Below are 47,840 nucleotides of genomic sequence, written 5' to 3' on the forward strand. Positions count from 1 at the left end.
AGAAATAGAGAAATAGAGATTATAGAGATTATAGAGGTTAGGGAAAAAGCCCTACCGGGTTTAGTACCGATAGAGCTTATTCGCCATTGCCAATATTATGCAGCATTGAGATCAAACGTCAGTGTTTGTTCTGCGGCACATACTTCAACAGGCCAGCCGTAGGATTGATATTCCAGCGCAAGTTTGTCCGCTACTGCGCGAGATACCGTTGCAGTGATCCACATGCCTTTGCCCATTACTTGATATTTAAGCGTTCTCATTTCCATCATCATCACCACCGTTCTCCTTCGATATTGGCAGCGCGAAGTCTATAGCACCTCTAAGGGCTGAAATTTCGAATTAAGCTCAAATTCTTTATAAAATGGCTCACGGTTTAGCCATGGTTCAAAACTCAACCAATAATAGGTAAACGATTGCATTTTTGAAGCGTAACCACGATTTAAGCCGCTGTATTATAATCGAATTAAAATTGAACAAAAAAACATGTAAGAGATCACTTACATCATTATCAGAGATCAGACTAGGTAAAAACCTGTCATTTGAAACCTTACTTGTGTGGTGATTGTGTGCGTTTTTGGTTGCGCTGTTGAAGCGAATTTTGTTTAGTTTTGTATGTGAAATATTCTAATTATTTTAGCGTATGCCTCTGCTTTTAAATCTAAATCACAGTTTTATATGTTGCTGTGGTTCTTGTGTTCAAACCGATACGCTATTTGATTTTGGTCATTAACCTATTGCTCATTAGTTTGCACTATCTATACGTGTTCTGTTCCACATAAACGAGATGTATAGAGGTCCTTATGACTAATCCAACTAAAACCGATCGTAAAGTCACGATCGGCAGCTATATCGCACTCGCATTCGCGATTGTGTTCTTTTCAGGCTTAATGCAGTCCAATGAATGGTATGGAGTGCTCGATTTTACAACGCTCAACGGTTCATTTGGTAAGGTCGCTTACGATGTCAGTGAGACGGCTGATGGTATCCAAGCGGCAACGACGTCATTGCGCGGTAAAGGCGGTAGTGGTGCTCGCGACGGTTTCATTTTTGCTTTGACACTTATTCCGACCGTGATGTTTGCACTGGGTATGATCAACGTACTTGAGCACTACGGTGCACTGGACGCGGCTCGTAAACTACTGACACCTCTGCTTCGCCCTCTAATGGGTATTCCGGGTAACTCAGGCTTGGCACTGATTGCTTCTTTGCAAAGTACCGATGCGGGTGCAGCGATGACGAGGCAGCTGAAAGATGAAGGGCATTTGACTAAGCGTGAAACCGATGTCTTCACCATGTTCCAGTTTACGGCGGGCGCGGCGATCGTTAACTTTTTCTCTTCAGGAGCGGTTCTGTTCACTCTAACGGCGATGGATGGTTCTTTGGCGGTAACATCGTCAATTGGTTTGGCTGTGGCTGTGATGTTCATCTTCAAGTTTGTCGGTGCGAACCTGTTCCGTATTTACCTCAACATTACTGAAGGCAAAGAAGACAAACCAAAATCAGACAAAGAACAAAAACTGGCAGAGGAAGTAGCATAATGAGCGAAGTTAAAGCAAAGAAACCAATGGTTACTGATATTTTCGTTGAAGGTGCTAAGAAAGGCTGGGTTATTGCGACTACCTCTACGGTACCGAATGTTTTGATGGCGTTTGTGATCATCAAGGCATTGCAGATCACCGGTGCGCTGGATTTGATGGGCAGTGTTTTTGCTCCAATCATGGCGGTATTTGGTTTACCTGGCGAAGCGGCAGCAGTATTGATTGGTGCGTGGATGTCGATGGGTGGTGCTGTGGGTGTGGTTATCACGTTGTTTGATCAAGGCATTCTGAACGGCAACCATATCGCTATCTTGGCGCCAGCTATCTACTTGATGGGCTCTCAGGTTCAATACATGGGTCGTATTATGGGACCAATTGGTACTGAAGGTCGTTATATCCCGGTGATGATCGCGATTTCGGTATTGAATGCCTTTGGTGCAATGTTCTTGATGAACATTATTTTGTAACGTGACTTTTAACGGTTAGCTGCTAACAGCTTTTAGACGTTACAAAAAAGGAAACCCCGTTTGGCTTTCACCAAACGGGGTCTATTCTTTTCGTAGCCATCCTGCTACTGCGCGTTACTTATCTTTCAATAGGTAACTGGTGCTCCCTGCATCGTTCCTTGACGTGGCTAAATCCTTTAACCTATCCAATTCATCGCCTTCCTAGCGGTGTCCTTGCTAACTCATCATCCTGACAAGCGACTCTATCCTAGAGCAAAACTTCCTTGCTGATAACTCATCCTAAGTCATCAAATCTTCATCCTGAAGATACCTAATCCGTTAGGCTTTTTCCTGTTCCTGCCAACTCCCTGTCGACATGTGTATTAAACACTGCAGAGGCTTTACTCACAATCCACCTCAAGAAATAAATGTACTCACTAACCGAAAGAAATATGCGTGGATTCATACAAAACAAGGGGTTGGGTTTGTATTTTAGGAATTTTCTGCGAAGCTTGATTGTGATCTCTTACGTTCGGTGTGAGAGATCTCTTACAAGTGCTCGGGCGTGATTATCATTTTATCTTGGCGGTTAATGTCGAAAAGATAGAAAAGAACACTGAGTTAAGACAAAAAAATAGGGAAATATGATGGTTACAGCACTTTACGCAGCTCTGCTGACGGTAGTAATGATTTGGTTGGCGATTGAAGTTATTAAGCAAAGACGAATCAATCTTGTTGCTCATGCCGATGGCGGTGTTGAGTCGTTACAGATAGCACGTTCGGCACAAAGTAACGCGATGGATTACATCCCAATCACGGTGATTTTGATGGGGTTGCTAGAGATGAATGGGGCTGGTGTGTGGCTTATTCATGTCATTGGTGTGGCGTTTATTGTGGGGCGAGTGATTCACGCTAAAGGGATCTTAGCGAAGAATTTCAAAGGCAGAAAAGTGGGTATGGTGTTAACGCTTATCTGCATGATCTCCTTGATTGTCCTAAACTTAGCTTACCTACCTTTTGATAAAATGTTCTAGGGAGCATTATGGCATTGCGCCTTCCTCCTGCTTGGGCGATTGTCCTTGCAGGGCTAATACTCAACATCATGGCGATTGTCATGTCGAGCTTGGTGCTCGATAAAATTGAAGCGGAGAAATCGGAATACAACGATCGTAAATACGGTAATGTGTACTCTATACAACTGTCCTGGAATACGATCGAAACCTTAGAGCGTAAGCGTGAAGCGATCCTGATTCACCTTGATAAGCTATCCCCAGAAATCGCTCAACCTGCCACTGTTCTTGATGAAGCGCTTCGCGGACAACTTCGGAGTTGGGTGAGTGACGAGGTGCCGGCCATCTCGTTGGCTAATTTACCTAAGCTTATGATGCTGATAAACAATGCCCAAGAATCGCAACGATCACGAATTGATGACTACTATTTGGATAACCTGACCTTGGTTGAGTTGATCCAAAGGCTTGATGAGAAAATGGCTTTCTATAAGAACATCGCCCTGTTTCTTCAGGTGTTTGGTTTAGCGCTTATCTTAGCTCGCGACCTAGCAAGAAGACCTTAGTCTTTAACCTTATTTACCTATTTACTTGTACCGCTAACGAGACTCACTTGGCAGGTTGGGGTGCTGCTGGCCTTGGTATTTTGGTAGCTGTTCTTTCAGCCCCTTAAACGTGCTCAGCGCACTGCCTATCGATAACTTATTCATCAACCAATTGGGCAAGATGCCACCTGCGTTCGCATATGCGGTGTAGGTGATGTAAGTATTGCCATTAGTGAGCGGTTGCAGCGTCCAAAGTGCGTCCACATCGTAAATTCGAATATACCCAGATTCTTTCGCCAAATAGTTAGACGCATCCTTTATCGACAAGACAAACTGCCCATCCTCGATGCTGTACTTTGAGTAGGTCACCATATCGCGATCTCTAGCAGGCCAAGGCGCTTTGAATTGGGTATAGACGATGTTTTCTGCCTCAGATATCTGCATCAAGACACGGCTTTGCGACACATTGTCTATCCAGTTTGGCACGTTCTCGCTGTCTTCCAGCAACAGTAAAAAACCGGAGTAAGTGGTGGGCGTTTGCATTTGTGCTCGTATCTCTACTAAGCCTTCACTGTGAGGTCTCTTATCAATGATGATGCCGTCTTCACTTTTGACGAACTGCCATGGAGCTGCATAACTCAGTGTTGATAAGGCGCAGAGCCCAAGTGCAAAAATCCTAGGTAATATCATTATTCTTCCATAAAAAGAAAAGCTTATCTGCTAGGAGTATAGAATAGAAATGGACTTAGTAGGTGTTGCCAATCGCTTTGGGTTGGCCTCTTTGGGGAAAATCCCAATGAAAACGGAAGCGTTCGGTCGCTTCCGTTTTATTCTTGGGCAATGGATAAGCGCTGTAGGCTAGAGCTTATAGGCTTCTACGGTTTTGATGGTTGTCCAGTTGCTGTTGGCGTCTTGGATGAACTCTTGTGTATTCTCCAGCCAGCGTTTCTGAACCGATTTGTCTAAGTTCAGATACAACTTTCCATCTTCCACCTTCCAAGCGAGAGGGTCGGTTTCAAACTTCTTACCCATGGCTACTCCAAACGCGCAGTAACCGCCATATTGAGGGGCATAGGCTTCTGGATTGGCTCGAAATTCATCTCTGTTTTCACTGCTCGCAAAGTTATAGATCGCATTCTTATAGGTCGCTGTGAACTCAGATGTGCCTTTTACTGGACCTTCATTGGCAAAGTAAGCGACAGGATCATAGCCTTTAATTGCGAGGTTATTGCTGTCGACACTCATATCAAGGTCTGCTGCCATTAACGAAAAGCTGGTGCCTAGTAACGCGGCCATTAGAGTGATTTTTTGACTGGTCGATTTCATGTGTGACATATCAAGTTCCTTGTCAGTGTTGGTTATCTTGTTTGAAATAATTTAGCCCACTCGTCCGGTCTATAGAGGGACAAAAGAACTAAAAACTAAGCGAATCGTTCGGAGGATGCATGGATCTGCTTTCACAACTAATGGAACACTTCTCGATACGCACTGGCGTTTTCTATTCTGGAAACCTGTGTGGAGTATCGTCATTTAACGCGCAACAAGGTAAAGAGGGCCACCTTCATGTATTGAGCGCGGGGGAGTTGAGCTTGTCTAGCGCTCACACGGAACACAGGCATTTGTCGCAGCCTTGCATTGTTTATTTGCCGAAATGGCGTCACTGGCCGCGATGTCTCGTACTCAGTTTATTGAAGCGTTCAAACGGGAAGTGGGTGAAACGCCGGGAGATTATGTGCAAAAGTGGCGAGTCTCTGTTGCTCAATCTCTGTTATTGCAAAATAAGCCGATCAATTGGGTCGCTGATGAAGTGGGTTACAATAGCTATTCAGGATTCTCACGTGCTTTTCAACATGTTGCCGGAGTGTCGCCGCGCCTTTGGCTAAAGCAAAATGCGTCGTGAAGCGCTGGCCATCCCTACCTGCAATATGGCTATTGGCATCAGGCTGGCCTATGTTTTAGCGGAAATTGAGCGTAGTTTGTTCATTTCTCGAATGACGGTGTAAAAAGGTGGACTTTATTAGCTCGTTGTAACATCCTGCCCGTCCTATTTTATCAGACATCAATGAGACGAAGTGCCTGCTGAGCATTATTCAGCCTCCCGTATCTCATTAAAGTATTAAGGAGTTCAACTTGAACCTATTTGTAAGAGACCTTACCGTTATCGATTCTTCATACATCTGTGAACACAGAGGGGTCGTAGGAGATAGTTGGATTTTAGATGTCACCATGTCTGGTGAACTTAATGAAATGAGCATGGTGCTGGATTTTAGCAAGGTCAAAAAGCAGATCAAACAGCTTGTCGATGAGCATGTTGATCACCGTTTGCTGCTGCCAATGCAGAGCGCTGCAATTGTTCTTCAAGCGAGCAAAGCGGGCTACTCTAAGGTTGATGTGTTGCGTGGTGACAAGAGTCTTCATCTACATTGCCCTGATGAAGCATATTGCCTCATTGATGCAGAAGCGATCACCATCGAGAGTGTGACCGCACACGTTTACAATATTCTTCGCGATAACCTACCAAGTAACGTCACAGGGTTAGAGATCACCCTACGTCATGAGAACATTAATGGCGCGTTCTACCACTACACCCATGGTTTAAAAAAGCATGATGGCAACTGCCAACGCATCGCGCATGGTCACCGTTCTCCAGTAGAAATCGTGGTCGATGGTCAGCGTGACGGGCAACGTGAACAAGCATTTGCTCAGCGTTGGGAAGACATTTATTTAGGTTCTAAAGAAGACCAAGTTTCAGTTTCATCACTTAACCTGAGTGAAAACGCGAACAGTGTTAATGATGAAAGTCACTATGGCTTCCGCTACACCGCGCCACAAGGCGAATTTGAGCTAGCGATTGCTAAGAGTGAGACGGAAATTTTACCGACAGATACCACGGTGGAATTACTTGCTGGCTATATCGCGGATCAAGTTGAACCTAGCCTAGCAGAGAACCAATCACTACAAATCGTCGCTTATGAAGGTGTTGGCAAGGGCGCAATGGCGTTCCGATAACACTCCAGCGAGTGACACAGTCTCATTACTGACATGATGAAATAAAGGCAAGATAATCCGTTATCTTGCCTTTACTTTTTGTGACTCTTTAAAACTGATTTAGCTGATGATGTTAGGCACAAACACTAACGAAGCAGCACGCGTCGCAGTGGTGTTTTTTCGATTCCAACAACCAACCCGAAGCTCAACAATACGGTGCCAAAAAATACCGTAACGTCTTTTGTCAATTCCGTAATGCCTAAGACTCCACAGACATTGAACAGCACGATAATGATCAGCAAATGGCAAACGTAGATGCCTAACATACGATTCGAGATCGCGCGAACCCACGCATAGTCGCCGATGTTTGGATTAGCCAAAAGCCACATAAATACGCCCATTCCCCATAGTGCCGTACCAAACAAGAAATCATTCATGTTGAATCCGACGTCGAACGTGGTGAGCCACGCCGCCTCAGCAAAGTGAATCAACATGCCTAACGCTAATAACGCCAGCGCTTTAGCGGATGACACCTTCCATTGATTCTGACGAATGAGGAAACCTAAGGTCACCATTAACGTGCTAAAGAACGGGCCATTACGCGTGAAGAAAGGTGCTTCTAACCCGGTTAGCGTTGCGTAGCTGCCCGCTAAAACACCATAAACGTAAAGTACAATGGCCGCTGGTAATAGCAGTTTGTCGAGTTTTATTTCGACTATCAAAGCAATGATCAAAACTGCACAAACCAGAGCGGGAATAAACCATAAATGAACCAATCCACCCTCTAAGAAAGAGTTAAGTGGCGTGTTCATTAAGAAACCCCAATAGCCTTGGCGCTCACCTAGGTAACCAAACTCTTCTACCTTCGCGAGGTTGAATGGCATCACTAAGCAAATGATGCTCCATGCTAACCAAACCTTAAGCAGTGGTTTAGAGTAATTAATGACGGTTTGCCACGGGGAGGCAGTCAGCTTGGGCTGAATAAGATAACCGGAAATTAGGAAAAACAGAGGTACCGCAAAACGAGCGGTTTGGTTGAGTACATAACCGATCCAAGGCACTTCATCTATTTGCCAATAAGTGAGTGCCATTTGACCGTGTAAACCAATGATCGCCAAGATAGCAATCACTCGGCCTAACTCGATACTGGCGATGTGTTGTGAAGGCGTATGTTGAACGGAAGACATATCAGATCTCTTAGTAAAATTTTTACGAAATCTAGCAGTCTTTATGCCCAACCAGTTAGTCCTAAATCAAGGCTTATGACCTTTGTTTCAAGGCTAGTGTCGGTTTTTTGAAGCCTGTCGCAGCTATATTAAATCCATTGCAGTAAGTACAAAAATACCGAGAGTACAAGTGATAAGAGAAACAACAGTAGTAAGCGCGATGATGTTAGCCGCCAGTGTTGAGTTTCCTCCCATCGCACGAGCCATAACGTAGCTTGCCGCTGCTGTTGGTGCTGCGCTCATCAAGAAGATAAGCCCGAGATCGAGCCCTTCAAATCCTAAGTACCCAGCCGCCAGTGTAATCAGTAACGGTGAGGCAATTAACTTGTAGCTAGAGGCGAACCACGTCGATAACTTTTCTTGTTTGAGCGAGCTGATGTCCAGCGACCCACCGGTACACAGCAGTGCCAAAGGTAACGTCATGTTGGCAAAGTACTGACCAGCATCAGTGACCATTTTTGGGATAGGAATCGAAAGCGCATAGAAGACGACCGCTAAGAAAATAGCGATGATCAATGGGTTCTTGGTAATCGACTTAGCGATCACTTTAATCGCTTTCGCACCAGTGTCTTCGCCTTTGGGTGTCAGTGCAATCACGGCTTGAATGTTATACAACACGGTTAGAGATGCGACATAGATAGCCGCCAATGCCACGCCTTGGTTGCCATAGATATTAGCCACATAGGCGAGGCCGATGATCGCGGTATTGGCGCGGAATCCACCTTGGACAATCACACCTTGATCTTTCGAACCTTTAAATACTAATTTGGTTGAGAAAATCGTGAACAAGAAAAAGACAAAGTTAGCGATGACGCCAAACGCAACTAACGCGCTACTGGCTGAAAAGTTGTGATTCGATTGAACAATACTCAGAAATAGCATCGCGGGCAGGGTGACTTGAAATACCACCTTAGATGCGACATCAATGAAATTGTCATTGATTAAGCCGATTCGCTTGAGCATCACACCAAGAAACAGCATTAAACAGATAGGGCCTGTTACCGACGCCGAAAACGCAAACTGTTCCCAAAGTGTGTTCATTCTCTTTCCCTAGTTATTAAACTCAATAATCGGTTAACTCAAATTCCTTTGAATACTGTCGCATTTTTCCACAGTTCTTTGATAAGACAAAATGAATACCTAGGGTTAAGTAAAAAATCTTGAAAAAAAGAACGAACGTGCTAAAAATAATGTATCAGATTTATTATTGGTGAATAATGAGTAAGGGAAAGATAACCAAAGAGTATATTTTGAGCCATGCATTCGCGCTTGCAAGTGAGAATGGGCTTGAGAGTTTGACGATTGGCGAGTTAGCCAAGCAGTGTGGCATGTCTAAGAGTGGCTTGTTTGCACACTTCAACTCTAAAGAAAACCTGCAACTCTCTGTACTCGAGTATTCCAACGCCATATTCACCGAAAGAGTCATCATTCCCGCAAGAGAGCTGGGAGATGGTGATATTGAAGCGAAATTGAAACAGCTGCTCGACAATTGGTTGGGCTGGAACCATTCATTCCAAGGCAGTTGCATGTTTATTGATGCATGGAAAGATGCGGGCAGTGAAAGGTCTGTGATTCAGAAAGCACTGCAGAAAACCATTTCAGTGTGGATTGACTACTTGACGATTCAGGTAGCAAAAGCGGTTGAGAGCAAACAGTTCAGAGCCGATTTAGACCCGAAACAGGCAACCTTCGAGTTATACGGTCTTTATTTGAGTGCGAACTTGTTCTACTCGTTACGAGGCCAACAAGCGAGCCACACCCATTTTTGGAGTGGTGTCGAGCGCTTGGTAGCCAGTTGGAGAGCGGTTTAATACATACAGCAGGTTAACTCGCAAATCATGTGACTTTGCTTAACTAAGGTTTGCAAAAGATTTTAACAGAAGTGGCGGCAAGCAATCATAAACAGCGCTATCGTCATTTTTTATACTAACAAATAGCACGGTCGTTCGATTTTCAGGGCCGAGCTCGATCCGCCAATGATGATGGCGATACAAGGAACGGTCATGAGTGACAAAATCTACTTTAATACATCGAACAAATTCAGCTTCAAGCGCAGCTTAATTGGCGCAACAACCAACCTGCATTACATTCTAGCGCCGAGTCATGCGAAGAAAACCGCACGTAAGCTGCTGCTCACGCCAATGCGTACCGAGCAAAAAAATGCCGATCCCCAAGGGCTTATCAAGAGTGAAATCAAAGGTCGTGATGGCGTTATAAAAACCTATTCTTTAGGTACCGGACCTGTTTGGGTGCTGACTCATGGTTGGTCTGGCACTGCGAGTCAGTTTTTCCCTCTGATGGAACATATTGCTGCTAAAGGTTTTACGGCTCTGGCTTACGATCATCCTGCTCATGGTGGCAGCGATGGTGTACATGGTCATATTCCTGCGTTTGTGAACGGTCTTGAAGCGATTCTAGATTCGGTAGGTGAGGTAGCTGGTTTGGTCGGCCACAGCATGGGTACGGCTTCTGCGTTGGAATGTAAGCACGTTAAATTGGAAAACAAGCCATTATTGCTGATTGCACCTGTACTGGATTATCTAGAAAACCTATTTGGCAGCGTTGCGCGTTCTGGCTACTCAATGAAACTGTTCGAGGCGGTAGTTGGAGAAGTCGAAGAGCAGTTTAACTACCCGATTCAGTCTGTTGATCCCTATGGAAAGCTAGCGCTTCGTGAGTCTCAGACGATCATCGTTCATGATGAGCAAGACAAGTTTACTAAGTTTGATGTGTCTCAGCGTGCTGCTAATGAAATGGGTCGCGTTACTTTAATTGCGACTCAAGGACAGGGCCACGGGCGAGTAATGAAGTGCCCACAAGTATTTGAGAGCTTTGATAACTTGATTGGTTAACTTTAACTAATCAAGCCAGTAGAACGCAGGTTAAGAAAACAAACACTAAAAAGGCCAACCAGACATTATCTGGTTGGCCTTTGTTTTAGGGATTTAGTTGATGCTTAGTTGGTGTTTAGCTCAACCCTATTTTTAGTTAACAGCTTGCAGGACCAATCTCTTTCCACACGCCCCATTGGCCTGTCGTTGTTGGATCTTCACCGGTTGTCCACCATTTCGCTTCCCAAATCTTACCGCCTTGAGTCACTTGGTCGCCACCAGTGTAAACCGCGCCTGAATCCCAAGCGTTAGTACACGTACCGCCGCCTGTGGTTTTCTTTAGAACTTTCACTGAAGTAGCCGCAACCGATGTATCAGTGCCATCGCTGACCGTTACAGAGAAGTTCAGCGTTGTATCTTGCGTGTATTCCGCCGCGACAAAGCTCACTGAAGCACCTTGAACCGTTGCATCGATACCAGCAGGCACATCCCACGTGAAGGTCAATGTATCTTGGTCAGCATCGCTCGAAGCCGAAGCATCAACCACGACTACGTCACCCGCATTAACTTCAGCTGGAGCTGAAACAATCGCAACTGGTGCTGTATTGACTGGACCTGTGTCCTTAGGGGTTACTGTTACAACCACTGTGTCAGTTGCAGTAGCACCTTCGTTATCAGTTACCGTTAGGCTGAAGGTTAGTACTTCTTGTTGAGCGACTTCAACCACATCGAAGCTTGCAACAGCCGCATTAGCGTTCGCCAGCGTTACTGCCGTGCCGCTTACTTGTGACCAAGCGTAGCTCGCAATTGAGCCGTCGCTGTCTTTTGAAGCACTACCGTCTAGAGAAACAGAAGCTGGGCCTTCAACCGATTGGTCTGCGCCTGCGGCAGCTGTTGGCTCGCGGTTGACAGGATCTGTTGTTCCGCCCGCTAGGCCTTCATGCATTGCGTTGAGGATGTCGCCGTTATCTGCATCAATCTCCCAAGAGAATAGACCCGCAAGGCCAAGGCTACGAACGTACGCGCCTTTTGCTTTTACTGAGCGGTCATCATCAAATGTGATCAGCTTGCCCGAAGTACGGTTCCAAACGTAAGGCGCTTCTGCCATTTCGTCGTAACCATACTCAAAGCCGTTGATGCCTTGGTTGTTTGCACCAAGCATGTTCGCTTTAATGCCTTTGTAGTCAATAACGCCATCTTCCCATACGCCTTGCGCAGAGCTGCCTTTCAGTTTGCCGTTACCCACCCCTGTCATAGGGTCGCTAGGATCGGTGAGTGATGATGGTAATACGCCTTCCCAGCCACGACCGTACATCGCTGTACCAACCACAAGTTTGTTCGCTGGAACGCCTTGCTCAAGTAGCAACTGGATGCCGTTGTCTGTGGTGTAAGCTGGGCCGGTGTACTGCTCGCCATTTTCATCAAGCCCTGTGCCATCACATTGACCAGGGCGCATGAAGTTACCGCAGTTGAGTGCTGTTTGGTGACCTAACACGTTGTTCCAACCGCCGTAGAAGTCGTAAGTCATTGCGAAGATGTAATCCATGTATTGGATAGCATCGCCGTAGTTCACGTCTTCAATCTTATCGTGACCAACACCGATCGCAGATGTTAGCTCGTAAGTACGACCGTTTTCCGCTTCTAGCTCATCCAACATAACGCGCAGCTCTGCCATCAATGCAATGTAAGCAGGGCCGTCATTTACAGGGTCACCAAGATCGGGAGCAGCACCGCCTCCACCTGGGAATTCCCAGTCAATATCGACACCATCGTAGAATTTCCATGTATTTAGGAACTTCTTAACCGATGCAACGAACGTGTCGCGGTTCGCTTTTGTAGTGAAATCGAAGAACGGGTCAGACAGTGTCCAACCACCAATTGATGGGATGATTTTCAAGTCTGGATTGCGCTGTTTTAGCGCCATCATCATTGCGTAGTTACCCTTGATAGGTGAGCTGTATTCGTGACCAGCTTGCGGGAAACTCTTTTGGAAAGCCGCCCATGGGTCATGAATCACCACTTCGTAATCGTTTACACCCTGACAGGCTGTCATTAGTGCATTGTAGCTGTTGCCGCCTACCGATTTTACTGATTCATTAGGACCACAAATTGGGATGAAGCCATAAAGGATATGGGTCAAGTTGTCAGCGGGTAGGTTATCAACCGTGTAATCACGACCATAAATACCCCACTCAACAAAGTAAGTGCCTACTACCGTGTTTGGGTCGGTATTGTATGACTTGTTGTTTGGATCCACATTCATCGCAAGTGGCGCTAAGTGTGCGCCATCTGTATCGGCAATCGTGATTTTAGCGGGTGCGCTTTTGCTACAACCTGTTTCGTCACACGCTTCTATTTCCATTTCGAATAAGCCGCCTTGGCCATATTCGAATGAAGCCGTGGTTTGGCTGCCAGTGATTGGGCCAGTGGCTACTTTAACGCCATCAAAGTAGATGTTGTACGTGTTTCCTGACGTTCCGCTCCATTGGTTGAACTTAACGTCGACTTTTGCTTTGTCGTGATATTTAACCATCTGGTTGTAGCCAGAGGTGGTTTCCATCGCGAGTTCAATTTTAGAAAATTGCAGGTTGTTGGAACCGTACATGTCGATGCTAGGTGCTGTTGGAGCAGCTAATGCTGTACCAGATAGCGCTAGAGCAATGCTCGCAGCACAGGTATTTATACGAATCATACTTTTTCTCTCATTCCTTGAAGGTTACGAGAACCAAATGGCCCCATAAAACGGCTCCAGTCAGTTTTGAAGGAGCTTCCCAGTCAGTATTCGAGAGAGTTTTAATTTTATAACTGAAAATAAATCCGTTTTCGATGGACAACTAAAAAATTGTATCTTGTTACAATTCTGTTGCTTAATGAGTGAGATGCTGAGTCCATGTTTTATAAAATAAAACATCCTTCAGTAGGAAAATCTCACAAGTGAAAATTCACAACATGAAGTTATGAAAAGGTGCGACAAACTATAAGAAAATACTGTGGATTGAAGCTGAATCACAAAGTGAAGTATGTTGAGCGAGCGGGGTCGATCGACGGGTAAACTTGAAGACGAATGCTTATGGCAGTATGGATAAGAGGGTTATCTTTTGAATTGCTCAGCTAAGGAAGCGCGTCGTTGTTGCATGACACTATGGGTATCACCAGTCGCAGTATCTTCGTAGCCTTCTTTAATAAATTGCTGAGATGGTACGCTTGGCTCTAATCGCTTTAAGCGAGGCGAATCGTAAGTACCACTGATGGTGTAAACGGTGGTTCCAGAGCCAGTGTTGATCGTGACGATCTTCCCGTCAAAATCGAATGAGGTAGTGATAAGACGATGATTCATCATCACACCGTTTTCTGAAAGTGTCAGGGTATCAGTATTGTAAGGTGGTGCTGCAATCTCTATCCATGTGCCATAGACATTGCTTGGGCTGACAGATTGTTGGTGGGCTTGGTAAGCAAAATAGCCCGCGGTGAGGGCAATCATAAAACCAGCTAATAGGAAGCTGTAGAGTAACGAGTTGGCAAATAAATCTCTGCTTTTGACCGACTTTTTTGCCATTATTTCTTCATTTTCCCACTGATATTATTTTAGATTCTATTAACTAAAACCTTAGTTTGCAAAAATTGTTATAAGAGTTAGAAGCAGGATCGAATGTTCCAATAAATTTGGTTGCGTTGGCGATTTTTTGCCTGATTCCTTGGTATTTACGTTATCAATGAAAGCGAATTCAAGAAATGCCTAAGCTATGCGTATTTATTTCTTGTAGGAAAGTCTCGAATTGGTTAAAACAATTATCACCTAAATTTACGCATAGGCTTACTCGGTGAGCTCAATAATTGCAATTTGAAGATAACAAGGAAGTACAATGATTAAAGAAAACACATACTTTGAAGGTGGCGTTAAGTCGTTAGCGTTTAACCAGTCTGGTGCTGATGTGAGTGTTGGTGTAATGGCGGCTGGTGAGTACACTTTTGGTACTGCGGCTCCAGAAAAGATGACCGTTGTTAAAGGTGCTTTGATTGTAAAGCGTGTTGGCGATGATGATTGGACGACATACCAATCTGGTGAGTCTTTTGACGTTGCGGGTGACTCTTCATTCGACCTACAGGTAAAAGAAGCGACAGCTTACCTATGTGAGTATTTGTAATCAGATCTAAATTTGTTCAATCAGGGCATCGTTTGTCTCTGATTGAATAGAAAAAAACCACGCTCTAGGAGCGTGGTTAAATAAGTGATAGTAACCGGCAGTGGATAGTGTCACTTGTTTTTGTAGTCATCAAATGGATGACCAAATCGTTGTTCGTTGCAAAATCTCTTCAACCTTCAAAGCTCAAAGCCAAGACATCAGTAAGTCTCAAACACACCGTTGTTGTAGTCTTGAATTGTCTGTTCAATCTCTTCCATCGAGTTCATGACAAACGGACCATAGTGCACGACAGGTTCATTAATCGGCTGACCAGAAAAAATCAGTACACCTGAATCTTCTAGGCTTTCTAAAGACAACAATTCAGCTTTGGTGAGCAGGGCAAGTTGACTTTGGTTGATGACTTTGTCGCCGATCTTAATACTGCCTCGGTACACATAAGTCATGGCATTGTGATTAACATTAGTCCCTAACGTGACTTTTTGCCCAGAATGAGAGCGCCAATCCGCAACGCTTAATGGCACACCTGTTTTCTGTAATGGACCCTGCGCTCGTAAAGCCTCTGAATCCTTGTCAGTTTGGTTGTGCAGTTCAAACCCTCCGGCAATCACTCTTAACAAACCACTTTGCTCACTTTGATGCTCCGCGATGCTTTCACTTTGGAAATCGTGATACTGAGCTGGCTGCATTTTGTGTGTCGCAGGTTGGTTTATCCAAATCTGAAAACCATGCAGCGCACCTTCTTCCATCATTGGCATTTCGCTGTGAATGACACCACGTCCTGCGGCCATCCATTGAGCGCCACCGCTGCGTAGCTCTCCAACATTCCCCATATGGTCTTTGTGTTGGAAGTGACCTTGGAGCATGTAAGTGAGCGTTTCTATCCCACGGTGAGGATGTGGAGGAAAGCCGCCAACATAGTCTTTGCTTTCATCCGACTTCAGTTCATCAATCATTAAAAATGGAGAGAAACGTGCGTTATTAAAACCTGCGAGTCGTTGGATTTTGACGCCATCACCATCTGAGGTGGCATGTGCTGTAATCACATGATCTACTGCTCTTACATTCGTCATTTTGAAACCCTCATAAACTTGAATAGCTGTAGTTTATGTAATTTGATTTAAAAAGAAGATGGCACAGCGTTGAGTGACTTATTCGAAAATCTTGAACAGGTAACAATATGAAATTATGTCTATACTCAATAGAGAGTATATCGCCAAGGAGGCCGCTATGGCAGTTCAGCAAAAACATGGCGAAAGGCATGGTCGGATAGGTTTTGATAACGACTTTACAACGGAGCAAAGCCAGCGCTTTACAGAGGTTGCAAACAGCGCAGTTAAACGCTGCGTGAAAAAACGTGAGATAGAAGCGCCGTTTATTCAGTCAGCTAAGCAAGCCGCTTTTAAAACCGTGGTGAGGCGACCTAAAGGGAATAACCCAAACCGAACACGTCAAGTCATATGGATTATTATGATCGGGTTAGTGAGTCTTTGGCTTATGTACCTTGCAGGTTAGCAGCGCCGCTCCGTTATAGGAATGGCTAGCGTTGGCGCGTTTTTAATAGCGTAACATTGTTCCCTTCGACCTTTGCTTCAAGACAATCTTCAAGTTCAGAAGAATCTGACCCTGAGCAGGTTAGATTCGTCGGTAGTTCTTCTATCAAGGTTGATACTGGGTTGTCGTGATAATAAGCATATCGGTTTTTTCCTGAATGCTTGGCAACATACATCGCTTTATCAGCACATCTCGTCAGCTCATGTAATTCTTGGGCATCTTGCGGATACAAAGCAACCCCAACACTTAACGTCAATTCCTTGATTCTCTCGTTTGTTTGGCAGCCGCTTTCGAACAGCCCGCAGATCCTATCTAGAATGCCGTCTAGATCTTTACGAGTTGGCACATCGTAGAGCATCAGAACAAACTCGTCTCCAGCAAAGCGCGCGATGGAATAATCGTATTCATGGCTTTTTCTGTCTCTGGTTCGAATGTTGTTGCTCAAGCGATTGGCAAAATGCTGTAAGACACTGTCTCCCACATCGTGCCCGTAGCTGTCGTTAATGCCTTTAAAGCCATCTATATCCAAAAAGACCAATGCCGTAAGTGATCGCTCACTATCCACTGTCGCAAGCTTTTCTACAGCCCAGCGCTCAAAGCTCCAACGGTTGGCCAATCCGGTAAGTTGGTCTCTGTAGGCCAGATCTTCAATGCCTTCTTTATAAAGGCGTTGGATATAACTGACGGCTTTTGTGTAGTAATAAGCGGATGTGTGACACACCAAGCTCATAGTAAACAGGCTAAGAATAAACCGATGTGTGCTGTTAAATGGCAGAGAAAAGTTATTGGGCATTGCCGTAATCAAGGTGCTGATAAACAAACAAAATGAGGTGCTGAAGATGATTCCAATTCTGAAGTCATTGATAAAAATCACCGCCGCCAGAATAGGGTAGAGCCAAAGAATTCGGTCAGGAATGGCGTGACTGTACAAAAATAGGATGACCCCTTGAACCAGTAAAACACCGCTCAGGATCAATTCGGAATATTCAGGGTTAATGACTTTTCTTACGTAAAATGCATTGGAGATAGCGATCAGTGCAAAACACAATTCGAAAACCGACAGTGTGTAATGTTGGCCTTGGAAGTAAGCCCAAGTGTAGAAAATGAATAACGCAGCGGCAGTCAGTGAAAAGGAGTGGACAATTTTTTGCTTGCGGGTGGATCGTATGTCCGCCATTTCTTCTAGGTGCCTGCCGACGAGCCTTTTCATGTGATCTGTGCCAAAGTTTTTGATAATGGTGTTAATAGTAGATTAAATAACAAGCTATGCAGAGGCTTAGATGTCTATTTAGTGTGACTACTATCAAGGTTTCATATGAAAGGCTGTTCAATCAATTCCAAATAGTGATGTATATCACCGATGGTGCTGGTCATCTCTAGAAGATTAGATTTAAGCATCAAACTTGTAACCGTTGTTTGATGTTTATCTACTTGCTTTCCAGAGAGTTACTCCACATAGTTTGTAAACGACCAAAATTAAGAAAGGCTCATTATGTTAATTACCTTTAGTTGTAAAGCTCATGCTAGTGTCACGATGTTTGGTGAAGTCGGCCTCCAGTTCATCAAGATGCTTGGGCATAGCGGCTCCATCCCAGGTGCTATGGATGCTTCAGAGGTTCCTCAAGCTCTGGATAATCTACGTGCTGCTATTGCAGCAGAGCAGAGCAAGTCCGTAGAGCATGAAAATACTGATGACGACAATGAAGAAGAGGTGGTTGAAGCGCCTGTTAATATCGGTAGTCGAGCGTTCCCACTGGTTGAATTATTAAAAGCTGCCATCAAAGATGAATGTGAAGTAATGTGGGAAGACGGTAGCGGCAAGCGACTGTAGTACGATTCACGCGAAACGTAACAAGCCTATTGAATCTATTTTAATCAGAATGAATGCTGAACCAGTATCGGACACACCATGACCATGGAGTTTTATGGTGATGAACCGATACTGGTGTTTTTTTAGTGAAGTAATCCACTCGTTTCTGTTTATTTACAAGGTTCGTCAGCCCTGAAATGAGTGACTTTTGTTATCGTAATATCAATCCATAACAGACCGTAAACAAAGTGATGCTGTTCACGCTTTCTTGACTCCCAATTCTGAACTAAGAATTTTTCCTAGTTATTCTAAGACCCTCTCTCATGCGGTCGATTTTTAGACTCCTTATTATTTCACGGTCAACTAACAAACAATGTATGGCCGCAATTATGCCGTGCAGACCTCACAAAAAATAAGAGAGTTCACAATGTTAAAGTTCCTAGATCAGGTTCGAAAACCGACGCTGGATCTTCCGGTCGAAACTAGAAGAAAAATGTGGTTTAAACCATTCCTACAATCTTACCTCGTCGTGTTCATTGGTTATCTAACCATGTATTTGATCCGTAAGAACTTCAATGTCGCGCAAAACGACATGATTTCTACTTATGGATTATCGATGACGGATCTAGGTCTTATCGGTCTGGGTTTCTCTATCACTTACGGTATCGGTAAAACCGTCGTTTCCTATTATGCCGATGGTAAAAACACCAAGCAGTTCCTGCCATTCATGCTTGTCCTTTCTGGTATCGCTATGTTGGGCTTCAGCTTCAGTATGGGCGGTGGCAGTGCTAGCTTATTCTTGATGGTTGCCTTCTATGCGTTGAGTGGTTTCTTCCAAAGTACCGGCGGTCCTTCAAGCTACTCGACCATCACTAAATGGACGCCTCGTAACAAGCGTGGTTCTTATTTAGGCCTTTGGAATATGTCGCACAACGTGGGTGGCGCAGGTGCCGCTGGTGTTGCTCTGTTCGGTGCTAACTACCTTTTTGATGGCAACGTGATCGGTATGTTCGTGTTCCCATCAATCATTGCGATTGTGGTTGGCTTTATTGGTATGCGCTTTGGTAATGACTCTCCAGAAGCCTATGGTCTAGGTACGGTTGAAGAGTTGTTTGATGAAGAAGTCAGCGAAGAAGATACGGCTGCTGAAGAAAATCAAATGACTAAGAAAGAGATCTTTGTTGAATACATCCTGAAAAACAAAGTGATCTGGTTGCTCTGCTTCGCGAATATCTTCTTATACATTGTTCGTATCGGTATCGATCAATGGTCTACCGTTTATGCGTATCAAGAGCTAGGTCTATCAAAAGAAACCGCGATTTCAGGCTTCACTCTGTTTGAGGTTGGTGCACTGGTCGGTACGTTAATGTGGGGTTATCTGTCAGACCTTGCGAACGGACGCCGTGCTTTGGTTGCTTGTGTATCGCTTGGCCTGATTATCGTTTCGCTAGAGTTCTACCAGCATGCAACCAGTGAGTTCATGTACCTAGCATCACTGTTTGTGCTTGGTTTCCTAGTATTTGGTCCTCAGTTGCTGATTGGTGTTGCTGCAGTAGGTTTCGTGCCTAAGAAAGCAATCAGCGTTGCGGATGGCGTGAAAGGTACATTTGCTTACTTAATTGGTGACAGCTTTGCCAAACTTGGCCTAGGTATGATTGCAGACGGCACACCTATTTTTGGCTTAACGGGTTGGAAAGGCACGTTCGCAGCGCTTGATACGTCAGCTGCCATTTGTATCGTGTTACTGCTATTCGTTGCGGTTGCGGAAGAGAAGAAGATTCGCCACGCTAAGAAAATACACTTAGCGTCTCAAAACGCGTAGCGAGTCTCACGTGCTTTATTGGTTTAAAGCACGTGAGATCATACCAATCGTTAGTTCGATTCAGTATCATCTCTATTAATAAACTTAATTTTAGATAGCTCCTGTTGGGGCTATTTTTCTTTCTTACTCTTAATTTTGGTTAATATCATGATTAATGTTGCGCTTGTTGATGACCACGTCATTGTTCGATCTGGCTTTGCTCAATTACTCAGTCTTGAAGCTGATATTACGGTCGTGGGAGAATTCAACTCTGCGGCAGAAGCGCGCCTAGGATTGCCAAGTTGTCACCCTGATGTCGTGATCTTAGATATCTCAATGCAAGACGAAAGTGGCCTGAGCTTATTGGAAGAGATTCCATCAGGCATTGCCAGTATCATGCTGAGCGTACATGACTCTCCGGCGATGGTTGAGAAGTCATTAGAGTTAGGAGCCAAAGGTTATCTCAGCAAGCGCTGTAGCCCTGATGAGTTAATCCAAGCCGTACACACGAGCGCAAATGGTGGCTGTTATCTCACGCCCGATATCGCCATAAAGCTTGCGACGCCCATGAAGAATAAAGCCTCTTTAAATCAGCTCACCCGCAGAGAAAGCGAAGTGTGTCAGTTATTGGCGACAGGGCTCGATGTAAAATCTATTGCCGTAGAGCTAGGGGTTAGCCATAAAACGGTGCATGTACACCGTGCCAATGCTATGGACAAACTCAATGTTAAGAACAACGTCGAGTTAGCTAAATTGTTTACACAAGACCAGTATTAATGCGTTCTTACCTAGCCACCTCCCTGTGTGGGGTTTTTATGGCTGGTTGTGCATGGTTCTGTTTGTGGGTTATTGCCTTCTATTTTATTAATGACCCTGAGTTAGCCATTCTGCTTTTCCCGTTTTCACTTCGATTGGGAATGACGCTGCACACTCGCACTCACTATTGGCCTGCTATCTATATTGCCGAGTGGGGGCTTGCGATCGCTTTAGCTCTGCTACTTGATGAACCTCAATGGCTGACGATACTCATCGCCAGTGGATTGAGTATTCCTGTCACGCTAATTGCCAAGCGTTATTATTCTGGTGACCAGAATCGTCACTTGTTAGTGATGGCGAGCTTAATCATGGTCACAGCATTCATTAATGTTGCCGTTGTGGGTTCTCATGTTCCGGCTGTTTACATGGTGTGGTTGGTGAGTATTACTGGCGGACTGATGCTGGTGCCGATGTGTTATCTAGTCTGGAACTATCTATTCCAAAACAAGTGGTCACCACTGGGCTCTTACTTAATCCATAATGTTGTAGAGTTCAAAATCCGTCACATCGCTTTATACAGTGTGTTGCTGGTGGCCAGTATTTTGATACAAACCAGTTTGCCTGATGAACTAAGGCGCTTCGCCCCATTTTGTATGGCGATCCCTATTATCTTGCTCGCTGTTCGTTACGGATGGCAAGGCGCTTTACTCGCGACCCTGTTAAACAGTGTTGCGCTGATTGCTGCTCATAGCGGTACGTCTAAACTCGAAATTACCGACTTACTCTTGTCTCTATCGGCTCAAACTATTACCGGTATATTGCTGGGCCTTGCGGTTCAAAAGCAGAAAGATCTCAACTCCAAATTGCGCAGTGAGCTTTCCAGAAACCAAAACCTTTCACGCCAGCTAATAACAGCTGAAGAGTCGGTTCGTCGTGATATTGCGCGTGAGCTGCATGATGAAATTGGCCAAAACATCACGGCAATTCGTACGCAGGCAAGCATTATTAAACGTGTCGATGCGGCAGAGATGAGCGTTCGCTGTGCGGGGACGATTGAGTCATTGTCTTTGAATGTTTATGACACCACCAAACGTCTACTTACAAAACTAAGACCTAAGATGTTGGACGATCTTGACCTAAAAGATTCCGTGGAACAGCTTATTCGAGAGATGGAGTTTTCGGATCACGGCGTTGATATCCAGTTAAATTGGCAGGGTGATTACTCGTGTTTGAGTGACACGCTCAAGGTCACTATCTTCAGGCTGTGCCAAGAATCTCTAAACAATGCCTCTAAATACGCCAACGCGAGCGAAATCAGAATTGAACTGATTCTAGATGATCTGGCTTATCTTCGGATCTCAGACAATGGCGTTGGTTTTACAGCGCAAGACCTTCTCAAAGGAATGGGGGTTCGTGGTATGCAAGAGCGTGTTCAGGCGCTCGGCGGCAAGATGACAATCAACGCTAATGGATCATCTTCGGGTACCAATATCAGCGTTACATTACCTAAAGTGTGAGAACGAATATGTTTGGATTTCTGCGCTCAACAACGTCAAAGAGTGATGCTCTAACTGATGATGAGATCAATCAGAGTTATCGCTACTGGCGCCTTCACATCATGATAGGAATGTATGTCGGCTATGCGGGTTTTTACTTTACTCGTAAAACCTTTAATTATGCCGCGCCAGCCATGATCACCGACCTAGGTTTGGACAAAGGTGATATCGGCTTAATTGGCACGCTCTTTTATCTTTCTTATGGCTTATCGAAATTTATATCAGGCACGATATCGGATCGGTCGAACCCGCGTTACTTCATGGGGCTCGGCCTAATCGCGACTGGTCTGATAAACATCGCGTTTGGCTTTTCGAGTTCGTTAGCGGCTTTTATCTCGCTATGGGTACTGAATGCATGGTTCCAAGGTTGGGGCTGGCCATCGTGTTCCAAGTTATTGACGACTTGGTATTCTCGCTCCGAAAGAGGCTTTCGCTGGGCAATCTGGAATACAGCGCACAACGTTGGTGGAGCGCTTATCCCTATTCTTGTGGGTTATCTAACGCTGCAGTTCAGTTGGCGAGCTGGGTTTATCTGGCCGGGTGTGATTGGTGTTTTTATCGGTCTTATTGTCTGCTGGCGCTTACGTGACAAGCCCACCACCATGGGACTTCCGACGGTAGGGAAGTGGCGCAGTGATCACCTGGAATTAGCGCAAGAGAGCCATGGGCAAGGGTTAAGCTATCGAGAGATCCTGAAAACCTATGTGTTCAGCAATAAGTACATTTGGTTGCTCGCCTTTAGTTATGTGTTGGTTTACATCGTAAGAACGGCAGTTAACGACTGGGGCAATTTATACCTCACCGAAGAACACGATTACAGTTTGATCAACGCCAACGCTGCCTTGTCTCTGTTCGAGATAGGAGGTTTTGTTGGTTCACTTGTTGCTGGGTGGGGATCGGATAGGTTGTTTGGTGGCAACCGCGGTCCAATGAACATCTTGTTTGCGATTGGCATCTTCCTTTCGGTTTCGGCTTTATGGCTTATGCCTTTAACCAACTTTGTGTTTCAAGCGGCTGGGCTATTCTGCGTTGGCTTTTTTGTTTTTGGCCCTCAAATGCTTGTTGGCATGGCGGCGGCGGAATGTTCACATAAAGACTCTGCCGGGGCGGCGACAGGTTTTGTTGGCTTGTTTGCTTATATGGGAGCAGCACTTTCTGGTTACCCATTAGCGCTCGTTCTAGAAGCTTACGGCTGGAGTGGGTTCTTCATTACCATCTCTACTTGTGCGGCCGTTATTGGCTTGCTGTTACTGCCTTTCCTACAAGCTCAATCACCTCAGAAAAGTGCAGAAGCTCGCTCTGGTTTTTAAGGAACGATAACAAGATAGTCACTAGTGTTTGTATTCAGATGCTTGTATCGCTGCTGTAAACAGTGCGATACAAGCCGCTATCTTATTCTCAGCGCTTTCTACTCGTGATATTCAAATGTGACTATTTTCACGCTTTTCATCGGTCTCACCTGTTTCTAAGAATTTTTCCTATTGCGTCTAAGACCTCATCTCATGTGGGTTCTAGCCGAGCTCTGTAGTCTTTCTAATTATTTACGTTATTAGAAATCAGCTCTCTGAATTGTGTTCAAAGGGCTCACTACGGAAAACGCCATGTCACTCAGCCACCTCTCAGAACACTCATTTTTCCCAATGGAAAACACCATCCAAAATTATGCATGGGGGAGCATTTCTTCGATACGTGAACTGTTTGGCTTTCAGAATGAGTCACAAGAGCCGCAAGCGGAAGTTTGGATGGGAGCGCATCCAAAAGGTTGCTCAATGGTTAAGCTTGACCAGCACTTGGTGCCTCTCTCTGAGCTGATTAACAAGAATAAACCGGCCTATCTATCAAGCGATATTGCGCAGGAGTTTGGTGAGCTGCCGTTCTTGTTTAAGATCTTGGCAGCAGAAAAAGCGTTGTCTGTTCAGGTTCACCCAAACAAGCGCCAAGCAGAGGTTGGCTTTGCAAGAGAGGAGCAAGCAGGAATCCCTCTGACTGCAGGACATCGTAATTACAAAGACTCTAACCACAAACCTGAATTGGTTTACGCGATCACTGAATATCAAGCAATGAATGGCTTTCGAGAATTCGATGAAATATTAGGGTTGTTCAGAAAGTTGAATGCGAGCGAGCTGGCTGGTTTAGTTGAAGAGTTTGGCAACCACCTTGATTCTCTAGGTTTAGAGGCGTTTTTCCGTGATTTATTAACTCTGGACGACCAACGTAAACACCGAGCATTAGAGCAACTTCTGGCTTACGCAGCCGCTCACCAAGGTCAATCTGAGTTTGCTTTGGTTACTGAGCTTAGCCACCAGTACCCGAATGATATCGGTTTGTTTTGCGTTCTGCTGCTTAACTTGATCACACTACGGCCGGGTGAAGCGATGTATTTGAATGCAAACACTCCGCACGCATACATCAAGGGGACTGGGCTCGAGATTATGGCCAATTCAGACAATGTGCTGCGAGCTGGCTTAACGCCAAAACACATTGATGTCGCTGAGTTGGTTGCCTGCACAGAGTTTACACCAATCCCGTTCGAACGCTTGTTGTTAGCACCTTCAAAGTTAGGTCAATGTGATCGCTATGATATCCCAGTTAGTGACTTTGATTTCAATATTTTTCATCGCCCTCAGCGAGAAGAAGTCATCACAAGCGGTGCTGAAATTTTAATGGCGATAGACGATGATTTAACGTTAATGAGTCAGAAAGGTGAGCATTTAACCCTTACTAAAGGGCAATCGGTATTTATCCCAGCCTATATTGGCCATTATGAATTGAGCAGCAACGGCCGAGTGGCGAGAGCGTTTAGCTAGGGGAAGCGATGAGCTTGAAATGCTACCAAGTTTTGTGAATGGAGATGTTGGCTTAAAGAGCTAATACGAAAAAAACAAGCCAATAAGATATTGGCTTGTTCATATTATCTAACGATTATCGAACAGAAGGTAAGCTAGCTGCTTCCATGTTAATCAACATGCCCCAAGAAGGTTCTTCACGGGTGGACTTAATTGAACCTCGGTTGGTCAACCAGGTGATTTGAGTATCAATAGGTCCGTAGTCTGCGAACTGTGTCTCACTTGTTACTTTACATGCTGCAAAAGTACCTGCAGGCACCGTGATTTCCTCTTTACCTAGGTAGGTTTCTTGGTAGTCGAAGGTAGATAGATAGTAAGGTCGTCCGTTGATGATTTCATCCAATGATGTTTCTACGGAAAGGGTTCTTAATCCAGGGTACTCTATTTCGATTGCGTCACCGCTGTCTTCGTCCCACCAGTAATCGTACTGAGAGGTGAGTGGTGCGTTAGTTGATGTTCCAAAGGCTACTGTTTGATTGATGATTTTTTGGTTATCAGTAATCGTCAGTGGTAATACTGCTTTAGCCGCCCCCCAACCTAGTGAGTCATCAGAGTTAAAGCCCTCTTGACCTAGGTAGTGATCTTCAGAGCTATATGAATACTCGTACCCCATTAAAACACCTTCAGAATCTTTGATGTCGACACGTGTTTTTTCTAGGCTGCCTGCTAAGTCAGAAATCCAACTTGGAAGTCCGGTCACTAACGTAACGTCATTCAGCCAAGAGAAAGTGTCACCCAAGTAGGTAAACTCATAAGTGAGGTTCTCTGTAACAGGAGCTTCTTCCCACATAGGCGTGCGTTGTACATCGTAAACCGTGATGTCATTAGCCGTCGCAATGAACTCAGCATCCGGCAGCGAGTCAAGACAAGCCTGTAGGTTGAGAGGGTGTAAAGGTTGTGGTGTTAATGCGTTATCCAAAATGAACTGCTTAGTCGCTTCATCAAAAACATAAGCCTCACTACCTGCATCTTCAACTTCCTTGTAGGTAATACGTACAAAGCCTTCGACTACAGACAAGTAAGCGGAATTATCTTCTTTTTGGTAGTTAGACCATGTAGCTTGCGAGTGGATAGATTCAGGGATTGTAACCTGACGTAATACCTCGCCGTTCAAAGATACATCTTTCCATGAACCGAGTTCTGACAATTTGGAGAATGTAGAATCTAAATTCCACGCTCTTGAATAATAAACCACGGTGCCATTAGAAAGCAGCTGTGCAAATACTTCAGCACTTTCCATGCCTGCCATTGGGATTAAGTCAGCATGATTGTTAGACGCTGTGTCATGACGGTCTGATTCATCTTCAGCAATGGTCGATGCCAAAGTGGAAAGCCATGTATCGCTGCCATTCTTAAAGGCGCTAATGCCGTTGCACGAGTTATTGAGTGCCTCATAGCGGTCAGGGCTATACTCAGCACACCAATCCCCCTTGTAAAAGGTATAAATATTGTCGTAGATATCTTCTATAGACAATTTGTATGCGGTGGTGTTGTCAGGGAATTTTAAACCTACAGGCATAATGTTAGACCAAACGTTCTCATCATCCGTTTGATCCATGATGGAACGAACATTAAGCCCACTGATATCTAATTGCTTAGCGCTAGCAACTTCACTAAAAATCGAGCTTCTAGATTCTAGAGTTAAGCTGCCGTCTTTGTTCGGCTTAATGCTGGTTAAGGTGTCATCGCTCGCTTCCCAACCGTTTTGTCCTAACACCATGCTATTTGTGTCAGGTGTATCTTCAAACTCAACAAATTGCTCAGCAAAGTAATCATAAATATAACTGGTATCGGTAACTGAGTTATCTGTATCAGACTTCAATGTTCCATAGGCAACTACTAAATCTTTGCCAGTGTCATTATCGCCGCCAAACCAATTGATACCGTCTGTTTTGATAAGCTTCGCGAGATCGGCTTTTTTAGAGCCTTTGTTTGCTTCGTTTTCTTTAACTTTATCTTCGAGATTTGAGTCATTGATGTCGATGTGATCGTGATTGATATTGTTCGCAATATCGCTTGGGTCGAAGTTTTCACCAGCGGCTTCAATATTCTTAACGACTTCGTCGAGAACTCGTGTTACTTCCTCTGCAATTAATGCGGTGAGTGCTTCTACAGAAATACCGGCGCCCGCTGCCGTTTCTGATAACGCATCAGTGTTCTCAGCCATGACTGAAGCGGTAACTTGAGCTACGCGGTGTAGGTTTTCAAAGGCCGCTTTTTGTGAATCGGCTAAGTCATTATTGTTTTTGGCTTCGATATAATCTTGCGTTAAATCGAGTGTTGTCCCCAACTTCTCTTGAATAGCTGTTTTGGCTTCTTCTAACGAAGAACCACTCTCGATTTCATTTTGAATCAGAGTCGTTAATGGGCTAATAAATGCGGATTTTGGAGGTGCAGTTAAGCGATAGCTCTTGCTTAGAACGACACCTGGGTTATCGGTATCGATGGTTTGCCCAGCAACCACTTCGATCAACAGAGTACCTTGTTCAAGTTGTTCTTGAGTTAGATTATCAATTGTGAACGAACCATCGTCACCCGTTACGGCACTTGGCTCATCCTTATCACAAACTTTATTGCTGTTTAGATCCAAACACGCATTGGCTCCTACCAAATAGCCATCAGCGGCTTTTGCTGTTAAAGACGCTGAAGTTGCTGTTGAACCGCCAGTATCAGTTGTAGAGCTATCCGAACTGTCGCTACCACATCCTGCTATCCCTAGGGCTATTGCCACTGCTAACAGTGAACGTTGACCATTCATGTTAGTTCTCCTATTAAGTTATTGATAAAAAATTATTACTCTGGAATCAATCGGGAGAATGTCATTGATAAATATGACTATTTATAAATTGAATGCCATTGATGAGAAATGTATCAAAACGGTATATAGCGGAAATAGCAGGAGTGTTTATTCTAGAGACATATCTAATTAGCTGAGTTATATATGCGAGTGATATCTATGGTGAATGTTTAGTATTTGTAATTGACGTTCCTGTCAATTGCAGATTGGGCTAAGTGGTTATTATTTATAGATGTATATATATTTTATAGGTGTTGGTTGTCTGTATAACCTTTAGAGGTGGCCGTAGGTTGACTAATCAGTTGAAACTGAAACAATAAGTCGTATTTATAGAAGTGTGTTGATCTAAAGGAAATTTGATGAGCTCTTATTCTCACGTTCGCAGTTACGCCAGTTTATTCAGTGTCTTATCGTTGGCGGTTACGTCAGCTCCGAGTGCCGCTGATATATCAACAACGCCCGTCATTGGTGGCGTTTTTAGCTCCAGTGAAGTGTTGAAAAATGAGGTGCTTTCAAGCCTAAGTTATTCTGCCAAACTCACTCGTGATGCAGCTCTTTTCACGATTGGTGGCGTTACATTAGATGCGTATATTCTCGCTCTCCCTTTAGATGTCAAAACAAAAGCCAGAGTCGTTGCTCAGTTATCTAACCCGACGTACTCAATTCCTCTGGGTTATTTTCTCTATAGTTATTACGACCGCTATTCAGGCTTGGGCAGTGAAGATGTGTTCAAATCTTACTTGTCGACGGTTTATGATAAGCAGGCGCTAAAGGGCTTTGAACATAGCCTCTATCATGTTGGAGATAAACCAACCTCAGAGCATCACGAGCCAGATACCTCGACTGAAGCAACGGGACATCATGAAGGTATTCGTATCGATGAACAGTTCATTGCTAACATGGTGGTTATCTACGATGCGTTATTCGAAATTGGTGTTTGGCAGGATATGGACACGCTCCCTGCGAATTACACATACTTAACTAATAGCCCTGAAGATCTAGCGATCATCGCTCAGATTCAACCGATCATCATTGATTTGATCGGTAAAGCGGCATTGGGAATGGATGACGGCGACATGAAGTCTGCAATGTTGGCGATTGCAGAAGATGGTAAACCAGAAAACGCTGATAAGCCGAATAACAAAGCACAAGCTCTTACCATCACGCTTATTGATTTTGTGCGCTTAAACTTGCTGAAAGCCTACCGACAGTTTGTGTTTAAAGAAGAACGTGCAGAAGCGCTCGATGATTGGATGCAGCAAGCGTTCAGTGACCAGCCTGATGCGCTCATTCAGTTCTTAGAATCCCAACAGCACAAGCGCTTTGCGGTCCAAGTGACTGTCGATGGTTTACAGCAGGGGTTGATCGAAGGCTTGGTCGATGAAGATTCACCTTTCATTTCTGTTGCTTACCAAAATCATAAAAACCGAGCGCAATACAAACCTAAGCTAGAAACGGTGATTGAGCCTGAGCATCAACAGCAGGTGAGGTTCATGGAGGTTCTGTCTGAACAAACCTACCGTGATCCGAATTATCTTCCGTTCTTCAAAAAACTTTATCAAGAGAATCGAAATAATATAAGCCGAGTGGGTATCTCTTCTACTCCGACGATCAGCGTACGCAACCTACCGATCATTAAAACGGGCGCAAAAGTGTCTGGTAATGGTGGTACGGGTATCCCTAATTTCCACTTTGTCGACCGAGAGATCGACCGAGCGTATTACTTCTTCGGTAATGATGCCCTACAGCTGGATGTGTTGATGGCAAACAACAAGGTTCAGACCATGTTTGATCGCCTTGATTACCTAAAAACGCTGAACTGCAACGCTCAATATGATTGGAATGCTCACACCACTTACGACGGGCTAGTAAACCTAGGTTTGGGTGAGTCACTGCGTGATTATGGCGAGAAACGCTGCGTGAAAGAGCTTCAAGAACGTTCAGAAGTCGAAGTGGTTTTGCAAGAAAAGCATCAAGCCTTGATTGAAGATATTGAGGCGTATCAGTCTATATCTGGCTTTGATTTTTTCACTAAGTTTTCAAAGAGAGCTCAGGTTAAACAGTCGATCACTCAGTTTGCCGAGTTAGATGGAAAAGGGATGCCAGACTACACCTTGGTTTATAACCCATGGCCGGATCACTTCGCGCACTTTACCGGTCCTTTTAGTGACGAAATTCTGATGCCGACTGGAGAGCTTAACCGACTGGACTATTGGATTCGCCAAATTGAAGCGACCTACCGCAGTGCCGGCGTTTACGATAAAACGCTATGGGGCATGGCTGGGGATCATGGTTTAACGCCGGTGTTCTACGCGCTCAATCCCGAAAAGCAGGTATTTGAAGGCTTACAAGCAGAGCTAGAGTATCCAATTGTGGTTAAGAAGATATCTTCAGACGAGGGTGAAGGGCCTAAAATCACCAATGCGCTAAGCTACCCAAGCTCGAAGGAATTGGATGTGGTGGTCGCCTCGACTGCCGGTGGTAACTTCATGATGGACTTCTTTAATTCGGCTCAAGGGTGGCAGGTTCAGCCGGTTTACCAAGAACTCACGCAGTGGTCTCCGATTGCAGCGCCAGCTGGTCTGAACATAGACATCATTAATCAGATAGCGCAACGCTTGCCTGAAAGTCTTGATTATATGGTCGTAAGAGAAAGCACATGTGATCAACAACGTTGCTCTGTTCGTGTGATTGGCAACCGCGATTTAAAACGGGTCGATGAATTGATCACACGCGAAGGTGACAAGCTTTTCTATGAGTCATTGGAAGACAATCGAGCGCCAATTTTGCTCAATACGCAAAGGTTAAATCCATACCTAGCATCACCAAGCGAAGCTGATTTTTCACAGTATTCTCAATTGGTCGACAAGTGTATTAACCGAGCGGTTAAAGCGGATGTGACAACGTGGTGTAGTAGTGCTGAGTGGACTTCATTGACGCAGCCAACACTTCGACCAGATTCAGTGAATCAACTGGCTAATATCTACCTTGAAGATAGGGCTGGCACGGTTAACTTGTTCCCTAAAGCGGGAATTGGCTACAACACTAAGGTGCCGGGTCGTCATGCTGGTGAGGATTACTTAGAGAAAGATGCTTTCATCGGATTCTGGGGAGCGCCAATTGGCGATAACTCTCAGCAATTGAAAATTGAAGCTAACGGATCTTTAGCGCCAACGCTGTTTGAGTATTTGACCGGAGAACCTGTGGTCGAAGGCGAGAACGGTTGGGGTTTTCCGTCGTTGATTGAGAAATTAGATATTTCAAGCGCGCGCTAACGTAAACGCTCTCTACCTACTCGCTATCTGTATTTTCTCTATGGTTAGCGAGGCTGAGAGTTAGCTAGGCTGAGAGTTAGCTAGGTTGAGAGCCAATCCCACAAAATCATCATCTCCTTCATCAACAACTCGGTAGCCAAGTGAACGATAAAAGCTAATGGCGCGAGTGTTACTTCTAAAGCTCGACAAGGTGACTTGCTCACGTCGCTCTTCCGTGGCTCTCTTATGTATGAGGCACATGACTTGTTTACCTAGCGAATGACCTTGGTATTGAGGGGAAATGATCAGCAGATGAATATGGTATGCGTTGTCATAAGGCTTAAAACACACAAGTCCAATCCTCTCTTCTCCTCGGTATACCCAATGAAACCAAGAGGGATGGTAATCGTTTAAAAGTCGTTGACGTTGAAAGTCATCATCCCAACCGAAAACGTCATCTACGTGTATGAATATACCTTGTTTCACACTCGCAAATAGTTCTTCGAATTCATGATTTGAAACGAGCTGGAATTGTATGTTCTCTTCTTCTATTACCACTCGGCTTGCTTCCTTATCAAACGCCTAGAATAAGCAAACAGTAACATAATGTATTGGGCGTTTTTTGTGCTTACTTGGAGCATTTATCTAAAATATTTATATAGATACTGTGTACTATTTACTGAATCTATCTAGTTAGCGCCCAGATGTTGACGTAGCCCTTTTCCTATAACGCTTCCAATAAATTCAACCAATTAATGGGTATGTTATTAGTTTTCTTGGTTTTTTTCTAAATGGAGAACTAACGTAAGAATATTGGATTGATCTTTATCAGCGTGAGAGTTTTATTGATCCAAATCAATACTCAAAGTTGGTGGTTCTCGTTAAATACGGGAAAATGAAGAGGTTATGCAGTACATCAGATTGTGCTATCGCTAAGGTAAATGCACAACATATAGTGTTTTTTTGATATTTAAGTAGGAGGTGAAAATGACAATGTTTGAGATGTAAAAAAGCCTACACAAGGTAGGCTTTTTTATCTGTATCATGCACGTTGTAATAAGCAAAGTTTAGAGTCTTCTCCTACAAAGTCTTAAAACTTCTGGACAACAATTATGATGACTTGTTTCAAGGCGAATCATATCAAAGTCCACGCAAAAAACAATGTGCTCAATTTATATAAAATAGAGAGTACAGTTCATGATGAACAAAATTAGTATTTTGTTAGACGTAGCTGAGAGAGTATTAGCAATTATCAACTTCTTAGTATCTGAAGATTTTGAATTACCGACCGCCATCATTCAGATTTTCACTAAATTAGCTGCGTAAATTTGTGATAAACAGCCCGTCAACGGGCTGTTTATAAAAACGTTTTTGAGGACAAGTGTATTCTGTTAAACGATCTTAAGTGCGTGGTGGCGCGTGAGCTGTTTGTGTAGCGAGTCTTTTAGCGCCATGCGTTCAACTTTGAGGTTGTGCATGCTGTCGTCATCGATAGGGCTGCCAGAGATTTCTAGCTGACGGATGTCGTAGTCGAGTTGGTGGTATTTCTGCATGTCTGCTTTGAATTTTTCGTCGTCGTGGTTGAGCTGAACAATGTCTAATTTAAGATCTGGGAAATCTAAGATAAAGGCATGGTTTTCATTGAGCATTGGCACTTCCTCTCTAGTCGGATTATTAACAGTATAGAAGCAATTTATCGAAAGAAATGTGGCTCAAAACACAAAGCGAGAACAGGATCAAAAAAGGGCATTAACGTTCCATTGTGGATTCGTTGATGCCCTTTGTTATTTTCGTAATATTAAAAACTACTTCGCTTTCTTACCAGAACGTTGCTGCTCTTTGTGTGCTAGCTTTTCTTTCTTACGTTGATCGATAAGGTGAGCGGCTTCGCCACCTACGTGGGTTTCGCCACGAGCATTCGACAGTTGAACTTGCTTTTCACGTTCGCGGAAACGGGCTTTCTGCTCGTCGCTGTGCTTATCAATACACTTAGGGCAGCTTACGCCTTTCTCGAAGTGTTCAGAGGCTTTGTCTTCGTCAGTGATTGGCAGACGACACGCGTTACACACATCGTAACCGCTCTTCTCTAGCTGGTGGTTAACTGCAACACGACCATCAAATACGTAGCAGTCGCCTTCCCACATGCTCTCTTCTTCTGGTACTTCTTCTAGGTACTTAAGAATGCCGCCTTCAAGGTGGTAAACCTCATCAAAGCCTTGCTCTTTCATGTAGGCCGTTGATTTTTCGCAACGAATACCACCAGTACAGAACATTGCGACTTTTTTGTGTTTCTTAGGATCGAGATTGTCTTCAACGTATTGAGGGAATTCACGGAAGGTTTCTGTGTTTGGGTTTACAGCATTTTTAAATGTACCGATATCGACTTCGTAGTCGTTGCGAGTATCAACCAGAATCACATCAGGATCAGAAATCAGAGCGTTCCATTCGTTTGGTTTCACGTAAGTGCCGACAACGTGGCGTGGGTCGATACCCTCAACGCCCATGGTTACGATCTCTTTCTTAAGCTTAACCTTGGTGCGGTTGAATGGTTGTTCTTCGTTGAACGACTCTTTGTAAACAACATCAGCCAAACGAGAATCTTGTTTGAACCATTGAAGAAGAGCGTCGATAGATTCGCGCTTACCTGCAACGGTGCCGTTGATACCTTCACTCGCAAGTAGCAAAGTACCGCGGATTTGGTTGGCTTCTAACACGTCAGTGAGTGGCTGGCGAATTTCTTGGTAATCATCAAGTGCTACGAATTTATACAGAGCACATACAACATATTGAGACATGGTTTTTCCTTTCTGCGAGCTGGAACGTAAATCCAGAGCGGTTGCCTTTTATGATACATACTGAGTTTGATTTACTCAGGTTTGCCCATATTGGCTTATTAAAATCCGCCGCAGTATAACCAAGCCAAGGAAGGACAAAAACCAACCAAAAGTAGGGCTATTTAGCATTGTTATTAGTGTGGTTTTAGGTGTGTGGAGGTGGTAGCTATTTGATAAGCAGTTTTAGCTCAGATAATTAGTGATATCTTGTTGCTTATTGAATATTTGGCTACGAACTTATGTTGTATCTCATTTCAATGAGCTGGTGTTCCCCGACGATTTCTACTTCGCGAATGAACTCAAAGCCAAACTTTTCATAGTAATTCTTTAGGTATTGATGAGCGTGGATTTCAATGACTTTAGCACCATGTTCAGAGGCATGTTTTAGAAGTGCCATAACAATTTCAGATGCGATACCAGATCCTCGATAAGGCTGTAGAACAGCAACACGCGCCATAGTTGAGCGTCCTGATTCATCAATGTGCAAGCGTGCAGTAGCGACTAAATTATCTTCATCGGTGATGAGTGCATGATGTGAGACAAGATCGAGCCCATCAAGATCCAATATGTGCGGTATGCCTTGTTCAACAACGAAGACTTGATGACGAATGGATTGTGCTTTCATTATCAGTTCAGGGTTGTTACCAATCACCACTTCCATTTATTGCTCCATGTTGTCTAACTAATGCTTTGAAAATACTCTATTTGAGGGGCTGTTCGTTTGTGACTTGCCTTTAAACTAAGGCTTTTGAATAGCTACTTGCCTCTATATCAATGATCTCTACGGTCAGCGAAGCATTGGATAGTGGAAGAGTCAGTAATTGATCCAAAATGGACCTGGAGAGCATCGTTTTAATGCTTTCGTTACGCCCAGATAAAATACGCACAGAGACATGCACGAAGTCTTCTTTTACTTCACCAGTTTGGTAATGCTGGTAGGCAAGGCTGCGTACTTTGATGTCTTCTCCTGTTGGTGAGAACAACTGAGATTCCATCGCGCCGAGAAACACTTTCTGATTGATTTGCTGACCATCAATAGTGGATGAGTGTTCGATAATACAATGAGGCAAAGTGAAGTCCTTTCTGTGTTTTATAGCGACCTAAAATTAAGGCCAATGTGACTCTCTTGTTGAGAATGACATTGGCCCTTAATGCTGATTCGTTGCGGCTTTCTCGGTAATAAGCCGATCAGGCTATCACCAAAGTGGTCAGTATCGTCAGCGATTACGCTTGGTTCAGTACTTCCGCTAAGCGTTTCACCGCTTCTGTTAATTCTTCTGGGTTGGCGTTAGTGAAGTTTAAGCGCAGTGCAGCTTTAGCTTCATCAGCCTTTGGATAGAATACAGGGCTTGGTACTACCGCGACGCCATTCGATAGCAAAGTCTTAGCTAATTCGAAGGTATCGCACTCTGGGATTTCTACCCAAATGAACATCCCGCCATCTACGGCTTTTAACACACAATCTGCAGGCAGTTGTTTTTCTAGTTCTGAGAACAGCACCTCATAACGAGACTTGTACAGTGTGCGAATGTTTTCCATATGTACGTTGAAGTCTTCATGTTTTAGAAGGCCGACAAGCAGCGCTTGCATGGGTACACTTGAGTGCAAGTCAGCGCCTTGCTTCACTTTGATCAGTGGCTCAAGGTAGCTGCGTTTGCCTGTTACCGCGCCAATACGTAGGCCTGGCGATGCAATCTTAGAGAATGAACGAAGAACGATAGAGTTATCAGGGCAGAAAGACGATACCAACGGCAGTTCCGTACCAGTGAAACGTAGCTCACGGTATGGAGCATCTTCAATGAAGGCTACATTGTATTTGATACACAGCTCAGCCACTTTTTGACGAGTTTCTGTTGCCCAGCACACGCCGGTTGGGTTGTGGAAATCAGGCACGGCATAGAACATTTTTGGCGCTTGCTCGGCAAAGCATGTTTCCAGTTCATCTAGGTTCGGGCCAAATTCAGTTTGAGACACGGTAGCGATGTTTGCTTGAACTAAGCCAAACACCTGCATCGCACCTAGGTAGCTTGGCGCTTCCATCACAACTACATCACCCGGGTCAACATACGCACGCGCAATCAAATCCAAACCTTGCTGAGAACCGGTACAGATCATTGCTGTGTGAGTCTCTGGCAATTGGTAGCTTTGCGTAAGGTGATCAAGCAACGGGCCATAACCTGCGGTCGAACCGTATTGGAAAACTTCAGGCATGTTCGCTAGGTTTTCTAGCGTAGGCTTCATTAAATCGATAGGGAATGTTTTCGCATCGGGTAAACCACCGGCCAACGAAATAACATTTGGATCGCTTGCGGCTGCGAGGATCTCTCGAATGTATGAAGATTGAATCTGTTGTAATGACTGTGCGATTTCCATGTGTTGTGTCTCGTCGTCTATCGTTTTTATTTTATCGCTTGATATTACACGGTAATTGTAAAAACTGGCGTGTCCGTTTATGCTCTTAAACATGTCCATTTATGCTATTTGAACGATGTCACGACAACACATATCCCGAATCAATGATGTTTTGTTCCATATTCACCAAGACATCAGTCAGCCTTTGTCGGCAAAAGCGCTCTCTGAGATTGCTGCGTATTCAGAGCAACACTTTCATCGCACGTTCAAAAGTGTGGTTGGGGAGTCGTTGCATCAATACATTAGACGCACTCGAATGGAGTATGCGGCCAATCAATTGATGTTCGATACCAGCTCGTCTGTGGTTGAGATCGCCCATAAATGTGGCTTTAGCTCTGTGTCTTCGTTTAGCCGAGCATTTAAAGCGACTTTTAATATGTCGCCCGGAGAATGGCGTAAGCATGATTTACAGATTGCAGAAAAACCTTACCTGAAAGATCCCGAAGTGGCGGCAGGCTATTTGAATGTGTCGCAGCGGGAGTTGCCGGAACCTAAAATTGTTGAAGTATCAGACCGAATGGCAGCTTATGTTCGACATACTGGCTATAACCGATCCATTCGCAATGCTTGGTTGATATTGAAAGCATGGGCGAACTCTGAACAGCGTGATTTTTCGAGCCAGTTCGGCTTGCATCACTCTAACCCTGCTTGGGTTGAAATGGATCAGTGTCGTTATGTAGCGTGCATCGCGATTGATGAGCCGATTAAGTATCGCAGTGTCGTGAACCAAATGGTGATTCCAGGCGGTTTGCATGCCGTATTTCGACTTAATGGTCGTTATGGTGAGCTGCTACCACAGATCAGTATGGTATTGGAAAAATGGTTACCGGCTTCTGGTTTCAAACAGCGTTCGACTCCTGCGTATGTGCATTATCATAGGAACCATTTTCTCAATAGTGATGAAGTGTTTGAGCTTGATTTCTACCTCCCTGTGAGTTTTTACTGAGTCTTTATCAGGCTAACTAATGAATTGGATCGGTAATTGGTTTTGTTGTTTTTTGTCGAGCGTGGCTTTACTCATTTGTTGTGGCTAATTTGCTCACTCAATGGCTGAAAGGCATCTTATGTTGATGATGTAATGAAGAGAAAGCTTGTTGATAATTTACCTCAGTAATTGATGACAACGTACGGATTAAGCGATAGCATTCCGTTCTAATTGCAAATAATTCTTAATATCACTCGCTAGAATATATGACCATTACCCATAAAGATTATCTTAAAATCGCCTTCCCCTTCATCATCTCAACGGTGACACAGCCTTTGTTAGGTGCGGTGGATACTGCTGTTATCGGCCAACTTGGTATTGCTGAATTGATTGGTGGCGTGGCGATCGGCACCATCATTATGAACACCATGTATTGGCTGTTTGGTTTTTTCCGTGTTAGTACCACGGGACAAAGTGCGATGGCACTGGGCAAAGGGAATCGTTCTGATTTAGCGGGCAGCTTGATGCGTCCGTTCGTGCTGTCTGGTTTGGTGGGTTTGATCTTTATCTTGATACAACCACTCATCTGGCAAGGCGCGATGTGGGTGATAGAACCTGAAGCGAAAGTGGCTGAGCACGCGCACATCTACTTCAGTATTTTGATTTATGGTGCACCTTTTGTACTGCTCAACTACACCATTATTGGTTGGTTAATGGGGCAGGCGAAAGCCAAAGAAGTTCTTTACACACAAGTGTTTGGTAACGTGTTGAATATTGTATTGGATGCGGTGTTTGTACTTTATTTCGACTTGGGTGTTGCGGGTGTGGCCTACGCAAGTTTGATTGCACAAGTCACTACTTTCGCTATTGGTATGACACTGGTGATTAAGACCAGCCATATCTCGATCTCTGAGTTCCTACAAGGTTCGAAGATGACTAAGAAAGACCTATCGACAATCATCTCTTCAAATACCGATCTCTTACTTCGTACCATCTGTATTTTAGTTTTCTTCAACATGATGGCGCGTACTGGTTCTAAACTGGGTGCCGATGTTCTGGCTGCCAACGCGATCTTGATGCAGGTGACCTTCATTGTCAGTTACATGTTTGACGGCATTGCCAATGCATCGAGTGTGTTCGCGGGTAAAGCGGTAGGTCAGAAAAACCCTTCAATGTTGGATCGTGTATTAAGACTTAACTTCCAATGGACGGCGAGTTTTATTGTCGTACTGACCTTCCTCACCTTGGTATTCAAAGACAGCATTGTCTTCTTGTTTACCGATATCCCAACGCTTGTCGCTCTATATCAAGAGATGGCTCCGTGGTTGATTGTGTTCCCGCTGGTGTCTGGCTTTGGCTTAACGGTTTACGGCATCTTTACCGGAACGGGTACCACGCGTCCGGTTAGGGACTCTAGCATCGCTACTTTGTTGGTATTTTTAGCGGTACAGGCATTATCAATCGATATGTGGGGCAATCATGGTTTGTGGTTGGCGTTTACCTTGTTTTATCTTGGACGTATTGCCTTCTTGTATCCGTTCATCGCACAAGTTAAGCAGAAGTGCCTTGCAACAGAAGGTGCATCCGCGGCGTGTCATTAGGTTAGAAACACAATCGTTATTGCCAGTACTTTTGAAAGCGCCTGACAGCATTATGCTAAGGGCGCTTTTTCTATCTAATGACCTAGTAAAAATGGTCAATCAAACAGCAAATAAAATGCGATACGGTTCAATGTTCGCTTTTCATCATGTAGGCTTAATGATAGAGTTGTTATGTTATAACATCTATTTATGAGTATCTGCGTGAACGCCCCACTTCTGTCTGTTGACCAATTAACGATCAAAACCTCTTCGAGAACACTTTTTCAAGATATTCATTTCGATGTATATCGAGGTGAGCTGTTGGCGATCATGGGTCCATCAGGTATTGGTAAGTCGATGCTTTCACGCGCGATTGCGGGTTTTCTGCCAGAGACGGTTGAGGTTGAAGGTCATATTTCTCTTTCTGGCGATGCCGTGTGTGGCTTGCCTATGTTGCAAAGAACCGCAGCACAGCGCCCCGCAGTTATCTTTCAAGATGCGCTTCAAGCATTAAATCCTCTGGTTTCCATTGAAGGTCAACTCAGTTTGGCATTGACGGGGACGCGCACTAAGCTTAAATCACAAGACAAGATCAAACTCACTGAATTGTTAGTGCAGCTTGGATTTCCTAACCCTGAAACCATCTTGCCGTTATATCCGAGCCAAATTTCGGGAGGGCAACGTCAACGGATTTGTATTGCGATTGGCTTGCTGAGTAACGCCGATCTCATCATCGCCGATGAACCAACCAGCGCGTTAGATCCGGTGACAGAGCAAGAGATACTTAAGCTGATTCGCGACAATGTTAAGCAGCGAAAAATCGGTGGCTTGTTGATTACTCATGACCTGCACAGCGCATTAGCGTGTGACAAGTTGTTGGTCATCGATGATGGTGGAGTGGTGGCTTACGGCGCACCAAAACATGCGCTTGAATCAAGCTCTCACGCTTTCTGTTGTTCATTGAGAGACTTAATCGAATGAGCCCGACCTTACCACTAAATTCAGAAGTCTCGCCGTTAATGCCAGTGATAGATTCAGAAACACAAACACCGATCGAGATTAAGTTCGAGAATGTCGGAGTTCATTATTACTCAGTGCCAAGTTGGCTGGGTGGTAAGGCGTTCAAAGCGCTACAGAACATCGACCTCAATGTTGAAGACAAAAGCTTAGCCATTGTTGGCCGTTCTGGTGCCGGAAAATCGACACTGATTGAGCTGTTCTTTGGCCTAAAATCACCGACTGTTGGCCGAATCAGCCTATTTGGCCATTCGCTGCCGATTCGCAATAGCAAAACGCAGGCAAGGGTGTGTCGCTTGATCCAGTTGGTACCACAAGAGCCTCATACCAGTCTCAACCCTTACTATACCGTTCGACAGATCTTAGCCGAACCGCTAAGCAACTTAGACGTTTCTGGTAATCATGAAAGCATTATTGAAGAGACGCTATTGGACGTGGGCTTACCTGCCACTTTGTTATCACTGAAACCGAATCAACTTTCTACAGGCCAAGCTCAACGTGTGGCTATCGCTCGGGCTCTTGTCGTTAGACCCGCAGTGTTGGTGGCCGATGAGCCGACTGCTAGCCTTGATCCTGTGAACCGTCAAAGGTTGCTGGATTTACTTAACTCACTGAAAAATAAGCGTGACATGCGAATCGTTTTGGTGACGCATGATCTCGGTGCGGCAAAGGCGCTTTGTGAAGAAATTCTGGTTCTTGACCATGGCGAGATGGTGGAGCATGGACCGACACCTCAAGTGATGAGCACACCTGCTCACCCTGCGACTCAGTTGCTGATCGAATCTCAGCCACTTTCGAAATCTACTTGTTAAACACAACCTTATTTATTGCGAAATACTGCTTATTAACGAAAGACTGTTTATTAACGAAATACTGCTTATTAACACAACACTGCTTACAGAGAAAAATAACTATGCGTTTTAATTCAATCAAACTGGCTTGCGCGCTTGCGTTGGCTCTGCCTTTGACGGGCTGTTTTGACTCTCAACCAGAGTCGAGCGATGCCGCAGTAAAATCTGAAATTCGTGTTGCGATGATGCAGCCACCAAGAACGGGCCTATCGCCACTTTCTGATGATGCGTTCAAACTATCACGTTGGAGCACGGCTGAAACGTTAGTGAACTTGAGCCCAACCTCAGAAGCAGAACCAATGCTAGCGACTGATTGGAAACATCTTGATCCACTGACTTGGCAGTTCACTATTCGACAAGGTGTTAAATTCCACGATGGCTCTACGTTAACCGCAGAATCCGTAGTGAACTCTTTGCAGAAAGCGCTTGAGGCGGCACCTAAGCCACGCATTCTAGATGGTGTCGATCTCGAAGTGAAAGCGATGGACAACTACCGCGTAGAGATCAAGACCAGCTTTGATGACCCTCTTTTACCAAGCCGTTTATCAAGCCCTCAATTAGCGATTCTTGCAGCAAGTGCTTACCAAGAAGATGGCCGTGTTAGCCCAATGGGTGCAGGTACGGGCCCGTTTGAGTTGACTGAAATTAACGGTACAACCAGCGCGAAGCTAAAACGTTTCGATGGCTACTGGGGTGAAAAAGCGCAAGTTGAATCTGTGATTGCAGAATACGTTCCTAACGGTTTTGCTCGCGCTGCAGCTTTAAGAACAGGCACAGCAGACATCGTTGAAGCAGTACCCGTTTCACAAATCGCGACCATTGATCCGAACCTGCTTTACGAAGTAGCAATGCCTCGTACCAACACGCTTTACCTAAACAATAAGTCAGGTGTATTTAGCGAGATTGAACTACGCAAAGTCGCGGCTGCTGCGGTAGACCGTGAACAAATCGTGAATACCGTTTATGAAAACCACGCGGACATCGCACAAGGCCTATTAGGTCCTGCACTTGCTTGGGCTGAGCCGATCCGACCTGAAGGTCAAGCAATCGACAAAACGCTAAAAGCAAACGGTGAAAGTATTGTTATCGGTACCTTTACCGACCGTGCAGAGCTTCCAGAAGTGGCAGCGCTACTGAAGCAACAACTTGAAGCGGCTGGTTTCAAGGTTGAGCTGGATATTCGTGAATACGCTCAGATCGAGAACGATGCGCTATCTGGTAAGTTCGACGCGTTTATCCTTTCTCGCGCAACGGTTCTAGATTCTGGTGACCCAGTGGCTTACATGATGAGTGACTTTGGTTGTAAGGGTTCATTCAATCTTGGTCAATTCTGTTCTCAAGAAATAGACCAAGCACTGACTCACGCTGATCTGCAACCATTAGGTGCATTGCGTCAGCAAGCGATCATCGAAGCCGAGCAAAAAATCCTTAACGACTTCGCGGCTATTCCACTGCTTCACGAACGTGTGATTCAAGGTGAAAGCGAGCGCGTGAGCAATGTGGTTCGTGACCCAAGTGAGCGCCGTTTAGTTGACCAAACTACACAGATCAAACAAGCGAAACAGGCTAACTAAATAGATGCTATCTGCTGAGACTCTGCGTCGAACCTTATTTCTCTTGACGCCTTGGTTATCAAGAATCGCCTCACTGATTGTGGTGGTGATTCTTGTTGGCTTGATGCCTGATATCGCGGGCATCGACCCAAGCCAATCCATTCTGCGTGCGAGGGCGGGGCAACAACACCTGCTTACGCCTGAAGCTTTAGCAGCGGTGCGTGCTGATCTTCAGCTTGACCGTTCGGCAAGTGAGCGCTTGATCGACTGGATAGGAAGCGCTTTTTCGGGTGACCTAGGTAAATCCTGGATTGATGGATCTTCGGTTGCGTTAGGTATTCAAAAAACAGCGTCGACATCTCTGTTTTTGATGTCGAGCGCATTGGTGATGACTTTTGCACTGTGCGGTGCAGGTTTACTTGCTACCTTGCGCAGTTGGAAGAAGGGCAAACTAGGGCAGAGTTACAGCAGTTTAAGTACGGTATTAATATCGTTGCCAGAGTACGTAGTGGCCTCGGTATTAATACTGGTGTTCTCTATCTGGTTAGGTTGGCTGCCGCCGTATGGTTGGCAAGGTTGGCAAGATATCTGGCTACCGAGTTTAGCGCTCGCACTGCCTGCTAGTGGCCTATTTAGCCGCCTACTCAGAGACAGTTTACAACGCGTTTTAAATGAACCTTGGGTGATCACTTGGCTTAGTGCCAACGTTCACTCCAACCAAATTATTCGCTTTGCGCTGAAAAGAGCGCTGAGCAGCCTGATCCCACAAATCGCGATGATCGTGATTGGTTTGACTGGTGGCGCGGTCGCGGTTGAGCTTATCTTCTCGATTCCGGGTATCGGGCGCATGATTCTAGGCGCAGCTAAGGCGCAAGACTTGCCGATGCTGCAAGGTGGCCTGTTGGTGCTGCTACTGTTTTCAATTGCTGTGAGCAGCATGAGCTTGTTTGTTCAACAGCTGATTCTGGGTCACAGCCTGAAAAGCGGTAAGCTCATTAGTAGCCACTCTTCGTTTCGCTTTACACAAAGCCGCAACAAGCGTGCTGTTGCTTTTTCAATATTCTCATTCCTGATTGCTATCGTGGTTTGGGCTGCATTTCGTGACCCATACACCAGTCAATTTTCTCGTTTAGCAGATCCAAGTTGGCAAGCGCCTTTGGGTGCGGATGGCATTGGCCGAGATCTGTTAGCGAGAATCGGCTCGGGCATGGTCTCGACCTTCCAGGCCGGTATTTTGGCAACGTTCTTGAGCTTGGTGACGGGCATCATCATGGGTTTCAACACCCGCTTTAGCCAAGGCCTTATCGAGATCACCAAGGGGATCCCATATATTATCGCAGGCTTGCTTGTTGCAGGTTTAACGGGGATGAATCCGAACAGCGCATTAATCGCGATTGTATTGGTGTCGTGGGCGCCGTTAGCCGCCCACTGCTCAAGCTTGATCGTGGAAGCAAAGGCTCAACCTTATACGCATCTCGCGCCATTGTGGGGCACCAGCAAGCTTCGAATCTTCCGTTTCTACTTGCTTCCTTATGTATTGCCACCTTTGCTAAGGCACGCGATGTTGAGGCTGCCAGTAATCACATTGAGCCTGACCTCGCTTAGCTTCATCGGCTTGGGAGCTAAGCCTCCTGCACCGGAATGGGGTTTGATGATTGCTGAGAACTTGCCCTACATTGAACGCGCGCCAATCGCTGTCATGGGACCAATTGTTGGTCTGATCCTGTTAGGTGCTGCAATTAATATGATGTTTGATGATTAACGAAAAAGAACAGGCTGCTTAAGTTTTCGACGTGCTATTCGATTGAGTGTTCGATTTGGCATTTATGTTGTAACCTTGAGCCTGTTTTTTTGAATTGGCTTTCGGATCGGTTGTCGATCGGTTTTTAGCTTAGTTAAGTGTTCAGCGTTAAGGATTCAACATGTATCTCGTTTTGTATTGTCACAATATTGGTATGACCGACTTTTCCTTTTTTGAAACGGAAGACTTTGACAAAGAAGAGGGCTATATCGTACGAGGTAAATGGCCGAATGAGAAAGCGTTTCGTGATTATTTAACTAAAGAGTTTGGTGACATGAATGAGTTCCAAATGATCGACTTAATCGCCAAAGGTGCAGAAGCAGAACACTACTCGCCAGAAGAGTTGATACGCCTAGCTCAGTAGCCGTTAGCTCATCAATATCTAGCTCGGTAATACGTTTTAAATCGAATAAAGAAATGGCAGCCTGATTGGGCTGCCATTTTTCGTTGTAGGTTTAAGCTAATTGCTCGATACCTTAAGTGGGGAGGTTTCGCTATTGCGCGACTTCGTCCACCAAGTACAAGATTGATTGATACGGAATGCCACTGTGGTGTGACAAACCGATCTCACAGGTTCGACTGTTACTGAACCCACGAGTACAGTTGCTCGGTACTTGTTCTTTGAGTGGGTGTACCGCAGCCTCGTTCAGTTCTGGCGTAGTAAAACCTTTATCACCCGCCCAACCACAACACTGAATATGCTCAGGAACAATCACCTCTTCGGTACACGCTTTAGCAAGGCTCAACATCGCGCCTTCCAAACCCATTCGACGAGAGCTACAAGTCACATGCAGCATCACGGTCTCTTGTAGCGGCTCAAGCGTCAGGTGTTCAAGCAGGTATTGATTCACAAACCCTGTCGGCTCTAATACCTCTAACGGTTTGGTGAACTGTTCAATACTGCGTTTAGCACATGGGCTGGTATCCATTAAGACTGGGTATTCACCCTGACGACTGGCCTGCCACAACACTTCTTCGAGCTGTTGCGCTTTATATTGGGCTAAATCGGTCATCCCTTTGCTGTCGTAAGGCATGCCACAACATTGGTCGTCTAGCTTCTTCGGAAGAATCACCTCAAATCCTGCTTTGTTAAGCAAAGACATGGTCACTTCAGTTAGAGGGCGTTGGTCGCCCGCATCACTCTGTTGTCCCATGGTGCGACTGGCACACGAAGGCAGGTAAACCACCTTCTTATGATTGCTTGAGGATTCTGCTGTCGCTGGTGATGAGACTAGCGAGTGACTATTGGATTGCGGCATCTCCGGCATCCAAACCGGTGTTGCACCTTTAGTTATTGAGCGCAGGCCGTTGGTTAGCTTGCCTACGGTATTCGCGCCTAATACTTTGCTCGCCACTTGATTGGTTTTGAGGCCAGCCTTGGTCAGCTTAGTGGTGGTCGAGAAATGATCCGCTGTCCACTTAGCGATTGGCGTAAATTTCTCGTACTTGGCAATACGAAGCTTCTTGATCAAGTCGCCGGTGTTGATTCCCACAGGGCAACGCTCGGCACACAGGCCGGTTGCGGCGCAGGTATCAATGCCTTGGTATTCGAAGGTTTTCTCTAGTTCGCTTGCTTCTATTTCTTCACCCGCAGCTCGGCGGCGTTGCAGTTCTCGGTACAGAACAATGCGTTGGCGTGGTGATAGAGTCAGCGTACGAGACGGACAAACAGGCTCACAGAAGCCACACTCAATACAGCGATCGACAAGGTCATCGGCAGCAGGCATTGGCTTCAAATTGGTGATGTGTGAATTTGGATTATCGTTGATGATAACGCCGGGGTTAAGCAGCCTTTCTGGGTCAAACAGCGCTTTGATCTGTTGCATCAAGGCGTAGCCGTCTTTGCCCCATTCCAATTCCACATAAGGCGCCATGTTACGACCAGTACCATGCTCTGCTTTCAGAGAACCTTGGTATTTCACCGCAACCAGTTCGGCAACGTCATCCATGAAACCGCCGTAGCGGTCGATTTCTGTTTTGCTGTCGAAACCTTGAGTAAACACAAAGTGCAGGTTGCCTTCGAGGGCGTGACCAAAAATAATCGCTTCGCTGTAGTCGTATTTATCGAACAGTTCTTGCAGCTCTCGAATACCATTAGCAAGGTTTTCGACAGGGAAAGCCACGTCTTCGATGATAACGGTTGTGCCAACTTCACGAACGGCTCCAACGGCAGGGAACATGCCTTTTCGGATGCCCCACAGAGTTGCGACTGTCTTTGGATCGGAAGTGAAAGGCACCGATTCAACAATCGTGTATTCAGTCAATGCGTCCAAAATTGATTTACATTGTAAATCTAAGTCCGGCTGGGAGCTGGCGTGTGATTCAACCAAAATCGCTGCGGCTTCTAAATCCAAGTTCGGCATGAATGCAGGCATACCTGGTTTGTCTGCGACAGAACGTAGTGCTCTGCCATCCATCAATTCAACCGCAGCAACGGGTGTTTTTGATAGCGTAGTAACGGCTTTACTGGCTTGTTCGATGTCGGCAAACACCAACAGAGCCGAGGCTTTGTTTGGGTGTTCGATAACCGTGTTGTAGGTGATCTCTGCGATGAAGCCTAGCGTGCCTTCTGAGCCAATCATCAAATGTTTGATGATCTCAATTGGATCGTGGTAATCGACCAAAGCATTCAGAGCGTAGCCAGTGGTGTTTTTGAGGCGGTACTTGTGGCGGATTCTGTCTGCGAGTTCTTGGTTTGAAGCTGTCTGTTGATGTAATTCGACAATGCCTTCAAACAGTGCTTTGTGTGATTGCTTGAATGCCTCAACACTTGCGTTGTCAGCCGTATCAAGCAGGGAGCCATCACTCAATACGATTTTCATGCTCTCAACGGTGCGATACGAGTTTTGCGCAGTACCACAACACATGCCGCTGGCGTTGTTCGCGGCGATACCACCGATTTTACAGGTATTGATTGAAGCTGGATCTGGGCCGATTTTACGTTGGAAAGGAGCGAGGTATTTGTTGGCATCTGCGCCAATTACACCGGGCTGAAGAATGATTTGATTGCCGTTATCGACAATTTCGTGGCCACGCCAGTCATCGGTCAGTGTGATGAGTACCGAATCTGAAACCGCTTGTCCTGACAGGCTGGTGCCTGCGGCGCGGAAGGTAAAGTGAATGCCGAGTTCGCGACAGCTTTGAATGGTGAATATCACTTCGTCTAAGTTTTTAAGCCTTAGAACCATTTTCGGCACCAAGCGATAGAAACTCGCATCAGTGCCGTAAGCCAATCGCTTTGCCTCTTGAGTGACAATGCGTTCTGTTTCTATTTTTTGAGCCAGTATCGCTTCAAGCTGCTGATAAGCTTGTGCGTCTATTACTCGCTCATGGGATGTGTTTGTCTCCATCTTTGCTTCCTTGTGCTTCTTATTTGGCACTGTTCAGGGCGTGTTGACCTTTCGTGATTAAATTTTGTTCGAGATAAAAGCGTTTTAATCGCGGCGAGGGGGAAGTAGCCTAGTCACTCTAAGCAAATCCCCCTCAACAAAGAGTAAAACGCTTTTAGCTGAACCCTTCGGGCAGCGTTTGCTGGCCATTTCTACTACGTTATCGGCTTCTTATGTAGGCTAGCTACACATCGACGCCTCTGCCTTGTACAAATACCCAGCAACTCGCTGCAAAAATCAGCTCGAAAGATCAACACGCCCTAGCTTTTTATTTTATTTTCCAGTGCTTAAACGGTGTCACAACGGCAGTGGAATTGCTGTGACACCGATTGAACTTCAGTCTAAGTAGACCAAAGCATTAGTCCGAATCCGAATCCGAAT

42 protein-coding genes and 1 pseudogene are annotated in these 47,840 nt (G+C 45.1%); 26 read left to right on the forward strand and 17 right to left on the reverse strand.

Annotated features, from left to right (window positions below):
* Positions 1–95: 95 nt before the first annotated feature.
* Entirely contained in the window at positions 96–272 is a 177-nt protein-coding gene (locus AB4323_RS04205; protein WP_004732739.1) for a hypothetical protein, read from the reverse strand.
* A 528-nt stretch (positions 273–800) separates the two neighbouring features.
* Here AB4323_RS04205 and AB4323_RS04210 point away from each other — a divergent pair.
* The 4 genes from AB4323_RS04210 (at position 801) to AB4323_RS04225 (ending at position 3,557) form a co-directional block, all read left to right on the forward strand.
* A complete protein-coding gene (locus AB4323_RS04210; RefSeq protein ID WP_017077048.1) occupies positions 801–1,538 on the forward strand; it encodes a nucleoside recognition domain-containing protein in 738 nt (245 codons plus the stop codon).
* A complete protein-coding gene (locus tag AB4323_RS04215; protein ID WP_004737023.1) occupies positions 1,538–2,005 on the forward strand; it encodes a YjiG family protein in 468 nt (155 codons plus the stop codon). The genes AB4323_RS04210 and AB4323_RS04215 overlap by 1 nt, the downstream gene beginning before the upstream one ends.
* A 626-nt stretch (positions 2,006–2,631) precedes the next feature.
* Entirely contained in the window at positions 2,632–3,018 is a 387-nt protein-coding gene (locus tag AB4323_RS04220) for an MAPEG family protein (protein WP_050632578.1), read from the forward strand.
* A gap of 8 nt (positions 3,019–3,026) precedes the next feature.
* Complete coding sequence (locus AB4323_RS04225; RefSeq protein WP_017094217.1) at positions 3,027–3,557, forward strand: hypothetical protein; 531 nt, start codon at positions 3,027–3,029, stop codon at positions 3,555–3,557.
* Positions 3,558–3,590: 33 nt separating this feature from the next.
* Here AB4323_RS04225 and AB4323_RS04230 read toward each other — a convergent pair whose 3' ends face one another.
* A complete protein-coding gene (locus AB4323_RS04230; RefSeq protein ID WP_372151693.1) occupies positions 3,591–4,226 on the reverse strand; it encodes an START domain-containing protein in 636 nt (211 codons plus the stop codon).
* Positions 4,227–4,275: 49 nt separating this feature from the next.
* Between AB4323_RS04230 and AB4323_RS04235 the strand changes: the two genes are divergently transcribed.
* Positions 4,276–4,398, forward strand: a complete 123-nt coding sequence (locus tag AB4323_RS04235) for a hypothetical protein (RefSeq protein WP_017061529.1) — start codon at positions 4,276–4,278, stop codon at positions 4,396–4,398.
* Here the strand turns inward: AB4323_RS04235 and AB4323_RS04240 are convergent.
* Positions 4,395–4,871, reverse strand: coding sequence for a YHS domain-containing (seleno)protein (locus AB4323_RS04240; protein ID WP_017067245.1), 477 nt, complete (start codon positions 4,869–4,871; stop codon positions 4,395–4,397). The genes AB4323_RS04235 and AB4323_RS04240 overlap by 4 nt on opposite strands.
* Positions 4,872–4,981: 110 nt before the next feature.
* On the opposite strand from AB4323_RS04240, the pseudogene AB4323_RS04245 reads away from it, so the two are divergent.
* Positions 4,982–5,436: pseudogene (locus AB4323_RS04245) on the forward strand (helix-turn-helix domain-containing protein).
* A 230-nt stretch (positions 5,437–5,666) separates the two neighbouring features.
* Positions 5,667–6,545 carry a 6-carboxytetrahydropterin synthase gene (locus tag AB4323_RS04250; protein ID WP_104216219.1) on the forward strand — a complete coding sequence of 293 codons (879 nt, stop codon included), beginning with the start codon at positions 5,667–5,669 and terminating at the stop codon, positions 6,543–6,545.
* 125 nt (positions 6,546–6,670) lie between these two features.
* Here AB4323_RS04250 and AB4323_RS04255 read toward each other — a convergent pair whose 3' ends face one another.
* Both AB4323_RS04255 and AB4323_RS04260 read right to left on the reverse strand, forming a co-directional pair.
* Positions 6,671–7,711 carry an acyltransferase gene (locus AB4323_RS04255; protein ID WP_372151695.1) on the reverse strand — a complete coding sequence of 347 codons (1,041 nt, stop codon included), beginning with the start codon at positions 7,709–7,711 and terminating at the stop codon, positions 6,671–6,673.
* A gap of 123 nt (positions 7,712–7,834) precedes the next feature.
* Positions 7,835–8,791, reverse strand: coding sequence for an AEC family transporter (locus AB4323_RS04260; RefSeq protein WP_048610304.1), 957 nt, complete (start codon positions 8,789–8,791; stop codon positions 7,835–7,837).
* 176 nt (positions 8,792–8,967) lie between these two features.
* Between AB4323_RS04260 and AB4323_RS04265 the strand changes: the two genes are divergently transcribed.
* Both AB4323_RS04265 and AB4323_RS04270 read left to right on the forward strand, forming a co-directional pair.
* On the forward strand, positions 8,968–9,561 hold the full coding sequence (locus AB4323_RS04265; RefSeq protein ID WP_029235279.1) for a TetR/AcrR family transcriptional regulator: 594 nt from the start codon (positions 8,968–8,970) through the stop codon (positions 9,559–9,561).
* Positions 9,562–9,753: 192 nt separating this feature from the next.
* Positions 9,754–10,602, forward strand: a complete 849-nt coding sequence (locus AB4323_RS04270; protein WP_017061536.1) for an alpha/beta hydrolase — start codon at positions 9,754–9,756, stop codon at positions 10,600–10,602.
* Between the two features lie 136 nt (positions 10,603–10,738).
* On the opposite strand, the gene AB4323_RS04275 is transcribed toward AB4323_RS04270, so the two are convergent.
* Together AB4323_RS04275 and AB4323_RS04280 are read right to left on the reverse strand one after the other, a co-directional pair.
* Complete coding sequence (locus tag AB4323_RS04275; RefSeq protein WP_372151697.1) at positions 10,739–13,273, reverse strand: glycosyl hydrolase family 18 protein; 2,535 nt, start codon at positions 13,271–13,273, stop codon at positions 10,739–10,741.
* Between the two features lie 399 nt (positions 13,274–13,672).
* A complete protein-coding gene (locus AB4323_RS04280) occupies positions 13,673–14,137 on the reverse strand; it encodes a DUF2850 domain-containing protein (RefSeq protein ID WP_372151699.1) in 465 nt (154 codons plus the stop codon).
* 307 nt (positions 14,138–14,444) lie between these two features.
* On the opposite strand from AB4323_RS04280, the gene AB4323_RS04285 reads away from it, so the two are divergent.
* A complete protein-coding gene (locus tag AB4323_RS04285; protein ID WP_017057600.1) occupies positions 14,445–14,726 on the forward strand; it encodes a pyrimidine/purine nucleoside phosphorylase in 282 nt (93 codons plus the stop codon).
* A 197-nt stretch (positions 14,727–14,923) separates the two neighbouring features.
* Here AB4323_RS04285 and AB4323_RS04290 read toward each other — a convergent pair whose 3' ends face one another.
* The gene (locus AB4323_RS04290) at positions 14,924–15,796 is read right to left on the reverse strand and encodes a pirin family protein (protein WP_017069674.1); all 873 of its coding nucleotides are present in this window, start codon (positions 15,794–15,796) and stop codon (positions 14,924–14,926) included.
* A gap of 157 nt (positions 15,797–15,953) precedes the next feature.
* Here AB4323_RS04290 and AB4323_RS04295 point away from each other — a divergent pair, with 157 nt between their 5' ends.
* On the forward strand, positions 15,954–16,238 hold the full coding sequence (locus AB4323_RS04295; RefSeq protein WP_372151701.1) for a hypothetical protein: 285 nt from the start codon (positions 15,954–15,956) through the stop codon (positions 16,236–16,238).
* Between the two features lie 25 nt (positions 16,239–16,263).
* Here AB4323_RS04295 and AB4323_RS04300 read toward each other — a convergent pair whose 3' ends face one another.
* Positions 16,264–17,454 carry a GGDEF domain-containing protein gene (locus AB4323_RS04300; protein WP_372151793.1) on the reverse strand — a complete coding sequence of 397 codons (1,191 nt, stop codon included), beginning with the start codon at positions 17,452–17,454 and terminating at the stop codon, positions 16,264–16,266.
* A gap of 315 nt (positions 17,455–17,769) precedes the next feature.
* Between AB4323_RS04300 and AB4323_RS04305 the strand changes: the two genes are divergently transcribed.
* The 6 genes from AB4323_RS04305 (at position 17,770) to manA (ending at position 25,007) form a co-directional block, all read left to right on the forward strand.
* Positions 17,770–18,108 carry a DUF1840 domain-containing protein gene (locus tag AB4323_RS04305; protein WP_017061543.1) on the forward strand — a complete coding sequence of 113 codons (339 nt, stop codon included), beginning with the start codon at positions 17,770–17,772 and terminating at the stop codon, positions 18,106–18,108.
* Between the two features lie 406 nt (positions 18,109–18,514).
* Positions 18,515–19,909, forward strand: a complete 1,395-nt coding sequence (gene uhpT / locus AB4323_RS04310) for a hexose-6-phosphate:phosphate antiporter (RefSeq protein WP_017061544.1) — start codon at positions 18,515–18,517, stop codon at positions 19,907–19,909.
* Between the two features lie 147 nt (positions 19,910–20,056).
* Positions 20,057–20,665: a transcriptional regulator UhpA gene (uhpA, locus tag AB4323_RS04315; RefSeq protein WP_017061545.1), complete on the forward strand. Its 609-nt coding sequence runs from the start codon at positions 20,057–20,059 to the stop codon at positions 20,663–20,665.
* Positions 20,665–22,161: a signal transduction histidine-protein kinase/phosphatase UhpB gene (gene uhpB, locus AB4323_RS04320; protein WP_372151703.1), complete on the forward strand. Its 1,497-nt coding sequence runs from the start codon at positions 20,665–20,667 to the stop codon at positions 22,159–22,161. Before uhpA ends, uhpB begins: the two co-directional genes overlap by 1 nt.
* An 8-nt stretch (positions 22,162–22,169) precedes the next feature.
* The gene (locus tag AB4323_RS04325) at positions 22,170–23,510 is read left to right on the forward strand and encodes an MFS transporter (RefSeq protein WP_372151705.1); all 1,341 of its coding nucleotides are present in this window, start codon (positions 22,170–22,172) and stop codon (positions 23,508–23,510) included.
* 291 nt (positions 23,511–23,801) lie between these two features.
* Positions 23,802–25,007, forward strand: coding sequence for a mannose-6-phosphate isomerase, class I (gene manA, locus AB4323_RS04330; protein ID WP_372151707.1), 1,206 nt, complete (start codon positions 23,802–23,804; stop codon positions 25,005–25,007).
* Positions 25,008–25,122: 115 nt separating this feature from the next.
* Here the strand turns inward: manA and AB4323_RS04335 are convergent, their stop codons facing one another.
* Complete coding sequence (locus AB4323_RS04335; protein ID WP_372151709.1) at positions 25,123–27,804, reverse strand: hypothetical protein; 2,682 nt, start codon at positions 27,802–27,804, stop codon at positions 25,123–25,125.
* 398 nt (positions 27,805–28,202) lie between these two features.
* On the opposite strand from AB4323_RS04335, the gene AB4323_RS04340 reads away from it, so the two are divergent.
* Positions 28,203–31,118: an alkaline phosphatase family protein gene (locus AB4323_RS04340; protein ID WP_372151711.1), complete on the forward strand. Its 2,916-nt coding sequence runs from the start codon at positions 28,203–28,205 to the stop codon at positions 31,116–31,118.
* 60 nt (positions 31,119–31,178) lie between these two features.
* Here the strand turns inward: AB4323_RS04340 and AB4323_RS04345 are convergent, their stop codons facing one another.
* Positions 31,179–31,634 (reverse strand): GNAT family N-acetyltransferase, encoded by a 456-nt coding sequence (locus AB4323_RS04345; RefSeq protein ID WP_372151795.1) that lies wholly within the window; start codon positions 31,632–31,634, stop codon positions 31,179–31,181.
* A 660-nt stretch (positions 31,635–32,294) separates the two neighbouring features.
* Here AB4323_RS04345 and AB4323_RS04350 point away from each other — a divergent pair.
* Positions 32,295–32,423 (forward strand): hypothetical protein, encoded by a 129-nt coding sequence (locus tag AB4323_RS04350; RefSeq protein WP_258186361.1) that lies wholly within the window; start codon positions 32,295–32,297, stop codon positions 32,421–32,423.
* A gap of 65 nt (positions 32,424–32,488) precedes the next feature.
* Here the strand turns inward: AB4323_RS04350 and AB4323_RS04355 are convergent, their stop codons facing one another.
* The 5 genes from AB4323_RS04355 to AB4323_RS04375 all read right to left on the reverse strand — a co-directional run bounded on the left by AB4323_RS04355 (position 32,489) and on the right by AB4323_RS04375 (position 36,304).
* Positions 32,489–32,746 (reverse strand): YdcH family protein, encoded by a 258-nt coding sequence (locus tag AB4323_RS04355; RefSeq protein WP_010432560.1) that lies wholly within the window; start codon positions 32,744–32,746, stop codon positions 32,489–32,491.
* A gap of 156 nt (positions 32,747–32,902) precedes the next feature.
* Positions 32,903–33,892, reverse strand: a complete 990-nt coding sequence (locus AB4323_RS04360) for a rhodanese-related sulfurtransferase (RefSeq protein WP_102449725.1) — start codon at positions 33,890–33,892, stop codon at positions 32,903–32,905.
* A 268-nt stretch (positions 33,893–34,160) separates the two neighbouring features.
* Entirely contained in the window at positions 34,161–34,592 is a 432-nt protein-coding gene (locus tag AB4323_RS04365) for a GNAT family N-acetyltransferase (RefSeq protein WP_372151713.1), read from the reverse strand.
* A gap of 73 nt (positions 34,593–34,665) precedes the next feature.
* Positions 34,666–35,001, reverse strand: coding sequence for a 5-carboxymethyl-2-hydroxymuconate Delta-isomerase (locus tag AB4323_RS04370; protein ID WP_102454066.1), 336 nt, complete (start codon positions 34,999–35,001; stop codon positions 34,666–34,668).
* Positions 35,002–35,155: 154 nt separating this feature from the next.
* On the reverse strand, positions 35,156–36,304 hold the full coding sequence (locus AB4323_RS04375; RefSeq protein WP_249633418.1) for a PLP-dependent aminotransferase family protein: 1,149 nt from the start codon (positions 36,302–36,304) through the stop codon (positions 35,156–35,158).
* 115 nt (positions 36,305–36,419) lie between these two features.
* On the opposite strand from AB4323_RS04375, the gene AB4323_RS04380 reads away from it, so the two are divergent.
* From AB4323_RS04380 to AB4323_RS04410, 7 genes are all read left to right on the forward strand, one after another.
* Positions 36,420–37,289, forward strand: coding sequence for a GyrI-like domain-containing protein (locus AB4323_RS04380; RefSeq protein WP_017085035.1), 870 nt, complete (start codon positions 36,420–36,422; stop codon positions 37,287–37,289).
* A gap of 245 nt (positions 37,290–37,534) precedes the next feature.
* Entirely contained in the window at positions 37,535–38,869 is a 1,335-nt protein-coding gene (locus tag AB4323_RS04385) for an MATE family efflux transporter (protein ID WP_372151716.1), read from the forward strand.
* A 201-nt stretch (positions 38,870–39,070) separates the two neighbouring features.
* Complete coding sequence (locus tag AB4323_RS04390) at positions 39,071–39,829, forward strand: ATP-binding cassette domain-containing protein (protein ID WP_372151718.1); 759 nt, start codon at positions 39,071–39,073, stop codon at positions 39,827–39,829.
* The gene (locus AB4323_RS04395; RefSeq protein WP_372126533.1) at positions 39,826–40,677 is read left to right on the forward strand and encodes an ABC transporter ATP-binding protein; all 852 of its coding nucleotides are present in this window, start codon (positions 39,826–39,828) and stop codon (positions 40,675–40,677) included. The genes AB4323_RS04390 and AB4323_RS04395 overlap by 4 nt, the downstream gene beginning before the upstream one ends.
* Before the next feature lie 101 nt (positions 40,678–40,778).
* Positions 40,779–42,290, forward strand: coding sequence for an ABC transporter substrate-binding protein (locus AB4323_RS04400; RefSeq protein WP_372151720.1), 1,512 nt, complete (start codon positions 40,779–40,781; stop codon positions 42,288–42,290).
* Between the two features lie 4 nt (positions 42,291–42,294).
* Positions 42,295–44,031, forward strand: coding sequence for an ABC transporter permease subunit (locus AB4323_RS04405; RefSeq protein ID WP_102548153.1), 1,737 nt, complete (start codon positions 42,295–42,297; stop codon positions 44,029–44,031).
* Between the two features lie 160 nt (positions 44,032–44,191).
* Positions 44,192–44,434: a hypothetical protein gene (locus AB4323_RS04410; protein ID WP_102548152.1), complete on the forward strand. Its 243-nt coding sequence runs from the start codon at positions 44,192–44,194 to the stop codon at positions 44,432–44,434.
* 130 nt (positions 44,435–44,564) lie between these two features.
* Here the strand turns inward: AB4323_RS04410 and AB4323_RS04415 are convergent, their stop codons facing one another.
* Complete coding sequence (locus AB4323_RS04415; RefSeq protein WP_372151722.1) at positions 44,565–47,420, reverse strand: FAD-binding and (Fe-S)-binding domain-containing protein; 2,856 nt, start codon at positions 47,418–47,420, stop codon at positions 44,565–44,567.
* Between the last annotated feature and the right edge of the window lie 420 nt (positions 47,421–47,840).

Source organism: Vibrio sp. 10N.261.52.C11 (assembly GCF_041471405.1).
GTDB lineage: Bacteria > Pseudomonadota > Gammaproteobacteria > Enterobacterales > Vibrionaceae > Vibrio > Vibrio crassostreae_C.

Bases quoted from the DNA above. Each gene is read 5' to 3' on its own strand.
- uhpB (WP_372151703.1), top strand. From the start codon at position 20,665: ATGCGTTCTTACCTAGCCACCTCCCTGTGTGGGGTTTTTATGGCTGGT.
- AB4323_RS04235 (WP_017061529.1), top strand. From the start codon at position 4,276: ATGGACTTAGTAGGTGTTGCCAATCGCTTTGGGTTGGCCTCTTTGGGG.
- AB4323_RS04290 (WP_017069674.1), bottom strand. From the start codon at position 15,796: ATGACGAATGTAAGAGCAGTAGATCATGTGATTACAGCACATGCCACC.
- AB4323_RS04395 (WP_372126533.1), top strand. From the start codon at position 39,826: ATGAGCCCGACCTTACCACTAAATTCAGAAGTCTCGCCGTTAATGCCA.
- AB4323_RS04325 (WP_372151705.1), top strand. From the start codon at position 22,170: ATGTTTGGATTTCTGCGCTCAACAACGTCAAAGAGTGATGCTCTAACT.
- AB4323_RS04350 (WP_258186361.1), top strand. From the start codon at position 32,295: ATGATGAACAAAATTAGTATTTTGTTAGACGTAGCTGAGAGAGTATTA.
- AB4323_RS04375 (WP_249633418.1), bottom strand. From the start codon at position 36,304: ATGGAAATCGCACAGTCATTACAACAGATTCAATCTTCATACATTCGA.
- AB4323_RS04230 (WP_372151693.1), bottom strand. From the start codon at position 4,226: ATGATATTACCTAGGATTTTTGCACTTGGGCTCTGCGCCTTATCAACA.
- AB4323_RS04385 (WP_372151716.1), top strand. From the start codon at position 37,535: ATGACCATTACCCATAAAGATTATCTTAAAATCGCCTTCCCCTTCATC.
- AB4323_RS04215 (WP_004737023.1), top strand. From the start codon at position 1,538: ATGAGCGAAGTTAAAGCAAAGAAACCAATGGTTACTGATATTTTCGTT.
- AB4323_RS04360 (WP_102449725.1), bottom strand. From the start codon at position 33,892: ATGTCTCAATATGTTGTATGTGCTCTGTATAAATTCGTAGCACTTGAT.
- AB4323_RS04285 (WP_017057600.1), top strand. From the start codon at position 14,445: ATGATTAAAGAAAACACATACTTTGAAGGTGGCGTTAAGTCGTTAGCG.
- AB4323_RS04270 (WP_017061536.1), top strand. From the start codon at position 9,754: ATGAGTGACAAAATCTACTTTAATACATCGAACAAATTCAGCTTCAAG.
- AB4323_RS04415 (WP_372151722.1), bottom strand. From the start codon at position 47,420: ATGGAGACAAACACATCCCATGAGCGAGTAATAGACGCACAAGCTTAT.
- AB4323_RS04305 (WP_017061543.1), top strand. From the start codon at position 17,770: ATGTTAATTACCTTTAGTTGTAAAGCTCATGCTAGTGTCACGATGTTT.
- AB4323_RS04275 (WP_372151697.1), bottom strand. From the start codon at position 13,273: ATGATTCGTATAAATACCTGTGCTGCGAGCATTGCTCTAGCGCTATCT.
- AB4323_RS04225 (WP_017094217.1), top strand. From the start codon at position 3,027: ATGGCATTGCGCCTTCCTCCTGCTTGGGCGATTGTCCTTGCAGGGCTA.
- AB4323_RS04405 (WP_102548153.1), top strand. From the start codon at position 42,295: ATGCTATCTGCTGAGACTCTGCGTCGAACCTTATTTCTCTTGACGCCT.
- uhpT (WP_017061544.1), top strand. From the start codon at position 18,515: ATGTTAAAGTTCCTAGATCAGGTTCGAAAACCGACGCTGGATCTTCCG.
- AB4323_RS04295 (WP_372151701.1), top strand. From the start codon at position 15,954: ATGGCAGTTCAGCAAAAACATGGCGAAAGGCATGGTCGGATAGGTTTT.
- AB4323_RS04340 (WP_372151711.1), top strand. From the start codon at position 28,203: ATGAGCTCTTATTCTCACGTTCGCAGTTACGCCAGTTTATTCAGTGTC.
- AB4323_RS04365 (WP_372151713.1), bottom strand. From the start codon at position 34,592: ATGGAAGTGGTGATTGGTAACAACCCTGAACTGATAATGAAAGCACAA.
- AB4323_RS04210 (WP_017077048.1), top strand. From the start codon at position 801: ATGACTAATCCAACTAAAACCGATCGTAAAGTCACGATCGGCAGCTAT.
- AB4323_RS04355 (WP_010432560.1), bottom strand. From the start codon at position 32,746: ATGCTCAATGAAAACCATGCCTTTATCTTAGATTTCCCAGATCTTAAA.
- AB4323_RS04410 (WP_102548152.1), top strand. From the start codon at position 44,192: ATGTATCTCGTTTTGTATTGTCACAATATTGGTATGACCGACTTTTCC.
- AB4323_RS04255 (WP_372151695.1), bottom strand. From the start codon at position 7,711: ATGTCTTCCGTTCAACATACGCCTTCACAACACATCGCCAGTATCGAG.
- AB4323_RS04300 (WP_372151793.1), bottom strand. From the start codon at position 17,454: ATGGCGGACATACGATCCACCCGCAAGCAAAAAATTGTCCACTCCTTT.
- AB4323_RS04205 (WP_004732739.1), bottom strand. From the start codon at position 272: ATGATGATGGAAATGAGAACGCTTAAATATCAAGTAATGGGCAAAGGC.
- uhpA (WP_017061545.1), top strand. From the start codon at position 20,057: ATGATTAATGTTGCGCTTGTTGATGACCACGTCATTGTTCGATCTGGC.
- AB4323_RS04240 (WP_017067245.1), bottom strand. From the start codon at position 4,871: ATGTCACACATGAAATCGACCAGTCAAAAAATCACTCTAATGGCCGCG.
- AB4323_RS04400 (WP_372151720.1), top strand. From the start codon at position 40,779: ATGCGTTTTAATTCAATCAAACTGGCTTGCGCGCTTGCGTTGGCTCTG.
- AB4323_RS04220 (WP_050632578.1), top strand. From the start codon at position 2,632: ATGGTTACAGCACTTTACGCAGCTCTGCTGACGGTAGTAATGATTTGG.
- AB4323_RS04380 (WP_017085035.1), top strand. From the start codon at position 36,420: ATGTCACGACAACACATATCCCGAATCAATGATGTTTTGTTCCATATT.
- AB4323_RS04260 (WP_048610304.1), bottom strand. From the start codon at position 8,791: ATGAACACACTTTGGGAACAGTTTGCGTTTTCGGCGTCGGTAACAGGC.
- AB4323_RS04335 (WP_372151709.1), bottom strand. From the start codon at position 27,804: ATGAATGGTCAACGTTCACTGTTAGCAGTGGCAATAGCCCTAGGGATA.
- AB4323_RS04280 (WP_372151699.1), bottom strand. From the start codon at position 14,137: ATGGCAAAAAAGTCGGTCAAAAGCAGAGATTTATTTGCCAACTCGTTA.
- manA (WP_372151707.1), top strand. From the start codon at position 23,802: ATGTCACTCAGCCACCTCTCAGAACACTCATTTTTCCCAATGGAAAAC.
- AB4323_RS04265 (WP_029235279.1), top strand. From the start codon at position 8,968: ATGAGTAAGGGAAAGATAACCAAAGAGTATATTTTGAGCCATGCATTC.